At 69.4% G+C, this 55,941-nt stretch carries 54 protein-coding genes and 2 pseudogenes (1 of these 56 only partly in view); 32 read left to right on the top strand and 24 right to left on the bottom strand.

Features of this window, described 5'->3' with window-relative positions; all coding sequences use genetic code 11:
* The 5 genes from VFG40_RS11350 to VFG40_RS11330 form a co-directional block, all read left to right on the top strand.
* Positions 1-313 carry the end of a hypothetical protein gene (locus tag VFG40_RS11350; RefSeq protein ID WP_324897475.1) on the top strand. Its footprint begins 701 nt before the window's first position, so only the last 313 of its 1,014 coding nucleotides appear in the window; its start codon lies off the left edge, out of view; its stop codon occupies positions 311-313.
* A gap of 411 nt (positions 314-724) precedes the next feature.
* Entirely contained in the window at positions 725-1,105 is a 381-nt protein-coding gene (locus VFG40_RS11345; protein WP_324897474.1) for an MAPEG family protein, read from the top strand.
* 428 nt (positions 1,106-1,533) lie between these two features.
* A complete protein-coding gene (locus VFG40_RS11340; protein WP_324897473.1) occupies positions 1,534-1,932 on the top strand; it encodes a RidA family protein in 399 nt (132 codons plus the stop codon).
* Positions 1,933-2,085: 153 nt separating this feature from the next.
* Positions 2,086-2,625 (top strand): hypothetical protein, encoded by a 540-nt coding sequence (locus VFG40_RS11335; protein ID WP_324897472.1) that lies wholly within the window; start codon positions 2,086-2,088, stop codon positions 2,623-2,625.
* Positions 2,626-2,756: 131 nt separating this feature from the next.
* Positions 2,757-4,010 (top strand): S41 family peptidase, encoded by a 1,254-nt coding sequence (locus tag VFG40_RS11330; RefSeq protein ID WP_324897471.1) that lies wholly within the window; start codon positions 2,757-2,759, stop codon positions 4,008-4,010.
* Between the two features lie 102 nt (positions 4,011-4,112).
* On the opposite strand, the gene VFG40_RS11325 is transcribed toward VFG40_RS11330, so the two are convergent.
* The 4 genes and pseudogenes from VFG40_RS11325 to VFG40_RS11310 all read right to left on the bottom strand — a co-directional run bounded on the left by VFG40_RS11325 (position 4,113) and on the right by VFG40_RS11310 (position 8,052).
* Entirely contained in the window at positions 4,113-4,874 is a 762-nt protein-coding gene (locus VFG40_RS11325; protein WP_324897470.1) for a LytR/AlgR family response regulator transcription factor, read from the bottom strand.
* The gene (locus tag VFG40_RS11320; RefSeq protein ID WP_324897469.1) at positions 4,871-6,007 is read right to left on the bottom strand and encodes a sensor histidine kinase; all 1,137 of its coding nucleotides are present in this window, start codon (positions 6,005-6,007) and stop codon (positions 4,871-4,873) included. The genes VFG40_RS11325 and VFG40_RS11320 overlap by 4 nt, the downstream gene beginning before the upstream one ends.
* Positions 6,008-6,412: 405 nt before the next feature.
* A pseudogene (locus VFG40_RS11315) lies at positions 6,413-6,946 on the bottom strand (cytochrome b); the annotation flags it as partial.
* Positions 6,943-8,052, bottom strand: coding sequence for a catalase family peroxidase (locus VFG40_RS11310; RefSeq protein WP_324897468.1), 1,110 nt, complete (start codon positions 8,050-8,052; stop codon positions 6,943-6,945). The gene VFG40_RS11310 and the pseudogene VFG40_RS11315, both read right to left, overlap by 4 nt.
* Before the next feature lie 259 nt (positions 8,053-8,311).
* Here VFG40_RS11310 and VFG40_RS11305 point away from each other — a divergent pair, with 259 nt between their 5' ends.
* Positions 8,312-10,153 carry a chloride channel protein gene (locus VFG40_RS11305; protein ID WP_324897467.1) on the top strand — a complete coding sequence of 614 codons (1,842 nt, stop codon included), beginning with the start codon at positions 8,312-8,314 and terminating at the stop codon, positions 10,151-10,153.
* A gap of 488 nt (positions 10,154-10,641) precedes the next feature.
* On the opposite strand, the gene VFG40_RS11300 is transcribed toward VFG40_RS11305, so the two are convergent.
* Complete coding sequence (locus VFG40_RS11300) at positions 10,642-11,187, bottom strand: DUF2058 domain-containing protein (protein WP_324897466.1); 546 nt, start codon at positions 11,185-11,187, stop codon at positions 10,642-10,644.
* 108 nt (positions 11,188-11,295) lie between these two features.
* Between VFG40_RS11300 and VFG40_RS11295 the strand changes: the two genes are divergently transcribed.
* Genes VFG40_RS11295 through VFG40_RS11285 form a run of 3 tightly spaced genes read left to right on the top strand, consistent with a single transcriptional unit; the run spans position 11,296 to position 13,661 of the window.
* Entirely contained in the window at positions 11,296-12,132 is an 837-nt protein-coding gene (locus tag VFG40_RS11295) for a CHAD domain-containing protein (protein ID WP_324897465.1), read from the top strand.
* Positions 12,129-13,127 (top strand): Lnb N-terminal periplasmic domain-containing protein, encoded by a 999-nt coding sequence (locus tag VFG40_RS11290; RefSeq protein ID WP_324897464.1) that lies wholly within the window; start codon positions 12,129-12,131, stop codon positions 13,125-13,127. Before VFG40_RS11295 ends, VFG40_RS11290 begins: the two co-directional genes overlap by 4 nt.
* A gap of 12 nt (positions 13,128-13,139) precedes the next feature.
* Entirely contained in the window at positions 13,140-13,661 is a 522-nt protein-coding gene (locus VFG40_RS11285) for a DUF1697 domain-containing protein (protein ID WP_324897463.1), read from the top strand.
* Positions 13,662-13,673: 12 nt separating this feature from the next.
* On the opposite strand, the gene VFG40_RS11280 is transcribed toward VFG40_RS11285, so the two are convergent.
* Positions 13,674-14,867 (bottom strand): OprO/OprP family phosphate-selective porin, encoded by a 1,194-nt coding sequence (locus tag VFG40_RS11280; RefSeq protein ID WP_324897462.1) that lies wholly within the window; start codon positions 14,865-14,867, stop codon positions 13,674-13,676.
* A gap of 191 nt (positions 14,868-15,058) precedes the next feature.
* Between VFG40_RS11280 and modE the strand changes: the two genes are divergently transcribed.
* On the top strand, positions 15,059-15,847 hold the full coding sequence (gene modE / locus VFG40_RS11275; protein WP_324897461.1) for a molybdenum-dependent transcriptional regulator ModE: 789 nt from the start codon (positions 15,059-15,061) through the stop codon (positions 15,845-15,847).
* Between the two features lie 5 nt (positions 15,848-15,852).
* Here the strand turns inward: modE and VFG40_RS11270 are convergent, their stop codons facing one another.
* From VFG40_RS11270 to VFG40_RS11225, 10 genes are all read right to left on the bottom strand, one after another.
* Complete coding sequence (locus VFG40_RS11270) at positions 15,853-16,539, bottom strand: ABC transporter ATP-binding protein (RefSeq protein ID WP_324897460.1); 687 nt, start codon at positions 16,537-16,539, stop codon at positions 15,853-15,855.
* A gap of 2 nt (positions 16,540-16,541) precedes the next feature.
* Positions 16,542-17,219 (bottom strand): molybdate ABC transporter permease subunit, encoded by a 678-nt coding sequence (modB, locus tag VFG40_RS11265; RefSeq protein WP_324897459.1) that lies wholly within the window; start codon positions 17,217-17,219, stop codon positions 16,542-16,544.
* 2 nt (positions 17,220-17,221) lie between these two features.
* Positions 17,222-17,977 carry a molybdate ABC transporter substrate-binding protein gene (modA, locus tag VFG40_RS11260; RefSeq protein ID WP_414649291.1) on the bottom strand — a complete coding sequence of 252 codons (756 nt, stop codon included), beginning with the start codon at positions 17,975-17,977 and terminating at the stop codon, positions 17,222-17,224.
* 80 nt (positions 17,978-18,057) lie between these two features.
* Entirely contained in the window at positions 18,058-19,296 is a 1,239-nt protein-coding gene (locus VFG40_RS11255; protein ID WP_324897457.1) for an MFS transporter, read from the bottom strand.
* Positions 19,297-19,497: 201 nt separating this feature from the next.
* A complete protein-coding gene (locus VFG40_RS11250) occupies positions 19,498-20,763 on the bottom strand; it encodes a phospholipase D-like domain-containing protein (protein ID WP_324897456.1) in 1,266 nt (421 codons plus the stop codon).
* A gap of 76 nt (positions 20,764-20,839) precedes the next feature.
* Positions 20,840-21,448: a nucleotidyltransferase family protein gene (locus VFG40_RS11245; RefSeq protein ID WP_324897455.1), complete on the bottom strand. Its 609-nt coding sequence runs from the start codon at positions 21,446-21,448 to the stop codon at positions 20,840-20,842.
* The gene (locus tag VFG40_RS11240; protein WP_324897454.1) at positions 21,445-22,539 is read right to left on the bottom strand and encodes an XdhC family protein; all 1,095 of its coding nucleotides are present in this window, start codon (positions 22,537-22,539) and stop codon (positions 21,445-21,447) included. The genes VFG40_RS11245 and VFG40_RS11240 overlap by 4 nt, the downstream gene beginning before the upstream one ends.
* 787 nt (positions 22,540-23,326) lie before the next feature.
* Positions 23,327-25,552 carry a xanthine dehydrogenase family protein molybdopterin-binding subunit gene (locus VFG40_RS11235; protein WP_324897453.1) on the bottom strand — a complete coding sequence of 742 codons (2,226 nt, stop codon included), beginning with the start codon at positions 25,550-25,552 and terminating at the stop codon, positions 23,327-23,329.
* 27 nt (positions 25,553-25,579) lie between these two features.
* Positions 25,580-26,581, bottom strand: coding sequence for an FAD binding domain-containing protein (locus tag VFG40_RS11230; RefSeq protein ID WP_324897452.1), 1,002 nt, complete (start codon positions 26,579-26,581; stop codon positions 25,580-25,582).
* Between the two features lie 13 nt (positions 26,582-26,594).
* Positions 26,595-27,257, bottom strand: a complete 663-nt coding sequence (locus VFG40_RS11225) for a (2Fe-2S)-binding protein (protein ID WP_324897451.1) — start codon at positions 27,255-27,257, stop codon at positions 26,595-26,597.
* Positions 27,258-27,871: 614 nt separating this feature from the next.
* Here VFG40_RS11225 and VFG40_RS11220 point away from each other — a divergent pair.
* A complete protein-coding gene (locus tag VFG40_RS11220; protein ID WP_324897450.1) occupies positions 27,872-29,206 on the top strand; it encodes an erythromycin esterase family protein in 1,335 nt (444 codons plus the stop codon).
* 7 nt (positions 29,207-29,213) lie between these two features.
* Here VFG40_RS11220 and VFG40_RS11215 read toward each other — a convergent pair whose 3' ends face one another.
* Positions 29,214-30,140, bottom strand: a complete 927-nt coding sequence (locus VFG40_RS11215; RefSeq protein WP_324897449.1) for a universal stress protein — start codon at positions 30,138-30,140, stop codon at positions 29,214-29,216.
* A 128-nt stretch (positions 30,141-30,268) separates the two neighbouring features.
* Here VFG40_RS11215 and VFG40_RS11210 point away from each other — a divergent pair, with 128 nt between their 5' ends.
* The gene (locus VFG40_RS11210; RefSeq protein WP_324897448.1) at positions 30,269-31,099 is read left to right on the top strand and encodes a universal stress protein; all 831 of its coding nucleotides are present in this window, start codon (positions 30,269-30,271) and stop codon (positions 31,097-31,099) included.
* A gap of 20 nt (positions 31,100-31,119) precedes the next feature.
* On the opposite strand, the gene VFG40_RS11205 is transcribed toward VFG40_RS11210, so the two are convergent.
* Together VFG40_RS11205 and VFG40_RS11200 are read right to left on the bottom strand one after the other, a co-directional pair.
* Complete coding sequence (locus VFG40_RS11205) at positions 31,120-31,974, bottom strand: universal stress protein (protein WP_324897447.1); 855 nt, start codon at positions 31,972-31,974, stop codon at positions 31,120-31,122.
* 9 nt (positions 31,975-31,983) lie between these two features.
* Positions 31,984-33,465 carry a SulP family inorganic anion transporter gene (locus VFG40_RS11200; protein ID WP_324897446.1) on the bottom strand — a complete coding sequence of 494 codons (1,482 nt, stop codon included), beginning with the start codon at positions 33,463-33,465 and terminating at the stop codon, positions 31,984-31,986.
* A 417-nt stretch (positions 33,466-33,882) separates the two neighbouring features.
* Between VFG40_RS11200 and VFG40_RS11195 the strand changes: the two genes are divergently transcribed.
* Entirely contained in the window at positions 33,883-34,611 is a 729-nt protein-coding gene (locus VFG40_RS11195; RefSeq protein ID WP_324897445.1) for a cyclic nucleotide-binding domain-containing protein, read from the top strand.
* 37 nt (positions 34,612-34,648) lie between these two features.
* Here the strand turns inward: VFG40_RS11195 and VFG40_RS11190 are convergent, their stop codons facing one another.
* Entirely contained in the window at positions 34,649-36,682 is a 2,034-nt protein-coding gene (locus tag VFG40_RS11190) for a PAS domain S-box protein (RefSeq protein WP_324897444.1), read from the bottom strand.
* Positions 36,679-37,425: a response regulator gene (locus tag VFG40_RS11185; RefSeq protein ID WP_324897443.1), complete on the bottom strand. Its 747-nt coding sequence runs from the start codon at positions 37,423-37,425 to the stop codon at positions 36,679-36,681. Before VFG40_RS11185 ends, VFG40_RS11190 begins: the two co-directional genes overlap by 4 nt.
* Before the next feature lie 721 nt (positions 37,426-38,146).
* On the opposite strand from VFG40_RS11185, the gene VFG40_RS11180 reads away from it, so the two are divergent.
* The 14 genes from VFG40_RS11180 to VFG40_RS11115 all read left to right on the top strand — a co-directional run bounded on the left by VFG40_RS11180 (position 38,147) and on the right by VFG40_RS11115 (position 51,147).
* Entirely contained in the window at positions 38,147-38,647 is a 501-nt protein-coding gene (locus VFG40_RS11180; protein WP_324897442.1) for a hypothetical protein, read from the top strand.
* Between the two features lie 103 nt (positions 38,648-38,750).
* A complete protein-coding gene (locus VFG40_RS11175) occupies positions 38,751-39,398 on the top strand; it encodes a cytochrome c3 family protein (RefSeq protein WP_324897441.1) in 648 nt (215 codons plus the stop codon).
* Complete coding sequence (locus VFG40_RS11170; protein ID WP_324897440.1) at positions 39,395-42,406, top strand: TAT-variant-translocated molybdopterin oxidoreductase; 3,012 nt, start codon at positions 39,395-39,397, stop codon at positions 42,404-42,406. The genes VFG40_RS11175 and VFG40_RS11170 overlap by 4 nt, the downstream gene beginning before the upstream one ends.
* Complete coding sequence (nrfD, locus tag VFG40_RS11165) at positions 42,403-43,794, top strand: NrfD/PsrC family molybdoenzyme membrane anchor subunit (RefSeq protein ID WP_324897439.1); 1,392 nt, start codon at positions 42,403-42,405, stop codon at positions 43,792-43,794. The genes VFG40_RS11170 and nrfD overlap by 4 nt, the downstream gene beginning before the upstream one ends.
* Positions 43,791-44,348 (top strand): DUF3341 domain-containing protein, encoded by a 558-nt coding sequence (locus tag VFG40_RS11160; protein ID WP_324897438.1) that lies wholly within the window; start codon positions 43,791-43,793, stop codon positions 44,346-44,348. Before nrfD ends, VFG40_RS11160 begins: the two co-directional genes overlap by 4 nt.
* Positions 44,345-45,031, top strand: coding sequence for a c-type cytochrome (locus tag VFG40_RS11155; RefSeq protein WP_324897437.1), 687 nt, complete (start codon positions 44,345-44,347; stop codon positions 45,029-45,031). Before VFG40_RS11160 ends, VFG40_RS11155 begins: the two co-directional genes overlap by 4 nt.
* Entirely contained in the window at positions 45,028-46,200 is a 1,173-nt protein-coding gene (locus VFG40_RS11150) for a hypothetical protein (RefSeq protein WP_324897436.1), read from the top strand. Before VFG40_RS11155 ends, VFG40_RS11150 begins: the two co-directional genes overlap by 4 nt.
* Complete coding sequence (locus VFG40_RS11145) at positions 46,197-46,541, top strand: hypothetical protein (protein WP_324897435.1); 345 nt, start codon at positions 46,197-46,199, stop codon at positions 46,539-46,541. Before VFG40_RS11150 ends, VFG40_RS11145 begins: the two co-directional genes overlap by 4 nt.
* The gene (locus tag VFG40_RS11140; RefSeq protein ID WP_324897434.1) at positions 46,538-47,350 is read left to right on the top strand and encodes an SCO family protein; all 813 of its coding nucleotides are present in this window, start codon (positions 46,538-46,540) and stop codon (positions 47,348-47,350) included. Before VFG40_RS11145 ends, VFG40_RS11140 begins: the two co-directional genes overlap by 4 nt.
* Positions 47,347-48,303, top strand: coding sequence for a cytochrome c oxidase subunit II (gene coxB / locus VFG40_RS11135; protein WP_324897433.1), 957 nt, complete (start codon positions 47,347-47,349; stop codon positions 48,301-48,303). The genes VFG40_RS11140 and coxB overlap by 4 nt, the downstream gene beginning before the upstream one ends.
* Positions 48,290-49,897, top strand: a complete 1,608-nt coding sequence (locus VFG40_RS11130; RefSeq protein ID WP_324897432.1) for a cytochrome c oxidase subunit I — start codon at positions 48,290-48,292, stop codon at positions 49,895-49,897. The genes coxB and VFG40_RS11130 overlap by 14 nt, the downstream gene beginning before the upstream one ends.
* Complete coding sequence (locus tag VFG40_RS11125; RefSeq protein ID WP_324897431.1) at positions 49,894-50,547, top strand: cytochrome c oxidase subunit 3; 654 nt, start codon at positions 49,894-49,896, stop codon at positions 50,545-50,547. Before VFG40_RS11130 ends, VFG40_RS11125 begins: the two co-directional genes overlap by 4 nt.
* Positions 50,544-50,843: a cytochrome C oxidase subunit IV family protein gene (locus tag VFG40_RS11120; protein ID WP_324897430.1), complete on the top strand. Its 300-nt coding sequence runs from the start codon at positions 50,544-50,546 to the stop codon at positions 50,841-50,843. Before VFG40_RS11125 ends, VFG40_RS11120 begins: the two co-directional genes overlap by 4 nt.
* A 97-nt stretch (positions 50,844-50,940) precedes the next feature.
* The gene (locus tag VFG40_RS11115; protein WP_324897429.1) at positions 50,941-51,147 is read left to right on the top strand and encodes a hypothetical protein; all 207 of its coding nucleotides are present in this window, start codon (positions 50,941-50,943) and stop codon (positions 51,145-51,147) included.
* 78 nt (positions 51,148-51,225) lie between these two features.
* On the opposite strand, the gene VFG40_RS11110 is transcribed toward VFG40_RS11115, so the two are convergent.
* A complete protein-coding gene (locus VFG40_RS11110) occupies positions 51,226-52,140 on the bottom strand; it encodes an SDR family oxidoreductase (protein ID WP_324897428.1) in 915 nt (304 codons plus the stop codon).
* A gap of 344 nt (positions 52,141-52,484) precedes the next feature.
* Between VFG40_RS11110 and VFG40_RS11105 the strand changes: the two genes are divergently transcribed.
* Positions 52,485-52,766, top strand: a complete 282-nt coding sequence (locus tag VFG40_RS11105; RefSeq protein ID WP_324897427.1) for a hypothetical protein — start codon at positions 52,485-52,487, stop codon at positions 52,764-52,766.
* A 92-nt stretch (positions 52,767-52,858) separates the two neighbouring features.
* Here the strand turns inward: VFG40_RS11105 and VFG40_RS11100 are convergent.
* Both VFG40_RS11100 and VFG40_RS11095 read right to left on the bottom strand, forming a co-directional pair.
* Positions 52,859-53,020, bottom strand: a pseudogene (locus tag VFG40_RS11100) (HupB); the annotation flags it as partial.
* A 130-nt stretch (positions 53,021-53,150) separates the two neighbouring features.
* Positions 53,151-53,687, bottom strand: a complete 537-nt coding sequence (locus VFG40_RS11095) for a hypothetical protein (RefSeq protein WP_324897426.1) — start codon at positions 53,685-53,687, stop codon at positions 53,151-53,153.
* A 239-nt stretch (positions 53,688-53,926) separates the two neighbouring features.
* On the opposite strand from VFG40_RS11095, the gene VFG40_RS11090 reads away from it, so the two are divergent.
* The 4 genes from VFG40_RS11090 to VFG40_RS11075 form a co-directional block, all read left to right on the top strand.
* Positions 53,927-54,154 (top strand): hypothetical protein, encoded by a 228-nt coding sequence (locus VFG40_RS11090; protein ID WP_324897546.1) that lies wholly within the window; start codon positions 53,927-53,929, stop codon positions 54,152-54,154.
* Between the two features lie 46 nt (positions 54,155-54,200).
* Positions 54,201-54,542 carry a hypothetical protein gene (locus tag VFG40_RS11085; RefSeq protein ID WP_324897425.1) on the top strand — a complete coding sequence of 114 codons (342 nt, stop codon included), beginning with the start codon at positions 54,201-54,203 and terminating at the stop codon, positions 54,540-54,542.
* Positions 54,535-55,422 carry a non-homologous end joining protein Ku gene (ku, locus tag VFG40_RS11080; protein ID WP_324897424.1) on the top strand — a complete coding sequence of 296 codons (888 nt, stop codon included), beginning with the start codon at positions 54,535-54,537 and terminating at the stop codon, positions 55,420-55,422. Before VFG40_RS11085 ends, ku begins: the two co-directional genes overlap by 8 nt.
* 106 nt (positions 55,423-55,528) lie before the next feature.
* A partial coding sequence (locus VFG40_RS11075) for a DNA-binding protein (protein WP_324897423.1) occupies positions 55,529-55,941 on the top strand: 413 nt, incomplete at its 3' end.

The raw sequence follows: 55,941 nt of genomic DNA, 5'->3' as shown, positions 1-55,941 counted from the left end.
GCTGGACACCTCATCAACAAATGCTCATTACGCCATTGTGAAAGAGTCGGCGCGTGACTCTCATAATAATACGGTCCCAGTTACCAAGGATATGATCGACGGCGACGGCTTGGCCTTATATGATTTTTCCGAAGAAGTTGGAAATCCGAATGACCGAATTAACATGCAGTCGCAACTGGGTTGGCTTGGTGCACTTTCTGCCCCTGGTTCTGGCTCTAGTTCTGGTTCAATAGGGACAGGGGGCTTTCACGGATGGGCTTGTACCTCGACCACAGTAAATGGCAATACAACATATACTTGCCGCGCCTATTAGTGGCGAGGAATTACAGGGGGCGTGGCTAATTAGATCTGGCCTTCGTCCGTCAGAAGAAGAACAAAACGGGGTCAGAGTCGACTTTTCGCAGAGCAAGCCTTGTGAAGGTACACTCCGACCTCTGTTTTGCTTTAGTTAGGAAAAATAGATAGTCGCGAGTGCCTTCTAAAAGCGCTTGTGTGGTCGACGCAAAATCAGGGGTCGGAGTCGACTTTATCTCACCTGCCACGCAGTCTTCCGGCAACGCCTCCCGGTACCGCCGGCTCACCATTGCCAGGGTCCCATCGCGCAGCGTGGAAAAACTAGGGTGAGAGTCGACATTTCATTACCCAGTCGCTGTGAGAACACGAGTTCATCCCGGGATCTGTCCCATCTCGACTTTAGCCAGGCGAATTTACTGGAGGCCGAGCGGTGCACCTGACGACCATCATCCTGCTCGTGCTCGCGCTATACGTCGCGCAGATCTTCCTGCAGGAGACCTCGCGCTTCCGGTTTGACCTCAGGGGCATTGTTGGCAACCGCGACGTTCAGCCCGAACCGTCCGTGATCGCGGCACGGCTGGATCGGGCGAAGAACAATCTTCTGGAGGCTTTGCCGATCTTCATCTCCCTGGCACTGCTGGCGCTCACGAGAGGCACCAACCAAGAGGCCGAGGCGTATGGCGCCCTGGTCTTTCTCGTCGCCCGGGTCGTCTACGTGCCCGCCTACGTCAGCGGGATTCCGTGGCTGCGATCCCTGGTTTGGCTGGTCAGCATGTTTGGTCTTCTGATGATGGCGTTGCCGATGATCTAGGCGGCGCCGGGAGACAGGCTTCAGCGTCGCGTCTCCGCGTCAACGCCCCTGCCAACCAAACGAGACACGGCTAGCCAAGTTCGGCTTTCGTTCGCGCCTCTTCTCTGGCTCGATCAACAGTGCCTTTTTCTTGCGCTGCCGGGCGACGGTCTCGACCCAGCCCGTCTCGTTCATCGCCGCACCCTTGAGGCGGGCGCTACCGTTGCCGCGTAGCGCACTCACGTGGCGCCAGCACGCCTTCGCCACAAGCCGCTCACGCGCCAGGTCGTATTAATCGCCGGGTGGTGCGGCGGCGGCTTCAACGCTTCAAAGTTGTTGCCTGGATTGCACCGTGATGGAAGCAGCCGTTCGAACGGCGCCCGAGGCTCTGCGGCGCGACGTGAGCGATGCCTTGAATCGAGCCGTGGGCGGAGTAGGGAGATCAAGCGATGTCGCAGTCTGATGCGATGTCCCTCGAGGCGCCGGCGCCGATCGGTGGCTACCGGCAGTTCGTGCAAGTTTCGGCGGGGAGCCGCCTGCTGTTTGTCAGCGGGCAGATTGGCGAGACCGCGGGCGGGGACGTGGCTGCCTATGGGTACGAGCAGTGCCGCCTTGCCTGGACGAACGTCCTGCACCAGCTGTCAGCGGCCGGTTACGCCGCCGATCACCTGATCAAGGCCACGGTCTTTCTCACCTCCGCCGCGCTGGTGGCGCCACATCAACGGGCGCGCAACGAGGTGCTGGGCGCGCGCCAGCCGGCGCTGAGCGTGGTGATCGTCCCCGCGCTGGCTGATCCGCGCTGGTGCGTGGAGGTTGAGGTGGTTGCCGCGCGTGACGAGGCGCCCTGAGGAGCCGGTGCAGCTGGCGCGTGGTCGGGCGACCTGGCGCACGTTGCCGCCGTCACGCTCCGCTTGCCGCTCACAGTTGTTTTGAATGGTTGTCCTGCGTGAGCAAGCCGGCGATGCAGGGAAGGATCACGACGTTTTTTCAGGGAGCGACCCATGAACACACGGTGGCGATGGATCTTCAGCATCTGGCTCTTGCTGCTTTGGCCCGAGAGCGCCACGGCGGCGACCGACCCGGTGTCGGTGGTGCTGTCACCGGTCGCCGATCCGGCTGCCGCGGGCGAGGGGCGGGTCGTGGTGACGATCAGGAACGACGGTGACGCACCGGTCAACCTGCACCATTTTCTTCTTCCTTTCGGTTGGCCCGAATCGTTGCCGAACAACCAGTTCGAGGTGCGTGGCAGCGACGGCAAGGAGCAGGCCTACATTGGATATTGGGTTGCTTTTGCGGCGCCGCTGTCCGAGGTGCTTGTTCCGCTGGGCGCGCACCAGACACTCAGCGGCACGGTGGATCTTCGTTACTCCTACGCCTTCGACAAGCACGACGACCCGCACTACACCGTGCGTTACCGGCTCGCGGTGGGCTTTGCCGAGGAGGGACAACAACCCGATCCGAAGTCGCCGGATTACGCGACGGACCCCAACCGTTCCCGGGACGTTTTCAGCAACGTGTTGCGGCTGACGGTGCAACCGTAGCGGGCGCGAGGCGGATGGAGCGCGCTGCCGACGGCGAACCGGGTGGTGGCGGGAGGGGTGCCATTGGGGACAAGAAAATCCCGAAGCGTCCCGCTTAGAATCCGGGCCGGCCCAACTCACGGAACGCCCCCATGGCACGCCTGCTACGCCGCATCCTGCTTGTGATCGTGGGGGCGCTGCTTGCCGCCATCGCTTTCGACGCGGTCACCTACGACGCCCGCGCCTGGCAGGCGGACTACGCCCGGCTCAAGCGCGACATGGCGCAGGGCTACGCGAACCTCGACTGGATCGCGACGCACCGCCATCTGGATCTGGCGGCACTCGATCGCCGGACCACCGCGGACATCGACGGCGCGCATTCCCGCGTGCGGGCGTTCCTCGCGCTGCGCCGGTTCGTCAAGGCGTTCAACGACCCGCACCTGCACCTGGTGCCGGGCAAGCGGCCGATCGCCGAGCCGGCCCGCGTGGCCGTGGCCGAGGGCCCATCCATGGCGGTCGCGGCCACGGCCGGCGCCGGTGTCTCTGCAGCAGGAGCACCGGCGGTGGCCGATGATCCGCCGGCCGGCAAGGACTGCGCCGCCGCCGGCTATCAGGAGGGCGATCACGGCTTTCGCTTTCCCTTTGCCCAGGCTCCCGGCTGGCAAGCCGTGGGCAGCGGCGATTTCCCCACGGGGATGATCGGCGACCTCGGCGTGCTGCGCATCGCGCAGTTTGGCGAGGATCGCTATGCCGCCGCCTGCCGGCAGGTTTTCCGGCCCGGCATCGGCCAGCGCGCGCTGCAACTGGCGGTCCGCGCGCTGCAGCAGCGCCGGCTGGCGGATGCCATCGGCACGCTCAAGTCGCGCGGCGCGCGCCGGCTGCTGGTGGATGTCACCGGCAACGGTGGCGGTACCGAATGGGTCAGCGAGGTGGTGGCGATGTTCACCGACCGCACGCTGTCGCGCGCGCAGCCGCGGCTCGTGGTGCCGGCGTGCGACCGGTCGATCGTGTGGAGCGGCGCGCCTGCGCCCTGCGCGATCCTGGAGCCGGCAGGCGAGCGGGCCACGTTGCAGGGCAGCGGCGTCTGGACCGGGCCGCTGTTAATTCTTGCCGATCGCGGCACCGGCTCGGCCTCCGAGGATTTTCTCGCCTGGCTGCAGCAGAACCAGGTGGCGCGCGTGCTGGGCGAAACCAGCGTAGGCGCCGGCTGCGGCTACGTCAATGGAGGCGGTCGCACGCCGTTCCGCGCCAGCCCGTTCGACGTGCGCATGCCGAACTGTGCGCGCTTTCTCGATGACGGCACCAACGAGATCGAAGGCATCACGCCCGACCTGCCGCTGCCGATGCAGGGGGATGCGGCGGTGCAGGCGAGCGCCCTGCTTGCCGCGGTCGGACAGGAGACGTGACCTGTTGAGCCAGGCATGAGCCAAGGGCGGGGTGGATTCCCGCGTTCGGGGGAATGACGGCGGGGAGTGTCGGGCTGTTTGCCGGAGGTTGGCGCGCCAGCTTTACCTTCCCCGCAAGCTTTCCGGCAGCGCTTCGCGGTAGCGCCGGCTCACCATCACGGTGGTGCCGTCGCGCAGGGTGAGCTCGGCGTCGCCGTGCCCTCGCGGCGTTAGCGCGGCGATCTGATCAGCGCGAACGAGGTAGCTGCGGTGCACGCGCAGGAACTGCGCGGGATGCAGTTGGCTGGCGAGTTGAGTGAGGGTGGCGCGCATCAGGTAGCTGCGTTGCGGGGTGTGCAGTTCCACGTAGTTGCCGCTGCCGACCAGGTGAGTCACCTCGTCCAGCGGCACCACCACGCGCTGGCCGCGTTCGGTGATGACGAGTGGCAGTGGGTTGAACGCGTGCGCAGGCATCGCGGCGTGTACGCGGCGCAGGTCTTCTTCGGCGGGCAGCGGGTCGGCGTCGGCGAGGCGGGCGCGCAGGCGGTCCAGCGTGGCGGCGAGGCGCGGGGCGTCGAAGGGTTTGAGCAGGTAGTCGACGGCGGCGACCTCGAACGCGCGCAGCGCGTGCTCGTGGTACGCGGTCGCGAACACCAGCAGCGGCCACGGGGGCGGCAACTGGTCGAGCAAGTCGAAGCCGGTGGACTCGCCGAGGGCGATGTCGAGGAACAGCGCGTCGGCGTTCACGCCGGGCAGGGTGGCGAGTGCGCCGGGCAGGGTGTCCGCTTCCAGTACGACTTCGACGTCGCCGTGCTCGGCGAGCAGTCGGCGCAGCCGAGCGCGGGCAGGCGCTTCGTCTTCCACGATGGCGAGGCGCAGTGTCATGCCTCGGGCTCCGCGGCCCACGGCTCCAGCGGCAGAGTGATATCCACCGCGGTGCCGCCCTGCGCGCCGGGGCCGATCTTCCATTGGTGGCGATCGGGGTAGAGCAGGGCGAGGCGTTCGCGCACGTTGGCCAGCCCCACGCCGGGTTGCGCATCGGCGGCGAAGCCGACGCCGTCGTCTTCCACGCGGCAATGCAATTGCTCGCCGTCGCGGCGCAGGCTAACGGCGAGCCGGCCGCGGCCGTTGCGCAGGCCGTGGCGGAAGGCGTTCTCCACCAGTGGCTGCAGCAGCAGGCGGGGCAGGCGCATGGCGTCGAGCCCGTCGTCGACGGTGATGTCGACGTGCAGCAGGCCGGGTTGGCGCTCGGCCATCAGGGCGGTGTAGGCGCGCAGCCAGTGCACCTCGTCGGACACGCGCACGAAGGCGGAGCCGTCGGCGGTCATCGCGCTGCGCAGCAGGTCGGACAGCGCCACGATCATGCGGTCGGCGGCGGGCACGTCCTCGTACATGCGGTTGGAGATGGCGTTGAGCGTGTTGAACACGAAGTGCGGCTCGATCTGCGCCGCCAGATGCGCCAGCCTGGCTTCGCTGAGCGCGCGGCGCAGCTCGATCTCTTCCAGCTGATGGCGGCGGCGCTCGCGCACGCTGCGAATCAGCGCGCACATGGTGACAATGCTGGCGTAGGTGATGAGGTCTTTCTGGAACTCGTAGACCAGCCCGATCCACACCTCGCCAAAGTCGTACGAGCTGCCCATTGCGGCATACGCGGCCGTGCGCAGCGCCACGATGCCCACCACGTGCACCAGCGAAAACGCGACCGCCGCCGGCAGATGTACCGGCAGGCGCCGCCACGCGCCCGGGCCGGTGACCCGCCAGCGCGATTCGAATGTCGCCACTGCCAGCGCCAGCGCACCGATCACCAGAGCGCTGCTCAGTTCCCACGTGTAGTAGTGCCACGCCACCGCGCCGGGGTTGTCGCGCTGGCTGATCCACACATTGGTGCCCTGCCACAGGCCAATGAAGATCCAGCCGGCGAAATAGAGCATGAGCAGCAGCGGCCGGGTAAGCAGCGTCATGCGCACGGAGCGCGGCTCGGGCGTGGCGTCGGGAAGGGCTTGGGAGTGGGTCGACATGGCGCCGCGATTGGTCGGGAAGTCGGTATTGATAGCCGGGTGCCGGGGTGGGCGCCAGCCCTCGTTGCTCTGCGGCGCGATTCCTGGCGGGTGATCGCGATGGGCTGCGCGGCAGCCACCGCCGGACATGCCCGGCCATGCAGACGTACCGCGTTGGTCTTCTCCACCGCGGTTACCGCGTTACCGGATTCCCGACCCATCCGCGCGCGAGATGCCCCACGTCGGCGGATTGACGCGCAGGAGCGCCCGCCGGTGTCAGTCCGCCTCGCTGGGGCGCGGATGCGGCGGCTCCGGGTGGATCGCACGCAGGTCGGGCGTTGGGTGATCTGCCTGCGGTAACACGGCGCGCGCTTCAGTGGACGCATCGCCCAGCCCACTCGCCGTGTCGGCCGGAGGCGTCGGCGTCCCGGTGGCCATCGCTTCGAACACGCCATCGCGCCGCACCCACGCATGGAACAGCGCCGCCGCCAGGTGCATCAGCACGGTGGCGAACAACAGCAGCGCAAACCAGGTGTGGGCGGTGCGCAGCACGGCGTAGAGGGTGGCGTTGTGCGGGGCAATCGGTGGCAGCGCGACGCCGCCGAACAGCGTCACCGGATAGCCGCCGGCCGAGAGCATCGCCCAGCCAATGACGGGCATGGCGAACATCAGCGCGTACAGCAGCCCGTGCGAGGCCTTCGCGGCCAGCACCTGCACGTGGGGCAGATCGGATGGCAGCGCGGGCGGCGGATGGCGCAGGCGGTTGGCCAGCCGTACGATCACCAGCAGCAGCAAGGCGATGCCCAGCGGGCGATGCACGCTCACCAGCGTCGGTCGCAGGCTCAGCGAGGCGACCATGCCCACCCCGATGAACAGCATCGTGAAAATCGCCAGCGCCATGCTCCAGTGCAGCACGCGTGCGGTCAGGTTGAAGTGGCGCGTGGCGGCGGGGCGGCTCATGGGGTGTCTCCCTTCGGCGCGGCATGTCCGGTGGCCGCCTCGGCCCGGCCGCCGGCGATATCCCGCTCGCGGCGATTGAACGACACCGAGTACACCGCCGAGCGTGCGGCCAGGATCGGATCGTCCGAGCCCTGCACGCCGCGTGGCAGCACCAGCGGGTCGAAGTTGATGTCCCGACAGGCGCCATTGGCCTGCGGCGCGCTGCGCTCGATCACCAACGTGCCCACGGTGACGTGCGTGCGCGAGGCCGGCCACGGCGTGGAGGGATCGGTGATCGGGTCGCCCGGTTCGGCGAGGGTCACCACCATGTCCCAGCGCAGCGGGTGCTGCGCCAGCCGCGCGGTGAGGTCTTCACTGAGAAAATCCGCGTCCGCCGCGGCGCGCTGCTCGGCCGACATGGCCTCGAAGGTAGTCTGCGGCTGCATCGACCAGCGCACGTAGCGCCCCTCGCCCGCGGCATTGATGAAGCGGAAGGTGTTGACGCCGTTGAACGTGGTGTTGGCCCAGCTGGTGGACCAGGGCGCGGTCTTGGCCCAGGCGGCGAAGCGGGCGAACTCCGGGTGCGCCTTGGCAAAGGCGGCCTGCCGGGCCGGATCCGGCTTGCCGGTGGTTGGATCCGGGGCGTTGGCGCGGGTCTGCTCGTAGAACGCCTGCGCCGTGGCGACGCCGAAGAACGGAAAGCTGTTCATCGCCATGCGCCACTGCTGGCCGTCGTCGGCGGTGAGCTGCAGCGCCATGCTGCGCACGCGGGCCTTGCCGTCCAGACCGTAGGGTGAGCCGCCGCCGATCGACAGCCGACCCACAAACGGCGTGCGCGCCGCCGCGAACATGCGCGCGCTGGATAGCGCCACGCCCTGGCCGTTGCCCTCGAAATAACCGGCCACGCAAACGCCCTTGGCATGCGCGCGGCGAAATCCGCGATAGACCTGACCGTTGGCGTCCTGGATGGCGTCGGTGAAGCGCTGCGGCGTGAGCCGATGCGGCGTAAGCCATCCGACCGTCCAGGCAAAGGCGAGCGCCAGCGTGGCGACGATGGCGGCAATGGCCAGCATCGCGGGCCAGTTGCGCTGGCGCGGGGAGACCGGGCGCGGCGTGGGGTCGGGCATGGGGACGTCCTTGGGGAACAGGCGAGGAGCAGCTTCCTTCGCTGCACGGGGCTCGGACGTTACGTGCGCGCGCCTGGCGATCCATCGATCGCCGGGAGTGCGGGCAGAGACGCATCGGCGTGGAGTGGCGCTGAATCCCGCGCAAGACCGCCTCGAATGGCTCACGCAAGACGCATCGTACCCCTGTTCATTTTCCAGCCAGCTACCGAGGCGATATCCGCGTAGCCTTTCGCGGCTGCATCCTCTGGCTTGAACACCCATGACCGATCCCAGCCACGGCCCGCATTCGCGGGCGGCGATCCCGCTTGCGCCATCACTCGATCCGACCATGGCCGACGCACATCTGCCGCGCCGATTTCGCCCGCTCGGACGTCGCGTGGTGGGTGTCACGCTGGCGGCCATGGTGCTCGGCGCCTTGGTCGCGGTGGTGGCCTGGCTGCTCACCGCGCTGATCGGGCTGATCACCAACCTGGCGTTCTACGGCCGCTGGGATACGGCGCTGAGCAGTCCCGCCGGCAACCACCTGGGCCTGTGGGTGATCGCGGTGCCGGTGGTCGGCGGGCTGATCGTGGGCGTGATGGCGCGCTGGGGCTCACGGGCCATCCGCGGCCACGGCATTCCCGAGGCGATGGAGCAGATCCTGCTCAACGAGAGCCGCATCCCGCCGCGCATGACCTGGCTCAAGCCTGTGTCTTCCGCCGTCGCCATCGGCACCGGCGGGCCGTTCGGCGCCGAAGGTCCGATCATCGCCACGGGCGGCGCGCTGGGTTCGCTGATCGGCCAGCTCGCCCACGTCACCGCCGACGAGCGCAAGACGCTGCTCGCTGCCGGTGCCGCGGCGGGCATGGCGGCGGTGTTTTCTGCGCCGGTGTCGGCGGTGCTGCTGTCGATCGAGCTGCTGCTGTTCGAACGCCGCGCCCGCTCGCTGATTCCGGTGGCGCTGGCCGCCTTCGTCGGCACCGGCGTGCGCTACCTGCTGGAAGGCAACGAGCCGATGTTCCCGATGCCGGACATCGCCACGCCCACGTTCGGCGCGCTGGCGGTGTACGTGCTGCTGGGGCTGATCGTGGGCGTGGTGAGCGTGGGCGTGACCAAGCTCACCTACGCCATCGAGGACGGCTTCGAGAAGCTGCCGCTCCACTGGATGTGGTGGCCGGCGCTTGGCGGTCTGGCGGTGGGCGTTATCGGTTACTTCCAGCCGCTCACGCTGGGCGTGGGCTACGCCAACATCACCGCGGCGATCAGCGGCCAGCTCGGTTTGGTCGGGCTGCTCACGCTGTGCCTGGCCAAGCTCGCCTCGTGGTCGATCGCACTGGGCAGCGGCACCTCGGGCGGTACGCTGGCGCCGCTGTTCACCATCGGCAGCACGCTGGGCGGGGCGATGGGTTTGCTGGTGGCCACCGCGCTGCCGGCGCTGCATGTCGATCCGCGTCTCGCTGCGCTGGTGTGCATGGCGGCGATCTTCTCTGGCGCGTCGCGCGCGTTCCTCACCTCGGTGGTGTTCGCCTTCGAGACCACCCAGCAACCGCACGGCCTGCTGCCGCTGCTCGGCGCCTGCGCCGCGGCCTACCTCGTCTCCGGCCTGATGATGCGCAACACCATCATGACCGAGAAGATCGTGCGCCGCGGCGTGCGCGTGCCGTCCGACTACAGCGCCGATGCGCTGGACCAGATCCTGGTGCGCGATGCGTGCAGTCGCGAGGTGGTATCGCTCGCCGCCGAGCAGCGCATGGGCGAGCTGCGCGCGTGGCTGGCCAACGCGGGGAATGTCGCCAAACATCAGGGCTTCCCCGTGCTCGACGCCACCGGCAAACCGCTGGGCGTGCTCACGCGCCGCACCCTGTTCGACGCCAGCGTGTCGGACGACGCCACCGTCGGCAGCCTGGTCAACCGTCCGCCGCTGGCCGTGCACGAAGACCACAGCCTGCGCGAAGCGGCCGACCACATGGTGGAGGCCGACGTTGGCCGGCTGATCGTGCTGGGCAAGGGCGACTCGCCGCAGATGGTCGGCATCCTCACCCGCGGTGATCTGCTCAAGGCGCACGCGCAGCGGTTGCGCGAGGCGCGGCAGATGAGCAGGCATCTTCGGCCGGCCAGGTAAGTGCGTCCGCTGGAGCGCGTGCGCGGCGTCTTCGGCTGCCTGCCGCGCGGGGCGACACGTCACGCACTTGATGCACGGGTGCAGATCGCTGCGACCTCGGCCCCTCACCCCAGCCCTCTTCCCAGCAGGGAGAGGGAGTGAGCTCCCAGTTGCAGTTCACGCGGGCGACGAGCGGCCGTTGCTCGTTCTCTCCCGGCCGGAGAGAACGAGACCTGCAGCCAAAGTTCACGCAGGCGACCGACGGCTTTTGATCCCTCTCCCCAGCGGGGAGAGGGAGGGCGCTCCCAGTCGAAGTCCACGCGGGCGACGGGTGGCCGTTGCTCGTTCTCTCCCAGCCGGAGAGGGAGCGAGCTGCAGTCAAAGTTCACCCAGGCAATGAGCGGCTTTTGCTCCCTCTCCCCCCGGGGAGAGGGCTGGGGTGAGGGGCTTTTCAGCGCGTGAGTGCCATACCTGCAGAGAGCGGCCGCGCCATGACGGCGGCGCCCGGCTCACCAGATCAGATCGTCCGGCACCTGGAACTGGCTGTAGTACGCGTCGTCGTCGCTGACGGGCGTATCGGTAGCAGCAGGCTGGGCGTGATCGAGCACGATGGCCGACGGATCGCGCTCGCGGACCTTCTCAGCCGCGCCGCGCGGCAGCAGTTCGTAGCGGTCGTCGAGCGCCACGATCACCAGCGCGCCGCTGGCCAGCTGGCTGCGCATGGTCTCGTTCACCAGCACGCTGCGGATGGCGTTGTCGTGGGTGAAGCGGTAGTCGATCTCGCCGCTGCGCTTGACCTTGTGCGTGGCGATGATCTGCCGCACCTGCGCCCGCAGCTCGGCGGCACGCGCCTGCGCATTGCGTTCGGCGGCCAGCGCACGATCGCGTTCGGCGCGCTCGGCCTGCAGGCGGGCGTGGTCGACCGCGTCTTCGCGCGGCGGGGCGGGCGGCGCCTTGGCCACCTTCTGCTTGTTCTGTTCGCGCGCGACCTGGTTGACCTTGGCCTTGTTGACCAGGCCGGCCTTGAGCAGCTGGTCCTGCAGGAGATTGCGCATGGGCTTGGATTGGCTGGTACGGAGCCGCCCAGTCTACCGCCGCAGGAGGGCGCACCCGAAATGCGCGGCGCTCGCCGCGGCGCCGCGCTGCACAGCTAGACTGCGCCGATGCCCGCGCGTACCACCCGCACCACTGCATCCGCTGCACCGCTGCGGCGTCCGCGCGTGGGCGAGGCGCTGGCGGTGAAGGCGGCGCGCGAGTGCCGGATCATTGCCGCCGCGCTGGCGAACACGCGCGATCGCCACGCGGCGATCCATCGGGCGCGCAAGTCGATCCGCCGCGCCCGCGCCATCCTCGCGCTGGGACGCGACGCCTTCGGCGATGCGCTGGCACCGATCGACCGCAGCCTGCGCCGCGCCGCGCGTGACCTCTCCACCTTGCGCGACGCGCACGTGGTGGTGGCCACGGCCTGCGCCCTGGCCGATGCGCACGGGGCGGCCGAGGCCGCTGCGTGGCATCGGGTGGCCGACCGGCTGCAGGCACGCAGCGATGCGCTGCTGGCCCAGGCGCTGCAACGCGACCCCGCGTTCGCCGCCCGCCGGGCGCGTATTCACGCCGTGGCACGAGCGATCAGTGCCTTGCCGTGGCACACGCTGAAGCGCAAGCCGTTGCGCGGCGCACTGCAGCACAGCGAGCGCCGCGCCGAACGCGGGCGCGAGCGCGCCGGCGCCAAGCCCACCCCGGAGCGGCTGCACCAGTGGCGCCGCCGGCTGCGCCGGGCGCGGCTGCAGCGCCAAGCCCTGGCCGGCGTGGACGCCACGCTGCTGCCCACGCCGCTGCGCGGGGAGGGCAGCGGCAAGCTCAAGCGCCGCATCGACGCACTCGGCAAGCGGCAGGACCTGGCCGTGCTGGCCTCGCTGCTGGGCAAGGCCTGCGACGATCCGGCCGAGAAAGCCGTGCTTCGCCGCCAGCTGCGCGAGGCTGCCGCCGGGGCGCCGGCGTGACCCGAGCGCAGTTGCTGCTGCGCACGGTGCTTGGCGTGCTGGTGGCGGGGCTGGTGGTCGTCAGTGGTGTCTGGGGCGCGTTCGCGCTGTGGTATCAGGCGCCGGGCGGGCGCCCGGGCCGGGCGGTGTGCAGCGGGTTGTGGGTGCTGCTGCTGGTGGCGCTGGCGTGGCTTGCTGCGGGAGGCGAGGCGCGCGTGGCGCTGGCGGGTTACCTCGTCGCGCAGGCGCTGGCGTTGCTGTGGTGGCGCAGCATCCGGCCTTCGCACCAACGTGTGTGGGCTGATGACGTGGCGCAATTGCTGCACGGGCAGGTGGAGGGCCATCGGGCCACGCTGCATCACGTGCGCAACTTCACCTGGCGCCGCGACGACGACTATGACGTGCGCTGGGAGACCCGCGTCTACGACCTCGACCATCTGGCGGGTGCCGACGCGATCCTGTCGTACTGGGACAGCCCGGCGATCGCGCACGCGATGATCTCGTTCGGCTTCGACGACGGCCGGCACCTGGTGTTTTCGGTGGAGATCCGCAAGAAGCGGGGAGAGGCGTTCTCCGAGATCGGCGGGTTCTTCAAGCAGTTCGAGATGATCCTGGTGGCAGCGGACGAACGCGACATCGTGCGCGTGCGTACCAACGTGCGCGGCGAGGACGACTACCTGTTTCCGCTTGTCCTGCAGCCGGCCACGGCGCGGGCGCTGTTCGTCTCCTACATCGACGCGGCCAATGCGCTGGTGGCGCGGCCGGCGTTCTACAACACCATCACCTCCAACTGCACGACGCTGGTCTACCGCATGGCACGTCAACTCAACCCGGGCCTGCCGATGGACCCGCGGCTGCTGCTCACCGGCTACCTGCAGGGCTACCTGCGCGACAACGGCGCGATCGACGCCAGCGAGCCGGCAGCGGTGCAGCGGGCCCGTGCGCGCATCACCGAGCGCGCACGCCGCAGCGGACCGCATGACGATTTTTCCCGCGCCATCCGCGCCCCCGCCTGAAGGAACCTGCGCATGACCCCGTCCTATGTGGCGCTGCTGCGCGCCGTCAACGTCGGCGGCACCGGCAAGCTGCCGATGAGCGAGCTGGTGGCGATGTGCGAGGCGCTCGGCTTCGCCCAGGTACGCACGTACATCGCCAGCGGCAACGTGGTGTTCACCAGTGCGCTGGCGGAGAAGATGGTGAAGGCCCGGCTGGAGGAGCGCTTGCAGGCCTACGCCGGCAAACCGGTCGGCGTGATGGTGCGCACTGCCGGCGAGATGGCGCGGGTGCAGGCCGACAACCCCTTTGCCGAAGCGCCGGGCAATCGCGTGGTGGCGATCTTTCTCGATGCCGCGCCGCCGCCGGACACGCTCGCCGGCGTCAGCGGCCAGCAGGACGAGCGCATCGCCCTGGGCCGCCGCGAGATCTACGTGCACTACGGCGACGGCATGGCCGACTCGCGCCTGAAGATCAAGGCTGCCGCCCACGGCACCGGCCGCAACATGAACACCGTGGCGAAACTGGCGCAGATGGCCGCCGCGCTCGATGCATGAGCGACCTCGCGCTCAGAACGCGATCTGGGCGCGCACTTCGACCACGTTCGGGTCCACCGCCAGGCCGCGGCGCTCGCTGCGGGCATGCACGTAGTTGGCCTGCAGCTTGAGGTAGCGGCTGAGGTACCAGTTGGCGCCGACGGTCCAGTTGCGCTCGGTGCCGCCGAGCACCGGTGCGTCGTCCAGGTCCAGCTCGCTGTAGCGCACCGCCAGTTCCAGCGCGCCCCAGGCGCCCTTGGGGCTGACATCGCCCACGTTGCCGGCCTTGTAGCCGCGTGATTCGCCGGTGACCACCCAGCTGCCCAGCGCGTACCAGCCCTCGCCGCGATACGACGGGCGGCCATTGGCCAGGCTCACGCGTGCCTGCAGGTACTCGCCCTGCAGCGACCACGGGCCGCCAATCCACAGCGCCTCGACGCCTTCGCGGTCGATCCGGTCCACCAACGAGAGGCTGCCGGAGTCCACCAGTCGTATCGAGGTGAGCCCCGCTTCGGGCCGAGCGCGCAGGCGCGCGCCGGGAGCGTGATAAGCGCCGCGGCCGTCGGTGCTGCCGTCGGGCGTCTCGCGCGAGGCGGAAAGCCCCAGGTGCAGCACGTCGCCGCTGGCATGGCGAGGGGTCCAGGCGACGCGCGCGGCGGTCATGTGGCCGTCCGAATCACCCTGCAGGTCGCCGCCCCAGTAGTAGCCCGCGTTGACCAGCCAGGCCGGGCGCACCAGCGCCCAGTCCACCCCGATGCGGCGGCCGGCGTACAGCGCCTGGGTCGGCAGCGCGGTCTCCATGAACGTGGTCGAGCCGGTGCCCGTGTTGCCCTCGAAGCCGACCGGCGTCTTGCTGTAACCGGCGCGCACGGCGCCGGCGTCGCGGCCGAGCAGCGCCTGGGTCTGCACGCGTGCAAACACATCCAGCCAGGTCTTCGCCTGGAAATCGAACACGGCGGTGGCGTCGTAGACGTTCTTCTTTTTCGCGTAGATGCCCAGCTCCTTGCGCCGGCTGGTCTGCGCGTCGTCGAAGCGGCCGTCGTCGTGGGAAAACCGGTTCACGTCGTACTGGTACTTGAAGGCGATGCCGAGGTCGGTGCCGTCCTCCAGCACCACGTGCGTGGGCCAGTTGTCGGAGAAGTCGCTGGGCTTGGTCTGGGCGGCGAAGGCGGCGGCGGGCAGCAGGGCCAGCGCCAGCGACGAGGACAGCAGGGAAATGCGGGTCATGCGGGGAATTCCGGAGTGGGCAGGGGCAGGGCGGCCAGGCAACGCGGCGGTCGCGCAAAGCGACCAACGCGGCAAGGCCAGCGCCGGTGACGCGCGGCGCGTATGCGTATCGGCCCGGCGCGGCGGCGACTTGAGCGGGCGCTCGCTACACTCGTCGGCGGCGCAGCGTTGCGCGCGGATCGGACCCGTCGATGTTTGAACTCAAGGGCATGCTGTCGCTGCACGCAGGCGAGCGTCACGCCGGTGGCGTGGACCGCATCGAGCTGCTGGCGGCAATCGGCGAGACCGGCAGCATCAGCGCCGCCGCCCGCGCCGTGGGCATGAGCTACAAGGGTGCGTGGGACGCGATCGACGCGATCAACAACCTCTCCGACGAGCCGCTGGTAACACGTGCCACCGGCGGCAAACGCGGCGGCGGCACCCGACTGACGCCGCGCGGGCAGCGCCTGGTGGAGGTGTTCCGCCAGATGGCGCAGCAGCACGAGCGCTTCGTGCAGCAGCTGGGCGAGCTCGGTGCCGCGGCGATGCAGGACATCCAGCTGATGCGGCGCTTCACCCTGCGCACCAGCGCGCGCAACCAGCTGGTCGGCACCGTGGTGGCGCTGGAGTCCGGTGCGGCCAACGACGCGGTGACGCTGGCGCTGGCTGGCGGGCAGCAGCTGGTCGCCACCATCACGCGCCAGAGCACGCACGATCTCGGGCTTGCGCTGGGACGCCAGGCGATTGCGCTGATCAAGGCCTCCGCGCTGGAGCTGATCGGGGTCGATCCGGCCACGGTGCCGCCTGCACCGAACCGGCTCATCGGCATGATCGCGTCGATCGAGCGCAGCACGGTGAGCGCCGAGGTCGCGATCGACCTGCACGGCGGCGGCGCGCTGGTGGCAACCGTCAGCGAGGCCGCGGCGCAGCCGCTGGCCGTGGGGCAGGCGGTGCTGGCGGTGGTGGATGCGTCGAGCGTGTTGCTGGGCACCACCGACTGACGCGCTCATGACGCGGGCCGCGTGGCGTCGGCGTGGATGCGGCCGTCGCGTATCTCCAGCACGTGCTGGCCGAGCACGTCGACATCGGCCGGATCGTGGGTGATCACCAGCATCTGCACGTCCAGCCGCGCCTGCAGTGCCACCAGCTCGTTGCGCAGGCGGCCGCGCAGCGGCGGGTCGAGCGCGGCGAACGGTTCGTCCAGCAGCAGAAGCTCCGGCTTCGGCGCCAGTGCGCGGGCCAGCGCCACGCGCTGCTGCTGGCCGCCGGAGATCTGCCACGGGTAGCGATTGGCCAGGCCGTCCAGCTCGAATGCATCGAGCCAGCGTTGCGCCGCCTCGGGCACCTTCGTTCGCGCAGGCTGGCGCAGCCCGGCGGTGAGCCCGAACGCTACGTTCTGCGCCACCGTGAGATGCGGGAACAGCGCGTAGTCCTGGAACACGTAGCCGATGCGCCGTGCGCGCGCCGGCACGTCCACGCCGCGGAAGTCGTCGAACAGCGTGCGGTCGCGCACGGCGATGTGGCCCGCGTCGGGGCGGATCAGCCCCGCGATGGCGCGCAAGGTGAGGCTCTTGCCCGAGCCGGACGGGCCGAACAGCACCACGCGCGCGCTGTCGGAGCGGAACGCCAGATCGAGCGAGAACGGGCGCTGCGGGTCGGCCATCACGCGGCGGATGTCGACATCCAGGCGCATCGTCAGGCGCCCCGGCGGGGCGCGCGGGCGCGCGTCAGACGGCCGGCCAGCACCAGCACCACCACGCAGGTCACCGAGGCCACCGCCACCAGCGTGTTGGCGCCGGCGTCGTCGCCCGCCTCGATCGCCGAATAGATCGCTACCGACAAGGTCTGCGTGCGGCCGGGCAGGTTGCCGGCAATCATCAGCGTGGCGCCGAACTCGCCCAGTGCGCGGGCGAACGCGAGCAACGCGCCGGCGACGATGCCGCGGGCCGCCAGCGGCAGCGACACGCGGAAGAACACCGCCAGCGGCGCCAGGCCGAGCACCCTCGCCGCGTCTTCCAGCTGCGGCTCCACGTTCTCGAACGCGGCACGCGCGGCCTTGTGCACCAGCGGAAACGCAGCCAGCGTGGCGGCGATCACGGCGCCCTGCCAGGTGAACACGGGATTGATGCCCAGCTGCTCCAGCCAGCCGCCGATCACCCCGCGCCGCCCCAGCAGCACCAGCAGGTAGTAGCCCAGCACCGTGGGCGGCAACACCAGCGGCAGGGTGAGCAACGCATCCACCGTGTTGCACCAGCGCGAGCGCCAGCGCGACAGGCCGTAGGCCACCGCGACGCCCAGTACGAGATTCAGCGCGGTGGCCCAGAGGGCGACCTTCAGCGAGAGCAACAGCGGCTGCCAGATGTCCGGCGTCACGCTCAGGGCGCCAGGAAGCCTGCGTCCGCCAGCAGCGCCTGGCCACCGGCGGAGCGCACGAAGGCGATGAACGCGCGCGCCTCGTCCGCGTGCTCGGTGTGCGCCACCACTGCGATCGGGTAGCTGATCGGCGTGGGCGAGGGAACGCGCAGCGCCACGGTGACCTTGTCGCGTGCGATGGCCGCGTCGGTTGCGTAGACGAAGCCGGCATCGACCTCGCCGCGCACCACGTAGTCCAGGCACTGGCGCACGTTCGCCGCCAGCACCGCCTTGGACGACAGGCGCCGGGTCAGGCCGGCGCGGTCCAGTACGCCCTGCGTGTAGCGTCCTACCGGCACCGAAGCCGGGTTGCCCCAGGCGATGCGCTTGAAGGCGGGGCCGGCCAGATCGTCGAGGGCGGCAACCCTGGCGCCGCCCGTTGGCACGATCAGCACCAGCTGGTTGGCAGCGAAGTTCACCCGGCTGCCCGGCACGATCGCCTGCTGCGCCTGCGCCTTGTCCATCGCCACCTGGTCGGCGGAGGCGAACACGTCCGCCGGCGCGCCGTTGGCGATCTGCCGCAGCAAGGTGTCGGAGGAGGCGAAGTTGAGTACCACATGCGTGCCCGGGTGCGCCTTTTCATAGGCCGCGGCCACGCCCTGGAAGGCGTTGGCGAGACTGGACGCGGCCGAGACCACCAGGTCGTCCGCGTGCGCGGAGCCGGCGATGCCGGCGAGCGCGAAGACAGCGCCGGCAAGGCGGCGTTGCAGCGATGGCATGGACATGCGAGCTCCCCGGCGTGTCGTTATGTAGATCGCTATATAACGACGAAAGCCACAGCGGAACAAGCGTTTCGGCGTTACCGGCTGCGGGCGAGGGCGACCGTGCCGCCGAGCATCAGCACCGCGGCCAGGGCAAAGCCGGCGGCCGGCGAGTGCAGGCTCCACGCCAGACCCACCGCGGCGCTGGAGACGAACCTGGCCACGCCGTTGACCGTGCCCAGCGCGCCGTAGCTGGTGGCGAGCCGGTCTGCCGGCACCATCGCCGCGGTCACGGTGGACTCCAGTGCTTCCTGCGTCGCCACGTACAGCCCCGCCAGGGCGAAGATGCCGGCCAGCGCTGCAAGGGTCGCGCTGTCCCGCCAGAACGCCAGCGCGGTGAGCGCGGCGGTGAGCACGCCCATCGCGTAGCCGGCCAGCAGCAGCGGGCGGTGCCCCAGCCGGTCGGCCAGCGCGCCGATGGGATAGGAGGCAAGCACCTGCACCATGTTGCGGCCGACGTAGAGCAGGCCGGCCACCTGCGCGGCGCGCACCACGCCCATGCTTGGCGTGAGCAGGGTGGTGGCGGCGAGGATCAGCAGGCTGTGCGAGAAGTCGCCGATTCCGAACAGCCCCACCGCGCCCAGATAGCGCTTGAAGCGCGGCGGCAGCGTGCGCAGTGACTGCATCAGCCGCAGCGACGGGTTGGTCGAGTGTTCCGGATCGCGCACCAGCAGCAGGAACGACACCACGGCGAGCGCGCCGGGAACCAGCGACAGCCACAGCACCAGCCGGAATGGCCAGGCACGGTCATGCATCGGCAGGGTCTGCGCCCAGCCCAGCAGCACGCCGAGCAGCGGCCCGGCCACGGCGCCCACCGTGTCGGCCGCACGGTGAAAACCGAACGCGCGGCCGCGGGTTTCCTCGCTCACCGCCTGCACCACGATGGCGTCGCGCAGCGGTCCGCGCAGGCCCTTGCCGAACCACGACAGCAGCCGCCCGGCGAGCAGCAACGGCCAGCCGGCGGCGAGCGCGATCAGGGCCTGCCCGACCGGCGTCAGCGCGTAGCCCAGCACCACCAGCGCCTTGCGATGGCCAAGCCGGTCCGCCACGTGGCCAGCGGCCATCTTGGTGAAGCTTGCCACCGCATCGGCCGCGCCCTCGATCAGGCCGAGCGCGGCAGCCGGCACGCCGAGCACGGCGAGAAATCCCGGCAGGATCACAGTGGTGGTTTCGTAGCAGAAATCGCCCAGCGCGCTGGTGATGCCGGCGCCGGCCACCGTGCGGTTCAACCAGTGCGGCCGTGCCTGTTCTGCGTCGGGGGAGCGGATGGGCTGCATCGTGCACTCCGGTAGCGAGGGGGCATCTTGAACCTCAGGCGGATCATGCGCGGATTGACCCGCCTATGGGCTGCTCGTGCCGCCCGAGGTGGCACACGGCTTGGCTCGCCGCGCACCACAGGCCCGCGACAGGACTGCCGCCGCAGGTCACTGCGGGTGCGGTGCCTCGCCCGCGCGTTGGCGCCCGCTACGCCTCACGCCTCAGAGCTGGCTGCGGATCGGCCGGGTGAGCCATTCGCCCAGGCGCTGGCGCAGGGGGCGCCGTTTCCACATGTCCAGCGTGTAGCGCTGCGCGTGGGCGAGGTCCCGCTCCATCACCTCGGTCATCTGCGCGGCGAAGCGTTCGCTGTAGATGTTGAGGCTGGCTTCGTCGTTGAGGTTGAACGAGCGCAGGTCGAAGTTGGTCGATCCCACTGACACCAGGCGCCCGTCGAGGATCAGCATCTTGTTGTGCATCATGGTGCGCTGGTACTGGTAGATCTCCGCGCCTGCTTCGAGCAATTCGCCCCAGCACATCTTCGACGCCATGTGGATGAGGTGCGAGTCGATGTAGCGCTCCGGCACCACCATCCGCACGCGGGCGCCTCGTTCGCAGGCGGCGCGCAACGCGCCGAGCATCACTTCATCGGGCAGGAAGTAGGCCGCCTGCAGGTCGATCGAGCGGCTTGCGGCGGTGATCGCGAGCAGGCACATCAGGTGCATGCTGGCGCTGCCGCCGGCGGGCGAGCTCACGAACAGGTGCATCGGCAGGTCGCCCCGCGGCTGCAGCGGCGGGTAGTAGTGCTCCCCGTGCAGCACCTTGCCGGTGGTCTTGATCCAGTTGTCCATGAAGGCGGCCTGCAACTGCGCCACGATCGGGCCTTCCACGCGGAAGTGCATGTCGCGCCAATGGTCGGGGTCCTGCGCATGGCCGGCCCACTGGTCGGCAATGCCGACCCCGCCGGTGAAGCCGATGCGGCCATCGACCACCAGCAGCTTGCGGTGGGTGCGGTTGTTCAGGCGTCCCACGCTGTACCAGCGAATCGGGTGGTAGCGCTGCACCTGCACGCCGGCGTCGGTGAGCTTGTCCAGCAGCCGCTGGTCGATCCGGGCGCTGCCGGCCCAGTCGAGCATGACGTGCACGGTGACGCCGGCCGCCACACGCTCCGCCAGCGCGTCGGCAAACCTGCGGCCTATTTCGCCGGCCCAGTAGATGTAGGTCTCGAAGGTGATGGTGTGCTGCGCCGAGCCGATCGCCTCCAGCATGGCCGGGAAGATCTCGTCGCCGTTCTGCAGTGGCTCGATCGCGTTGCCCTGAAGCACGTCCGGCCCGAGCATCGCGTTCATCTCTAGCTCGAACTGCGGGTCGGCCACGGCGTGGCAGTGGGCAATGTCGTGCCGGACGTGCTTCTCCGGCCGGTGCAGGTTGATGGCGATACCGATCAGCGCGGCCGTTGCCAGCGCGGTGATGACGATGGTGGCGATCATGCGGTGCCTTCCAAGGGTTGCTTCTCCTTACGTTCCAGGGTCCAGCTGGACCGCGTCGTCGCCAGGCGCGACACGGTCAGCGCTGCTGCGCCAGCCAGGCGCGGCGGGCGCGGTCCAGATCCGCCGGAGTGTCGATGTCCAGCGCATTGGCTCGCTCGATCATGCTCACCCGGTCGGCCTCGGCCGCCAGCAGTGCACGTGCGCCGCGATCGCCCGAGCTGGCCGCGAGCACGTCGAAATACTGGCGCGGAAACAGCGCCGGCGGGCCTGCCGTATCGCCATGCCGGACGGCGACGATGCGCTCCGGCACGCGCCCATGTTCGGCCAGTACCGCGCGCAGGATGGTGATATCGATCAGAGGTTGGTCGGCCAGGCACACCAGCACGGCCGATGCCTGCGGATGGTGTCGCCGCAGGTGGCACATGCCCGCGGCCAGCGAACTGCCCATGCCCTCGCGCCATTGCGCGTGGTGCAGCCGCTGCACGGGCAGGTCCGCCAGCAGCGGCTCGACCGCCTCGGCATGGGCGCCGGTGACCACGATCACTGCCAGCCCGGTGGCCTGCGCCGTCTCCACCGCGCGGCGCAACATGGCCTGGCCGCCGACCTCGGCCAGCTGCTTGGCGCTGCCGAACCGGCGCCCTTCGCCGGCAGCGAGCAGCACGATCACCGGCGCGCTCGCGCTCATCCGTGGATGGCGCCGTCGTTGTCGCGGAGCGGGCCGCCGCTGCGTCCGTTGATCACCGCCATGATCTCGGCGGCGACCGCCAGCGCGATCTCCTCGGGCGTCTCCGAACCGATGTCCAGCCCGGCCGGCGCGTGCAGCCGCAGCCGGGCCAGTTCGGGCGCGCCGCGCATCCGCGCCACCCGCTCGCGCGAGCCGAGCGAGCCGGCGTAGGCGACCGGCGTGCCGGCCAGCGCGGCGAGCCAGGCGATGTCCTGTTCCAGGTTGTGGGTCATCACCACCACCGACGTGTGCGCATCCAGCGGCAGCGCCTCGTGCAGTTGTGCCGGCGTGCTGCACACGGTGTGCAGCGACGCCGGCAGCTCAGGCGATTGCAGCCGCGCCGGGTCGTGGTCGACCAGCGTGGTCTGCCAGCCCAGCGCCGTGGACAGCGGCAGCAGCGCGCGGGCGGCGGCGCTGGAGCCGATCACCACCAGTGCGTGCGGCGGACGCACCGACTCGATCAATACGTCCAGCGTGCCGCGCGGCGATGCCAGCTGCTGCGCGCCGGCGCCGCGTTCGGGCCAGGCGGCGCAGGCGTCGGCGACGACAGTGGCCACCGCCGGATCGCCAAGGCTGTCAAACAGCCGGCGCTGCGCACTCCAGACCATCCGCTGCGGCAGCACCGTCTGGCCGTCGATGGCGAACAGCGTGGCCAGTCGCGCTTCGGCGCGCGCATGCAGGCAGCGGGCGAGGTGGTCGGCGAAGTCCGTCGTGCCGGCCGGGGCCAGCGGCTCGATCAGGATCTCCAGCTCGCCGCCGCAGCCCATTTCCATCAGCACGTCGAGCCCGGACTCGCTGTTGTAGTTCACCCGTCGCGGCACGCCGCTGGCGATCACCTCCAGCGCACGCGCCACGATGTCGCGCTGCGGGCAGCCGCCGGAGAGCTCGCACACCACGCGGGCGTCGTGCAGCACCAACATGTGCGTACCGGGGCGGCGGAAAGTGGAGCCGCGCGTGCGGGTGAGCGTGGCCAGCGCGGCGCGTGTCTCGCCGTCCTTGCGCAGTTGGCGCAGGGCATCCAGCAGTTGGGCCAGTTCGTGCGGGGAGTTCATCGCGGAGCGATACGGGAGGGGGTGGAGATCACGCGCTGCCTTGGGTCGAAAGAGATGTGGGGATGGTATCGAGGTTCGTGTGTGTGGGTGGGCTCCGGGTGCGCTTGGGTGCGGTGCGAGTCGGTCAGTGCGCGCTGGGCTTGTAATGAAAGGGAACGACTTCGACTTCGAGCTCGTCACCCCGGCGAAAGCGGGAGGCATTTTTCAACGGCGGATGCCGGTCATCCACTTTGCTGCTGCCGAGCCTGCCTGCCAGCCGTTCCGACAGCCGTGCCGTGCGTGCCGCTCAGGCGGCTGCGTTTGGTGTGCCACGAGGAAAAGCTGGAGGGGCCGCCGGCTGGGAGCAACATCACGATGGATCCCTGCCTTCGCCGTTGAAAATCCTTCCCGCTTTCGCGGGGATGACGGCCGAAAGAGGCTTGACCGGCGAGGCCGCGGGGCCGCGTTAATGCGGGGACGACAGACGGAAAGAAAAACGCGAGAGGCGAACAGCGAAGGCGAAAGGGCAAAGCCCTGCGTAACCGACCTCCTGACTTGTAAAAGTGCGCTGCGCGGTGAAGGCAGGCGATGAGCGATCAGTAGCACACGCGGTACGTCCTCGGAGAGGCGGCTGCCTGGAGCAGGGAAGCGACAGCGAGTTGAATGACTGACACTCGCCGCCGAAAAGAGCCTCCCTTGGTCGCTGCAATGGCCGCCGCGGAGTACACGGCCGTCATTCCCTTGCTTGCAAACCGGAGCGCGCCCTGGAGCCCGTCCCGCCGGAGATCGGCAGGCCGGGCAGCCTGGCTCAGCTGACGGTGGACGCCAGCAGATCCTCGATCTTCACCGGCAGGTGCCGCACGCGCACGCCGGTGGCGTGATGCACCGCGCTGGTGACCGCGGCGGCGAAGCCGGCCAGGCCGATCTCGCCGATGCCGCGAGCGCCCAGCGAGTTGAGCTTGGTATCGGGATAGTCTAGGAACAGCACGTCCATGGCGGGCGAGTCGGCGTGGGTGGTCATCACGTAGTCGGCTAGGTTGCTGTTGATCGCCTTGCCCCAGCGTGCCTCGTACTGGGTTTCCTCGAACAGCGCCATGCCCACGCCCATCGCGATGGCGCCCTCGATCTGGTTGCGCCCGGTCATCGGGTTGATGATGCGGCCGGCGTCGATCACGGTCAGCACGCGCTCGATGCGCAGGCGCGCGGTCTGCGGCTCCCAGCTGACCTCGACGAAGTGCGCGCCGTACGAATGCATCGAAAACTTCTTCGCTTCGTCGTCGCCGAAGGTGCTGCCGGACTTGCCCTTGCCCTCGACGTGCGCCAGTCGCGCCTCGTCGAGCACCTGGGCGAACGGCACGCCCGATTCGGCGGCAGTGTCCTTGCGGTGCACGCGGCCGTCGGTGAAGGCGAGCTGGTCGGCCTTGGCGCCCTTGAACGCCTGCGCGTGCGCAGCGGCGGCGTCGAGCAGTTGTTCCACCGCCTTGCCGGCCGCCTGCGCCACGGCAGGCACCAGCGAGCCGGTGGCCATGGAGCCGCCGGACAACGGGCCCGGCGGCAGCGCGCTGTCGCCGATCACCACCTTGACCCGGTCCACCGCGATGCCCAGGTCGTGCGCCACCATCTGCGCCAGCATGGTGTAGGTGCCGGTGCCGATATCCTGGGTGCCGCTGGCCACGCGCACGCTGCCATCGGCGTTGAGCAGCACCGACACTTCGGCGGCAAGGCGCTGCGCCATCCACGAACAGGCGGCCACGCCCCAGCCGAGGATCTTGCCGTCCTTGCGCATGGCGCCGATTGCCGGATCGCGCTGCGACCAGCCGAAGCGCTTGGCGCCCTCGGTGAGGCACTCTTTCAGGTGGCGCGAGGAGAACGGGATGTTTTCGCTCTCGTCGATCTCCGGTTCGTTGCGCAGGCGCAGTTCCACCGGGTCCATCTTCAGCGCCAGCGCCAGTTCGTCCATCGCCGATTCCACCGCGAACAGGCCCGGCACCGCGCCGGGGCCGCGCATGGCGGTGTTGGGGGCGATGTCGCGTCGGGCGCAGGCGCTGGTCACCTTGAGGTTGGCCGTGGAGTAAAGGAACGGGGTCGCTTCGCCGCAGTCTTCCTTGGTGTGGTCGCTGCGCGAGGTGGCGTAGAGAAAATCCTGCCGCAGCGCGACCAGGTCGCCGTCCGGCGTGGCGCCCAGGCGCATGCGCTGCTGGGTGTTGGTGCGATGGCCGACGTCGTGGAACATCATCTCGCGCGTGACCACCAGCTTGATCGGCTTGCCCAGGTCACGCGCCGCCGCGGCAGCGAGCAGCGCGTGCGGCCACGGCCACAGCTTGCCGCCGAAGCCGGAGCCGAGGAACTCGGTGACGATGCGCACGTTCTCTTTCGGCACGCCGAGCATCTGCGCCATCACGTTGCGATGGTTGATGATCGACTGGGTGGTCTCGTAGAGCGTGAAAGCCTTGCCGTCCCAGATCGCCAGGCTGGCGTGCAGCTCGATCGGATTGTGCGTCTCGCGCGGCGTGGTGTAGGTCTGATCCACCGTCACGGCCGCATCGGCCAACGCCGCATCGACGTCGCCGCGCTCGGAGTCGGTGGTCTGCTTTTCCTCGGCGGTGAGCTGCATGCGCACGTCCGGCGCGGTGACGTCGCGGTACTCCACCTTCACCTTGCGCGCGGCCGCGGTGGCCTGCTCGAAGCTGTCGGCCACCACCATCGCCACGTACTGGCCGTAATAGCGGATGGTGTCGTCCTCGAACGGCGGGCGCTTCTCGTCGATCGAGCCGGACTTGCCCGGGCGATAGAACGTGCCGATGTTGCTGCGCGTGTAGACCTTGCGCACGCCGGGCATCGACGCGGCGGTGCTGTCGTCGATCGCGGCGACGGTGCCGCTCGCCACGGTGGCGCACACCGGCACTGCATAGAGCAGGCCGGGGAAGTGGTAGTCGGAGCTGTAGCGGGCGGTGCCGCTGACCTTCAGCGGGCCGTCCACGCGGGCGTAGCCGTGGCCCAGGGCGGGCGGGGTGCGGGATGCGTCGGGTGCCATGAGTTCGTTGCTCCTGCAGGGCCGCGCTTACGCGGCGGCCACGGTGGAAAGGGCGTGGGTGAGGCAGCGCTTGGCCAGCTCCACCTTGAAGGCGTTCTCGCTCTGCGGCTGCGCATCGCGCAGGGCCGCACTGGCCGCCGCGGCGAAGGTGGCCGGGCCGGCCAGCTGGCCGACCAGCGCCTGCTCCGCCTCGTGCGAGCGCCACGGCCGTGTGCCCACGCCGCCCAGCGCCACCCGGGCGTGGCTGATGCGCCCGCCGTCGGTGGCCAGCACCACGGCGGCCGACGCCAGCGCGAATTCGTAGGAGGCACGGTCGCGCAGCTTGAGGTAGTGCGAGCGGGCGCCGTGCTTCGGTGGCGGCAGCAGCACGTGGGTGATCAGGTCGCCCGGCTGCATCACCGTTTCGTGCTGCGGGGTGTCGCCTGGCAGCAGGAAGAAGTCGGCGATCGGCACGATCCGCTCGCCGTCGGTGCCCTGGATCGCGATGCGCGCCTCCAGCGCCGCCAGCGCCACGTTCATGTCGCTGGGATTGGACGCAATGCAGTGCTCGCTGGTGCCGAGGATGGCCAGGTTGCGGTTGGCACCGTCGATCGCCGGGCAGCCGCTGCCGGGCTCGCGCTTGTTGCACGGCATGTTCGCGTCGCGAAAGTACATGCAGCGCGTGCGCTGCAGCAGGTTACCGCCGGTGGTGGCCATGTTGCGCAGTTGCGCGGAGGCGCCAGCGAGCAGTGCCTCGGACAGCACGGGGTAGTCCCGTGTCACGTCGGCGTGCCGGGCGAGATCGGCATTGCGCACCAGCGCGCCGATCTTCAGCCCGCCCTCGGACGTGCGTTCCACCTGCGCCAGCGGCAGGTGGTTGATGTCGACGACCTGGCCGGGGGTTTCCACGTCCAGTTTCATCAGGTCCAGCAGGGTGGTGCCGCCGGCGACAAAGCGCACGCTGGCGCCTTGCTGGGCGGTGGGGGAGCGGGCGCCGGCATCGATGGCCTGGCGGGCGTCGGCGGCGCGGACAAAGGTGAAAGCCTGCATGGTGTGTCTCCCTTCAGCCCTTCCGGACCTGCTGGATCGCCGCAACGATGTTGGGGTACGCGCCGCAGCGGCAGATGTTGCCGGCCATGGCTTCCTTGACGTCCGCATCGGCCGGGCCCCACGGCTCGTCCAGCAGTGCCGTGGCGGACATGATCTGGCCCGAGGTGCAGTAGCCGCACTGGTAGCCGTCGTGCTGCAGGAACGCCTGCTGCATCGGGTGCAGCTGACCCGGCTGCCCGAGCCCCTCGATGGTGGTGACTTCGCCCCCCTCATGCATGGCCAGCAGGCTGAGGCAGGAGTTCACGCGTCGCCCGTCGGCATGCACCGTGCACGCGCCGCACTGGCCGTGGTCGCAGCCTTTCTTGGTGCCGGTCAGGTGCAGGTGTTCGCGCAGTGCGTCGAGCAGCGTGGTGCGCGGATCCACGGTGAGCGTCTCGGGCTTGCCGTTGACGGTGAACTGCACGGTGACCTGGTCGTCGCCCGCGGTCGCGCCTGCGCCGACATCCGGCACGTGGGCCATTGCAGTGGCCGCCAGCGCCTGGCCACCCAGCCCGAGCGTCGACGCCGCGCCGGTCATGCCCACCATCTGCAGGAAGCTGCGGCGGCTCAAGGTGAGGTTGACCCGGTCGGCGGAGTCGAAGGTGGTGACGCACTGCTCGGGCGTGGGATCGGACATGGCTGGCTCTCCGGAGCTGGCTGAGACGGGCGGGAATGCAATGCAGGACGCCGCGCAGGCCAGGCGGCCCGTACGGCAATCGCGGAGGTTAGTGGCGCTGCGGTAAAGCTGCGGTGATTCGCGCGGCCGGCGGCCCGGCGGGCAAGCAGATCGAAGGATCGGCGGCAGTGGCTCACCGCTGGCGTGTGCCGGAGCAACGCAGGCGCCGTGCGGGAATCTCAAAGAATGAATGCCGGCGACGGCGCCCCCGGATCCTTCCGGTTGTCACCGCCGCCGGCATTCACCGCCCGATCTCATCGTGCCCCCGTCCACCGGCGCAGCAGTTGATCGCGATCAACTTCGGGGTCCGCCGCGCCGGGCGGCAGATGCAGTTGATCCTCGTCAAGCGGCACGCACCGGTGCTCGCGGAGCATCGGGCTTCCCCGTGGCCGCACCGCCACGCGTTTCCCGGTTTCCCCGGCCAGTTTGCCCGGACATCTGCTCATGGAGGGCTTCATGATCCACGCCGCGCCTGCTTCGGCACCGCATGTTCTGGTAGATACCCACGCCCCAGATTGCCGGCGGCCGCAGCGGCCTGCCGACCCGGTCGTCGCACACGCCCCGACGGTGGGCGCATGAACACCGACGGCCTGCATCCGCTGGATGCGATCCGCGCGTCGGCAATCCGGCTGGACGACAACGACGGCGACTACGATGCGCTGCTGGATGCCACCGCCTCGTGCAGCATCGTGATGCTGGGCGGGGCGACTCGTGGCACCGCCGAGTTCGCGCACATGCGCGACGCGATCACCCGGCGCCTGATCGTCGAGCAGGGCTTCGACGCGGTGGCGGTGGAGGCGGACTGGCCCGACGCGTGGCGGGTGCATCGCTATGTCTGCGGCGACAGCCACGACGCCGACGCGGGCGAGGCACTGGGGGACTTTGCGCACTTTCCCGGCTGGCCCTGGCGGAACACGGTCGCGCCCGCGTTCATCGAATGGCTGCAGCGCTACAACGCCCTGCGTGACCCGGTGGCGAAGGTCGGCTTCCACGGGCTGGACAGCTACAGCCTGTATCGCTCCGCCCGCGCCGCGATCCGCTGCCTGGAGCAGATCGACCCCGAACAGGCGGAGCTGGCGCGCGAGCACTATGCGGTGCTCGATCACGTGCGCGACCCGCAGCGTTACGGCTACGAGGCGGCGGCGAGTTTGCAGCCGGCATGCCGCGAAGCGGTGCTCCGCTGCCTGACCGAACAGCTGGCCGCCGCGCCGGCGTATCCACCGCGCGACGGCTACAACGGCACCCAGGCTCCGTTCTTCGCCGCGCGCCAGGCGCAGGCGGTCGCCAGTGCCGCGGCGTACTACCAGAGCATGCTCGGCACCCGGCAGGCACGCTGGAACCTGCGCGAATACCACATGACCCAGACGCTGTTCGCGCTGCAGGCGCATCTGCGCGAGTGCGGCCGGCCAGGGCGCATCGTGGTGTGGTCGCACAATGCGAGTGTGGGTGACGCGCGCGGCACGCAGGCCGGCCACGCCGGCGAATGGAGCATGGGCCAGTTGGCGCGCAAGCGCGCTGGCGCCGCCGCGATGCTGGTGGGCTTCACCACCAGCGGCGGCCAGCTCTGCGCGGCACACGCCTGGGACGGCGAGCCCGAACGCATGGCACTGCGGTCGCCACGCACCGACAGCTACGAGGCCCTGTTCCGGCGCACGCGGCTGGAACGCTTCTACCTGCCGCTGCACGGCGCCTCGCCGGCCGTGGTGCGCCGTCCGATGCTGCAGCGCTCGGTGGGCGTGCTGTACCGGCCCGACGCGGAGTTCGAGTGCCATTACGTGAGTGCCACCCTGGCGCAGCAGTTCGACGCAGTGTTCCACCTGGACCAGACCACCGAGCTGCCGCCGCTGCCGGCAGGTTGGTCGGGCGAGGCGGGTGATCCCGGTTACCTGCCGATGCGGCCGTGGCGGTGAGCCCCGCTCAATAGCGCACGAACAGCGGCATCTGCGCCTGGCGCAGGATCAGGTGGGTGGGGTCGTCCAGACAGCTCTCGCTGCGTCGAGGCTTGCCATGGGCACCGATCACCAGCAGGTCGGCCCGATGGTGCGAGGCATAGGCCAGCACGGCGTGGGCGGCCGTCTCGCCACCGGCGGGAAGCGTCTCGCGCCGCGCGGCCACGCCGTGCGCGCGCAGGTGTCGCTGCGGATCGAACGGTGGCTGCACCCGGGTGCGTCCGCCCGGTGCCGGCCCCGCGTCGGCATACAGCAGCACCACGTCGCCGGCTTCATGCAGCAGCGGGAGCGCCGCGTGCAGCGAACGGGTCGCGTTGGGCGAGCCGTCCCAGCCCACCACCACGCGCTCCAGCCGCCCGCTGATGTACGGCGTGGGCGGCACCACGATGCAGGGATGGCCCGAAAGCAGCACGCCGTGCAACAGCGCGGGCAGGGCGCCGCCCTCGTCCTGACGATCGAGCACCAGCAGGTCGCTGGTGTTGCCGGCCACATCAAGCACGTCCCGTGTGTCGCCCAGCGCAACCTGCCAGTACGCCTGGCCCACGCCCTGTGCCCGTGCCCACTCGGCAAAGCCGCGACTGGCCAGCATCGCGCAGTGAATCTCGTCGGTGGCGTGCGCCGCCCATTCGGCCAGCCACGGCACCGTGCCGGCCGCGGGCGCCGTGTAGGGCAGCCGCGCTCCGGCATGCAGGCCGGTCAGACTTGCGCCCAGCTCCGCGGCCAGTGCGGCAGCGTAATAGGCGGCTGCGCTCCAGCGACGGAAATCGGGGCAATAGGTGAGCACGTCGCGGATACGCGGTTCCGCACGTGCCGAGGCGTGCGCGCCGGTACCGGCGATGGATGCGGGGGCTCCGGCATGCGGAGCGGCGGCGGTGGCAGTGGCAGTGGCATGCATGCGCGCGATCTGACGGGAGGTGGACGCCCACCTTGCATCGATATGGCATGCGCCGATTTGATCCGTATCAACGGCGCATCCGCAGCCAGGCCTGACACTGCGCGCCGGCCTTTGGTGGAACCGCTGTCATGCAGGACCTGCTTGTCCACATGCGTTCGTTTGGCGCATGGCCGCCTGCAGCGGAATTCGGTGCGCGTCTGGCCGCGCTGTTGCAGGCGTCGATTACCGGTGCATTCGTGACGCCATCGCCGCTGGGCGTGGCGGCGGCGAGCCAGCACCCGCCGGAACTGGTTTCGGCGGTGCTATCCAGCGCCCGCGCCGCCATGGACGTGGCGCAGTCGGCCGCGCAGTCGTTCGTGCGCTGGACCGCCGAACGCGGCGTTTCGCAGGCCGCCTGGCACGTGGCCGAAGGCGATGCCGCCGACGCACTGGCGCAGCTGGGCACATGGCATGACCTGCTGCTGCTCGATCGTGGCAGCGATGCCAACGGTCACACACCGCCAGAACTGGCGCGGATGATGCTCGCCTCCAATCTGCCGTGCATCGTGGTGCCACCCGGGCCGGTGGTGGAACCGACGCTGGATTGCGTGGCGGTGGGCTGGAACGGCTCGCGCGAGGCGCTGCGTGCCATCCACGGCGCGCTGCCCCTGCTGCAGCGCGCCGAACGGGTGGTGCTGCTGGAAACGCCGCCGCGCCAGACGCTGCCGGAAATCACCTGGAAGCCGCCGTTCGACATCGACACCTATCTGCAGCGGCACGCCGTGCACGCAGAGCACCGCCCGCTGGAGCACGACGGCGCCGCGCCCGGCGAGGCGCTATTGCACGGAGCCGAGGAAACAGACGCGGACCTGCTGGTGATGGGCGCCTATGGGCGCAGCCAGCTCAGCGAGTGGTCGCTGGGCGACGCGACCCGCCACGTGCTGGCGCACGCGACGCTACCGGTGCTGCTGCGCCACTGAGCCACAGAGCCACAGAGCGTTCAGCGCACCAGCAGCACCGGCACCAGGCAGCTGCGGATCATCGTCGTCGTGGTGCTGCCCACGATGAGCTGGCGGATACGCGAGTGCCCGTACGCGCCCATCGCCAGCAGGTCGATCGCGTGGTCACGCACGTAGTCGGCAATGACCGCGTCGGCGTGACCCGGGATGGTTTCCATGCGGGCCGCCACGCCCGCCGCATCCAGCAACTGGCTGGCCCAGTGCATGGCCGCCTTGCTCTCGGCCGACTCGCTGGCCACCATCACCACATGGCATTCGAGCCCTGCGAGCAGCGGATGGCGCGCGGCCAGTTCCACCGCCTTGCGCGCGCTGGCGCTGCCGTCGAAGGCGACCAGCGCGCGTTCGATCGGCTTGAACGCGCGCGAGGCCACCAGCATCGGCCGATCGATCGCACGCGCCACGCGTTCCACGTTCGAGCCCAGGTGCAGCCTGGCCATGTCTGCGGCTTCGCCGCGCTTGCCCATCACCAGCAGGTCGAACGCGGTGTCGAGTTCGGTGAGCGCATCCACCAGGTCGCCGTGGCGCAGCCGCGGACGGGCCGATTCGACGCCTTGCGTGCGAGCCTGCCGCGCGGCCTCGTCGAGCAGGGCGCGGCCGCGTTCCAGCGCCAGCTTGCTGAGCTTCTCGTCCAGCGCGGCCAGTTCCTGCAGCAGGGCCTCATTGCTGCCCAGGCCGATGCTGCCGCTGAGATTGGCGGTGGCAGCGTGCTCGGGATGGCGGTCCAGCGTATGCATCAGCTCCATGCCCGCGCCCATGCGCGTGGCGGCCCAGATGGCGTGGTCGAGCACGCTCTGCGTGTAGATCGAATGGTCCAGACAAGTCAGTACGGTTTTCATGGGGTTGTCCTAGTGGCCCATCAGTTGTTCGACGGCCTCGGGCTTGTCGTGCACGCCGAGGCGATCGACCAGGGTGGCACTGGCTTCGTTGAGGCCATGCACCACCACGTCCGTGCCTTCGCGGCGGAACTTCAGCACCACCTTGTCCAGCGCGTTCACCGCCGTGAGATCCCAGAAATGCGCGCGACTGACATCGATGCGCACGCCATCAAGCACCTCGCGGAAGTCGAAGCCGGCGGTGAAGGTATCGGCCGAGGCGAAGAACACCTGGCCGGTGACGCGGTACTCGCGAATGCGCTCGTCGGCGCTCAGCGCCGAGCCGATGTGCAGCACCCGGCCCACCTTGCGCGCAAAGAACAGCGCACTGAGCAGCACGCCCACCAGCACGCCCTTGGCCAGGTCGTGCGTGCCCACCACCACGACCACCGTGGCCACCATCACCACGCTGGAGGATTTCGGATAGGTGCGCAGATTCCTGATCGACGACCAGCTGAAGGTGCCGATCGACACCATGATCATCACCGCCACCAGCGCGCCCATCGGGATCAGGCTCACCCACGGGCGTGCGAACACCACCAGGATCAGCAGAAAGATGCCGGCGCACAGCGTGGACAGCCGCCCGCGGCCGCCGGATTTCACGTTGATCACCGACTGCCCGATCATCGCGCAGCCGGCCATGCCGCCGAAAAGCCCGGAGACGATGTTGGCCGTGCCCTGGCCGATGCACTCGCGGCTCTTGTTGCTGGACGTATCGGTGAACTCGTCCACGATGGCGGCCGTCATCATCGACTCGAGCAGGCCCACCACCGCCATCGGCAGGGAGTAGGGCAGCACGATGCGCAGCGTCTCCAGGTTGAACGGCACCTGCGGGAACAGGAACGTGGGCAGGCTGTCCGGCAGCGTGCCCATGTCGCCCACGGTGCGCACGTGCACGCCGGCCAGCACGGTGAAGATGGTCAGCACCACGATGCAGATCAGCGGCGAGGGGATCACCTTGGTGAAGCGCGGCACGCCGTAGATGATCGCCAACCCCGCCACCACCAGCGCGTAGACCTGCCAGGGTGCGCCGATCAGCTCCGGCAGCTGCGCCATGAAGATCAATATCGCCAGCGCGTTGACGAAGCCGGTCACCACCGATTTGGACACGAAGCGCATCAGCGCGCCGAGCTTGAACACGCCGGCGAGCATCTGGAACGCGCCGGTGAGCAGGGTGGCCGCCATCAGGTACTGCAGGCCGTGATCGCGCACCAGGGTCACCATCAGCAGCGCCATCGCGCCGGTGGCGGCCGAGATCATGCCCGGCCGCCCGCCCACGATGGCCACGGTGACTGCGATGCAGAACGAGGCGTACAGGCCTACTTTCGGGTCGACGCCGGCGACGATGGAGAAGGCGATCGCCTCGGGGATCAGCGCCAGGGCGACCACGGTGCCGGCGAGCACGTCGGCGCGAACGTTGGAGAGCCACTCCTTGCGGAGCTTTTGCAGATGCATGGGGAAAATCCGGCAGGGACCGCCGCCGGCCCTGCCGGGCGGCGATCGATCAAGAGGTGATCAATCAAGGGGTGATCAATCAACGGGTGATCAATCAGCAGATGGGTGCGAATGGCGCGTGTCCGGACCGCACGGTCCGGGGGCGCACAGCCGTCCTAGCGCCTAGGGCGGGACAGCCGGGCTGGGCCGGGTAACCAACGCAACACGGGGGCAGGCATACGAAAGCATCACGACATCATAACAGCGCGCCACAGCGGACCGGACCGTGCCGCAAGACCGCCGCCGGCCGCGAGATGAGGTCGTTGAAGATGCTGTTACCCATCGTTACAAACGGTTGCCCGTTTGCGTTCGTCGGCGCCCGGTAGCGGCGGTAATTTGACGGTCCGCCTTTTCCCTGATCACGTCCGAGGACTGTTCATGCGTACGCCCGCCCATGACGACCCCGCCGCGACGGCTCCGCTGCCGGCAGCACTCCTTGCAGGCAGCCGCAAGGACATCAATATCGAGGAACTGCGCCGCCACGTGCCGGTGATCCGGCGCAAGGTGCTTGCCGGGCAGTATGCGTACCGCTCGGGACAGCCTTTCCACGCGCTTTTCCTGGTGCACGCAGGCTTTCTCAAGACCTGCGAACTGGCGCAGGATGGCCGCGAGCAGGTCACCGGGTTCCGCATGCGCGGCGATCTGGTCGGCGTCGAGTCGATCGGGCTGGGCAGCTACTGCTGTGACGTGATCGCGCTGGAAGACAGCGAGCTGTGGGAGCTGCCTTACCCGCCCGTGTTGCTGGCATGCCGCGCATTGCCGGACCTGCAGATTCGCCTCACCGCAGCCCTGGCCGAGGAGATCCGCCGGGATCGTTCGTGGATGCTCGCGCTCGGAACGCTCAGCGCCGAGCGCCGCGTGGCTGCATTCCTGTTCGACGTGGCGCAGCGCCATGCCGCCCTGGGCTTCAGCCCGCGCCACTTCATCCTGCGCATGGGGCGCGCCGACATGGGCAGCTTCCTTGCGCTCAAGCACGAGACGGTGACCCGGGCGCTATCGCACCTGGCCAACCTCGGCTATGTGTCGGTACAGCGCCGCGAAGTGCGTGTGCTGGACGTGGCCGCACTGGCGGACATGGCCGGCCAGGCGACCGCGGCGGTGCATTGAGCCGCGGCGTCAGTGCGGCGGGTGGCAGCGGGTGGCTCTAGAGCGCACTGCGGCCATCCAGCACCTGCCGCGCCGCCACCGCCAGTTCGTTGCAGCGATAGGGCTTGGGCAGCAGCGGCATGCTCGGGGGCACCGAGCTGGTGCCGCCGAGCGTGGTGCGTTCATAGCCGGACGTCAGCAATACCTTCAGCGAAGCGCGCTGGCTCTGCGCCTCGCGCGCCAGGTCCACGCCGGTCATGCCGCCACCGAGCATCACGTCGGAAAACAGCAGGGCAATCTGCGGCAGGGTCTGCAGCATTTGCACCGCAGTCTCGGCGTCGGCGGCCTCGTACACCTGATAGCCCATCGAGCGCAGGAAGGTCGCCGCGACCTGGCGCACGTCCGGCTCGTCCTCGACCACCAGGATGCTTTCGCTGCCGGTGACCTGGGCGGTCTCCACCTGGCGCGTGCGTACCGTCGGGGACAGCGCCACCGGCAGCATCAGGTCGACGCGGGTGCCGCGGCCGGGTTCGCTGTCGATGCTCAGCTGTCCGCCGGACTGGCGCACAAAGCCGTACACCATGCTCAGGCCCAGCCCGCTGCCCTTGCCGACGTCCTTGGTGGTGAAGAACGGCTCCAGCGCGTGGGACATCACCTCGCGGCTCATGCCGCTGCCGGTGTCGGCCACCTCGAACACCACGTAGCGGCCGGCCGCCAGCCCGAGTTCCTCGATCGCCGCCGACAGCGTCCGCTCGTGCACGCTGATCATCAGCTTGCCGCCGCTGGGCATCGCGTCGCGGGCATTGATCGCGAGATTGACCAGGGCCGTGTCCAGTTCGCCGGGGTCGGCGTACACGGCCGGCACGCCCGGCGGGCAATCGACCGTGAGCGTGATGCCTTCGCCCAGCGTGCGCCGCAGCATGTCAGCCACGCCGGCCAGCGTGTGTTCCGGTTGCACTGCGGTCGGCAGCAACCGGCGCCTGCGGGCGAAGCCGAGCAGCTTTCGGGTCAGGCTGGTGCAGCGGTCCACGGCGCGCGTGGCGCTGGCGATCACTTCACCGGCATCGGCGCGATCGACCGCGCCCGCCTCGAGCAGCTGCAGGTTGCCGGAGATGACGGTGAGCAGGTTGTTGAAGTCGTGCGCGATGCCGCCGGTGAGCTGGCCGAGCGAGTCCAGCCGCTGTGCGTGCGCAAGCTGTTCCTCGCTGCGGGTGCGCTGGATGGTAGCGGCAAGCATGTTCGCCACCGATTGCAGGAAGTGCAGGCTGTCGTGGGTGAACGACTCCTCCTCGCGCGCCAGCGCCAGCACCATGCCCATGGGTTCCACCCGGTCCAGCAGCGGCACCATGGCGGCGTGGCGAAAGCCGAGCTGTCCCAGCGTCTCGCGGAAATGCGCGAATTCGCCCTCGGTGTCTCCGCCGATGGCCAGCAGCTCGATGTCGCTGGGCACGATGCGGTGCCGCGCACCGTCGTGGGCGAACGCGTCGTTGATCGCCTGCCGCGTGCCGGGGGAGAGGCCGGTGGCCGCCCTAATCTTCAACTCCTCGCTGCGTGGCTGGATGAACACGATGGCGATCGACTCGGTGTCCATCGCGGCCGAGAGCAGCGAGGGCAGGTCGTCGATGGCCGCCTCGTAATGCGGCGACTCCAGCACCAGCCGCCCGGCCTGCGCCACGAACACGTCGAAGCGCGCACGGGCCATCGCCTGGCGCTGGCGCTGGGTGGCGGAAAGGTCGCGGATCGACGCGGCCAGCAGCGTGCCCTCGTAACTGACGATCGGGCTCAGCGCGATTTCCACCGGAAACGTTTCGCCGTCACCGCGCACGCCGATCATCTCGTGGCCGGCACCGGTGCGGTGGGCGTGGAGCGAGGCATTCTGGCCCGCATCCTGGCTTGTCGGCAGGCCCTCCGGCAGCAGCGTTTCCACCGCACGGCCGACCAATTGGCGGGGCGCGTGGCCGAACAGCGTGTCCGCCTGCGGGTTGGCCAGCAGGATGCGCCCGTTGTGGCCGACCACGATCATCGCGTCGGCGGCGGTGTCGAAAATTGCCCGGAACAGCTGTGACTCGGGCACCGGTTGCATGGCGGTCATTCGCGTTGCACCGGCTCCGCGAACAGGTAGCCCACGCCGCGCACCGCCTTGATGAGTATCGGGTGGGTGGGGTTGGGCTCGATCTTGCGGCGCAGCCGCCCGATCTGCACGTCGATGGCGCGATCGTACGGGCCGGCGTCGCGGCCGTGGATGCGGGTCATCAGGTCGTCGCGCGAGAGCACCCGGTGCGGGTGTTCGAGCAGCACGCTGAGCAGCTCGTACTCACCACTGGTGAGCGCCACGGTCTCCCCCTCGGGGCTGGTGAGGTGCCTGGATTTGGGATCGAGCCGGTAACCGGCGAAGTGGTAGTGCCGCGGCGGGCTGATCACTTCCGGACGGCCCTGGTCGGCGGCACGGCGCAACACGCTGCGCACACGGGCGAGCAGTTCGCGCAGGTCGAACGGCTTGGTCACGTAGTCATCCGCGCCCAGCTCCAGCCCGACCACCCGGTCCACGGACTCGCCGCGGCCGGTGATGATGATGACCGGCCCGCGCCAGTGCTCATGCAGGTGACGGGTGAGCTCGAAGCCGTCCTCGCCGGGCAGACCCAGGTCGAGCAGCACGAGCTGTACCGATTCGCTGGCCAGCCGCTCGTGCATCGAGGCGCCGTCGCCGACGACGGTGACGCGAAACCCCTGCGCACCGAAATACCGCTGCAGGAGGGCGCCCACCTCCTCGTCGTCGTCCACCACCAACAGATGCGCTGCTGCCTGGACCGGAACGGGCGGGGTAGGGTTGGTCATGCAGATCCTCGTTAAAGACGATGAGGGCGGCCTGATCTGGACAGGCGGACTCGAAACAGATCGCAAGAACGTGCACTCCTTGTGACGATACACCGGGTTTGCGGCAGCGCGGCAAATGCGAACAGATCTCGCCGCCAAGCGACGAGACGCCCTGCACCTCGCCCACCTTGGCCAACCGCAAATCATGGGGGGCGAGCGTGTCGGCGGCGTGAAAAGGCGGACGCGACAGTGTCGTGTCGCAGCCGATTGCTTGCGTTCTGAACCCTCCACCGGCTACCCCGCCGCTGTAACCGTTGCCGCGGCAGCCCCCGCGACGTATGCGCTCACACCTGCCCGCATGGGCGGTGTCGACGCCGACTGAAGCAATGCAAAACGGGGCGTCGCGAATGCGGGATCGAGAGCTCGTTTGCCGACGCGGGACGGCCGGCGATCTCGCGGAATGACCCGAGGATTGCCTCGTTGGACCGACCTTTTCTGGCGCAATAAATTTCGAAGTTGTGGACGTCCAGCCGTCCATCGTCTGCGCATGTTCTTTCGACTCACGCGCAGGCGTGGCGAGGCCTTTCCGCGCCGTTCATCCCGCGTTGATCATCGCTGCACTTCGTGATGGTTACGGTAGATCTTCCTCGTCGCACACACCGGTTGCCGCACGTTGTTTCCGCAAGGGCAAGACGTCGTCGTGATCGTGCGTCGAACGCGTTACACGCCCCGGGAGATGTGCATGAAAAAGCGCGCCGTGTTCAGTGCAGCCGACATGTCGGAGGTCCGCGAGGCGATGCATGCCGCGCGGTCGGCTGGCATCGCCAACGACGATATTTCGCTGATCGCCCGTGCCGACATCGAACGCGAGAACGTCCCGGAAGATCGAAAGGTCGGCGAAGGCGACTTCTATCCCGCCGCCGTCAAGGGTGCCCTGGGCGGCGGCGCGGTGGGACTGCTCGGCGGTTTGGCTGCGGTGGTGGTGGCGCCGTTCGGCATCACCGTCGCCGGCGTGCTGGGGCTGGCCCTGGCCGGCGCGTCGCTCGGCACCTGGTCGAGCGCGTTAGCCGGTTCCACCGTGCCTGACCCGGTACGTCGCGAGTTCGAGGACGAGATCGCCAAGGGACGCATCCTCATAGTGATCGACGGCGAAGAGGAAGACACCCTGCCGGCGGCCATCACGGCCGTCTCCGCCACGCGTGCAGTGCATCTGCCGTTTGATCGCCCCACCGTCATGACATGAGCGGTGTGACAGCGAATGAACCACGCCGCCAGGCAAGGCCGCCGGTCGCCCTCGGCCTATCGGCGCATGGCCTCGGCAACGCCTCCGCCTTCGGCAGGGCAGCATGAGCCAGATCTTTTCACCGCGCGCGGGCATGTACGGATGGCTGGCGCTGATTGTCTCGCTGGTACTCGCCAGCAGTGCAGTCCTGGGGTGGCGGGCGCTCACCGCGGAGCCGCATGCGATCGACGCGCCGGTGAACCAGCCGGTGCCTTTCAGCCACGAGCACCACGTGGGTGAGGTCGGGCTCGACTGCCGCTACTGCCACACCACGGTGGAGACCTCGGCCTACGCAGGCATGCCGCCGATATCCACCTGCATGACCTGCCACTCGCAGCTGTTCACCGACCAGCCGATGCTGCAGCCGCTGGTGCAGAGCTGGGAGACGCACGTGCCGCTGCAGTGGAACCGGGTCAACCAGCTGCCGGACTTCGTCTACTTCAACCACAGCATCCACGTCGCCAAGGGCGTGGGCTGCGTCAGCTGCCACGGCCGCGTCGACACCATGCCGCTGATGCGCCGTACGGCGTCGCTGTCCATGCACTGGTGCCTGCAGTGCCACCGCGCGCCCGAGAAGTACCTGCGCCCCCGTTCGAAGGTGTTCGACATGGCATGGCAGCCGGAAGACCAGAAGACGCTGGGGCTGGCGCTGATCAAGCGCTACGACATCCACACCTCGCGACTCACGGACTGTTCGGTATGTCATCGATGACCCCCTCGCAACGTGCCATGGAGCAGGCCAGGCGCCGGCTTGCCGGGCAGGGCGGCCAACGGTTCTGGCGGGCGCTGGAGGAACTGGCCGAGGATCCGGGCTTCCGCGCCGAGCTGGCCACCGCGATGCCGCAGATGGCGTCGCTGGCGCCGATGGACCGGCGCGGCTTCCTGCGCCTGCTGGGCGCGTCGATGGCGCTGGCCGGTCTGGCTGGCTGCAGCGGTCCGCCGCCGGAGAAGATCGTGCCCTGGGTGCGTCGTCCCGACGGTGGCGAGATGGCCACGGGCCGCTTCTATGCCACCGCACTGGATTACGCCGGCGATGTCACCGGCGTGCTGGTGGAAGCGCACGAGGGGCGGCCAACCAAGATCGAGGGCAACCCGCAGCACCCGGCCAGCCTGGGCGCCACCGGTCGGATGCCGCAGGCGGCCGTGCTGGAGCTGTGGGACCCGGATCGCTCGCAGCTGCCGATTCGCCTGGGCGAGCCGGCCGGCTGGGACGGTTTCGCCGGCGAGCTGGCGCAATGGCGCGCACAGTACGGTGCGCGCGGCGAGGGGCTGCGCATTCTCAGCGGCGCGCTGCATTCGCCCACGCTGCGCGCGCAGCGGCTTGCCCTGCTCGCGCAGCTGCCCGCGGCCCGGTGGCACGTGCACGAGCCGGCCGAACGCACGGTGGAAGCGGGCGCGCGGCAGGCCTTCGGGCGGGCACTGGTGCCGCGCTATGAGCTTTCGCGCGCCGACGTGCTGGTGACGCTCGACGCGGACCTCCTCGACACCATGCCGGGTCACCTGGCCTACGCGCGGGCGTTCGCGGCGCGGCGGCGCCCCGACCGCGACGGCGTGACGATGAACCGCCTGTATGCGATCGAGCCGACGCCGACGGTGACCGGCTCGGTCGCCGACCACGGCTGGCCGCTGTCCTCGGCGCAGGTCGGCGCACTGGCCTGGCGACTGGCCCAGGCGCTGGAGCAGCCCGACACGAATCAACCGACGGATGCCGACGCCCTGCTGCCGGCCGGCGCATTCGAGGCCTTGCTTGCCGATCTCACCGCCCATCGCGGGCGCTCGCTGGTGGTGGCCGGCGACACCCAGCCGCCGGCGGTGCACGCGCTGGTGCACCGTATCAACCAGCGCCTGGGCAACGTGGGCCAGACGCTGGAGTACATCGACCCGTACGGCGATGCGGACGCCCCGGCGGCGCCGGACCTGACATCGCTTGCCGCGGCAATGCGCGTCGGTGCGGTGCAGACGCTGGTGATCCTGCAGAGCAACCCGGTGCAGACAGCGCCAGCCGACGTCGACTTTGCCGCGGCGCTGGCGCGGGTGCCGCACAGCGTGCACCTGGGCCTGTTCCTCGACGAGACGGGGCGCCGCTGTCGCTGGCATCTGCCTGCGGCGCATGCGCTGGAGGCATGGTCGGACGCGCGCGCCTTCGACGGCACCGCCAGCATCGTGCAGCCAGTGATCGCGCCGCTGTACGACGGCCGCTCCCCCCATGAGCTGGTGGCGGCCGTGGCCGGCCAGTTGCAGCAGGGCGGTCGCGACATCGTGCGCGCGCACTGGTCCGACGCCGCCGGCGGCGCGAGCCTCGCCGACGAGGCAGCGTGGGAGCACGCGCTGCGCCGCGGCGTCATCGACGGCAGCCGGGCGGCGCCGGTCGAACCGGGCGAGGCGGCGATGCCGCCGGCACCGCCGGCGATCGCCGTCGGTGGCACCGCGCTGGAACTGCTGTTCCGCCCCGATCCCACCGTGTGGGACGGACGCTATGCGAACAACGGCTGGCTGCAGGAGCTGCCCAAGCCGCCGACCCAGCTCACCTGGGGCAACGTGGCGCTGGTCAGCCCGGTGCTGGCGGCACGGCATGGCCTGGCCAACGGCGACGTGGTCGCGCTGGAGTGCGACGGCCGCCGGGTCGAAGCGCCGGTGTGGGTCACGCCGGGCCAGGCGCCCGAAAGCGTCACCGTGCACTTGGGCTACGGCCGGCGCCACGCCGGACGCGTGGGTGACGGACTGGGCTTCGACGCCTACGCGCTGCGCACGCATGCGCAGCCGTGGGCAACCACCGGGCTCACGCTCGCCGCCACCGGCGAGCGGATCGAACTGGCCAGCACCCAGCAACACTTTTCGATGGAAGGGCGCGACCTGGTGCGCAGCGCCAGCCTGGCGACCTTCGCGGCCCAGCCGCAGTTCGCAAAGGAGCAGGGCGGCCCGCCGCCGTCGTTCTATCCGCCCAAGCCGCAGGGCCGGTACGCCTGGGGCATGAGCATCGATCTCAACAGCTGCATCGGCTGCAAGGGCTGCACCATCGCCTGCCAGGCGGAGAACAACATCCCGGTGGTCGGGCCGGAAGAGGTAAAGCGGGGGCGCGAGATGCACTGGATCCGCGTGGATCGCTACTACGAAGGCTCGCCGCAGTCGCCCGCGACCCATCACCAGCCGGTGCCGTGCATGCACTGCGAGCACGCGCCGTGCGAACTGGTCTGCCCGGTGGGTGCCACCGTGCACGACGAGGAAGGGCTCAACGTGCAGGTCTACAACCGCTGCGTGGGCACGCGCTTCTGCTCCAACAACTGCCCGTACAAGGTGCGGCGGTTCAATTTCCTGCAGTACAGCAACGTCACCGAGGAGTCGCTCAAGGCGCAGCGCAATCCGGACGTCACCGTGCGCAACCGTGGCGTCATGGAGAAATGCACCTACTGCATCCAGCGGATCGAGACCGCGCACATCGCCGCCGACCGCGAGGGTCGCGCGATCGCCGACGGCGAGGTGGTGACCGCGTGTCAGGCGGCGTGCCCGACCCAGGCGATCACCTTCGGCGACCTCCAGGATCCGGACAGTGCCGTGAGCCGCGCAAAAGCCTCGCCGCTGGATTACGCGCTGCTGGAGGAGAAGAACACCCGCCCGCGCACCACCTACCTGGCGAGCGTGCGCAATCCGAACCCGGAGCTGTCGCAGCAGGAATCCCGGCACCCAGCGCGGCCGCAACCGGATGAGGAGCACGTCTCGTGAGCGCGGCACGTGCAGCGGGCGAAACGCGAGCCACGCTCGATCCGGGCGCCAGCCCGGTGATCGATCCGCACGCCACCATGGCCGGGCTGACCGCGCACACCAGCGATGCGGTGCTCGAGCGGCCGATCGGCGCGCTGTGGCTGGGCTGCTTCGCCGGCGCGCTGCTGCTCACCGGCCTGCTGGCGGCCGGCATCTGGCGGTTGCTGTTGAAGGGCGTAGGCATCTGGGGCATCAACATTCCGGTGGCCTGGGCGTTCGCCATCACCAACTACGTATGGTGGATCGCCATCGGCATGGGCGGCACCTTCATCTCCGCGGCGCTCTACCTGGCGCGGCAGCCGTGGCGGGCCTCGCTCAACCGCTTCGCCGAGTCGATGACGGTATGCGCGGTGTCGGTCTCGGGGATCTTCCCGATCCTGCATCTGGGGCGGCCGTGGTTCTTCTACTGGCTGATGCCGTATCCGAACCGGATGGACGTGTGGCCGCAGTGGCGCAGCTCGCTACTGTGGGATTTCTTCGCCATCGTGGCGTACCTGCTGGTGTCGCTGATGTACTGGTACGTCGGCCTGGTGCCGGACTTCGCCACCTTGCGCGACCGCGCCCGGCAGCGCTGGAAGCAGGTCAGCTACGGCGTGCTCGCGCTGGGCTGGCGCGGCGACGCGCAGCACTGGCGGCACTACGAGCGGGTGAGCCTGGTGCTGGCCGGGCTGTCGGTGCCGCTGGTGTTCTCGGTGCACTCCATGGTGGCGCTGGATTTCTCCGAGGGCCTGCTGCCGGGCTGGCACTCGACGCTGTTCCCGCCGTTCTTCATTGCCGGCGCGCTGTTCTCCGGTTTCGCCATGGCACTGGTGCTCGGCATCGCGCTGCGGCGCTGGTACCGCATGGAGGCGTACATCACCGAGCGCCACCTGGACAACCTCGCCAAGATGATGCTCGCCGCCGGCCTGGTGGTGGGCTACAGCTATGCCACCGAGCTGTTCACCGCGTTCTACAGCATGGATACCTACGAGCTGGCCGAGGCGAAAGACCGCCTGTCCGGCGCCTACTCGTGGATGTTCTGGTTGATCGTGGGCTGCAACGTGGTGTCGATCCAGACGCTGTGGTGGCCGCAGGTGCGGCGCAACCGGGTGGCGCTGGTGGTGATCAGCATCCTGGTGCTGATCGGCATGTGGTTCGAGCGCCTGTTGCTGATCCTCAACAGCCTGTACCACGGCTTCCTGCCGTCGAGCTGGGGCATGTTCTATCCCACGTTGTGGGATCTGGCGTTCCTGGCCGGGTCGTTCGGCATGTTCTTCCTGCTGCTGCTGATCCTGCTGCGCTGCGTGCCGATGCTGTCGATGTTCGAGTTGCGCAAGCTGATCCACCAGCGCGGCGGGGCGACCCGATGAGCCGGGCCGACGCCAGCGGGCAGGGCACCTACGGCTGGATGGCCGCGTTCCACGACGCACCCGCGCTGGTGGAGGCCGTGCGCCGCCTGCACGGCGCGGGCGCCCGCGCGATCGAGGTGCACACGCCCTTCGCGCTGCCCGAGCTGGAGGGCCTGCTGCCGCCCCCGCGGTGGCCGCGGGTGGTGCCGTGGGCGGCACTGCTGGGCGGTGTTTGCGGGGGCGGCGGCACGCTGGCGCTGCAGTATTACTCCGCGGTGATCGATTACCCGATCCGCGTCGGTGGCCGCCCGTACGCGAGCTGGCCGGCATTCATCCCGGCGGCGCTGGAAATGACGCTGCTGTTCATCGCCGGCTTCGCCGTGCTGGCCATGCTGATCGTCAACCGGCTGCCGCGCCTGTACCACCCGCTGTTCCATGCCAGGGCCGCAGAGCTGGCCACCCAGGATGCCTACCTGGTACTGGTGCGCAGCGACGACCGCTGCTGCGAGCGCGCCCTGCTGAACGACCTGCTCAGTGACCTGGCGCCGTTCGCCACGGTGGAGGTGCCGCGATGACACGTCGCATCGCCACCGTGCTGGCGTGCCTTTCGCTGCTGTGGCTGGGCGGCTGCGAGCGCGCCATGCACGACATGTATCAGCAGCCCAAGGACGAGCCGGGCGAGCCGAGCCCGCTGTTCGCCAACGGCAGCTCGCAGCGCCCGCCACCGCCGGGTGCGGTGGTCTACAGCGCGTCCGAGGCAGCCGATACCTCCAGTGGTCGCCGCGGTCTCGTCACGCCCCCGGCTTACCGCTCGGTGGCCGCAGTCCCGCTGGACCAGCAGGGCCGCAGCCGCGTGCAGGGCGAGCCGCGCACGGTGCCGCGCGACAACCCCCGCGCCGTCACCATGGCGCTGCTCGAGCGCGGCCAGGAGCGCTACGGCATCTACTGCGCCGCCTGTCATGGACTGGACGGACGCGGCGACGGCATGGTCCCGCGGCGCGGCTATCCGTCGCCGCCGTCGTACCACTCCGAGCGCCTGCGGCAGGCGCCGGACAGCCACTTCTACAACGTGATCACCCACGGCTACGGCGTGATGTACCCCTACGCCGATCGCGTGGCACCGGACGACCGGTGGGCCATCGTGGCGTACGTGCGTGCCTTGCAGCTGAGCCAGCACCTGCCGGCTGCGCAACTGTCCGCAGCCGATCGCGACGTGCTCGCCGCCGGCACGGCGGCACGTCGGGGAGCGCGGCAATGACGGCCCTGCGCACCCATGCCGTGACCCTGCCCGGGACGCGCTCCCTCGCGCCGCACCGCGGCGAGTGGCTGGCGCTCGCCGCGGCCTTGGTGGCGTTCGCGCTGGCTGCCTGGCTGGGCCACGACGTCGCGGGCCTCGTGCTGCAGGGCTACCTGGTGGGCTGGCTGTTCTGTCTCGCGTTGCCGCTGGGCTGCATGACCCTGTCGTCGATCCACGTGCTCACCGGTGGACGCTGGGGCCGTGCGCTGGCGCCGGATCTCCGCGCCGGTGCAGGCGTGCTGCCGCTGCTGGGGCTGCTCTGGCTGCCGCTGCTGCTGGGCATGTCGATGCTGCTGCCGTGGACCTCCGCCGTGCACGAGCACGGTCGGCGCCTGCCGCACTGGTATCTCAATGCGTCGTTCCAGTGGACGCGCAGCCTGCTGTGCCTTGCGCTCTGGCTGGGCATGGCGTGGCGGCAGCGCCGCTGGCACCGGGGCGTGCCGCCGCAGCGCCAGCCGTTGGCCGAGCAGGCGGTGGCGGGCGTCTCGCTGCTGCTGCTGCTGCTGACCATCTCGATCACCGGGGTCGACTGGATCATGGCGCTGGTGCCGCGCTGGCACTCCACGGCCCTGGGCATGCTGCTGATGACTTCGTTCATCACCATCGCGCTGGCGCTGGCAGTCGCCCTGTGGACCCGGCGCGCGCCACGACCGGCCTCGCCCGACGCGGACACGCTGCAGCTGCGTCGCGATGGCGGCAATCTCCTGCTGGCCGCGGTGCTGGGCTGGGCCTACCTCGCGTTCATGGACTACCTCACCGCGTGGATCGGCGACCTGCCATCGGAGACGGTGTGGTACCTGCCGCGACTGCAGTGGCCGTGGTCACCGTTGCCGATCGCCCTGCTGGTGCTGCACCTGGGCGTGCCGATGGCGCTGCTGCTGCCGCGGTGGGGCAAGCAGAACCTGCGCGTGCTCGCCGCGGTGGCGGTGCTGGTGGCACTGATGCAGTTCGTCAACTTGACGTGGCTGGTACTGCCGGGGGTGCGCCCCGCCGGCAGTCCGTGGGTGGCGTCCGACGCGCTGGTCTGGCTGGGCTTCGCGCTTTGTCTGGTGACCGCATGGCGTGTGCTGCGCCGAGGGCAGGAGCACGCCACGCACCACCAGGGCCAGGCAGAACGGGAGCAGGCATGAAGGCAGACGAGCTGTACGAACCGGACCATGTCGACGGTCGCCGCCTGGCCCAGCTGGGTGCGATCTTCGTGCTGGCGCTGGCGGCGATCCTGACCGTGGTCTGGATGTTGTGGGCACCGCCGCGGCGCGAGACCGGCGAGCCCGGCTCGGTGCCGCCGCCGCCACGGCTGGCGCCGGACTTGCGCATAGACCTGCTGGCGATGCGTGAGGCGCAGCAGGAGCGGCTGCAGCGATACGGCTGGAGCGATCCCGCCCATCGCTATGCGCAGGTGCCGATCCGCCGGGCAATGGCAATCATGGCCAACGCGGCACCGGCGCAGCCGCCCGAGGCCAGGCCATGAGCCAGCGCATGCTGCTGGCGGCGCTGTTTGCGCTGGTCACCTCGGCCGTCGCCGCGGGCAGCGCGCCGGTGCCGCCACCCGACCTGACCCGCAAGGTCGGCTTCGACCAGCGCCTGGGCGCGCCGTTGCCGATGCAGGCGATGTTCACCGACAGCCACGGCCGCAGCGCGCGCCTGGGCGAATGGATCGGCGGCCGCCCCACCGTGCTGGCGATGGGTTACTTCCATTGTCCCAACCTCTGCGACGCCGTGCTGCAGGGCATGGCGCATGCCGTGCGCGGCACCGGGCTGCAGCCGGGCAGGGACATGAACGTGCTGTTCGTCAGCATCGATCCGCGCGAGCAGCGCAGCGATGCGGTGACGAGCCGGCGCATGCTGGAGAAGATGTCGCCCGAGGCGCAGCCCGGGCGCTGGCACTTCCTGCGCGGGCAGCCGGCGGCGATCGACGCGCTGGCTGCCGCCAGCGGCTACCGCTACCTGTACGACGCCTCCATCGACCAGTACGCACACGCCGCGGGCATCGTGGTGAGCACGGGCGCGGGCAGGGTGGCGCAGTATTTCTTCGGCGTGCGCTACCCCCCGCGCAGCCTGCGGCTGGCACTGGTGGACGCCTCGCACGGCGCGGTCGGCAACGTGGTCGACCAGCTGGTGCTGCTGTGTTGCGGCTACGACCCCAGCACCGGGCGCTATTCGCTGCTGATCGGCCGCGTCATGCGCTGGCTCGGCGTGGGTTTCGCGCTGGCGCTGGGGCTGGGCCTGTTCATGGCATTGCGCCGACGCCACCGGCACGCGGGGGAGGGCCACGCATGATCGGTTTCGCGCCGCCGCAGGCGTCCAGCTTCGCCCCGCGCATCGACATGCTGTTCAACGCGATGCTCGTGCTGTGCTCGATCGTCGCGCTGGGCGTGTTCGTGGTGATGATCTGGTTCTGCATCAAGTACCGTCGGGGCAGCCCGGCCGAGCGTGGCCAACGGGAGTCGAGCAACCTGACGGTGGAACTGAGCTGGACGCTCATTCCGTTCCTCATGTTCTGCGGCCTGTTCGGCTGGAGCCTGTACCTGTGGGACGGGCTGCGCACGCCGCCGCATGACGCCTCCACCGTCTACGTGGTGGGCAAGCAGTGGATGTGGAAGATCCAGCACCCGGGCGGACAGCGCGAGATCGATCAGCTGCACCTGCCGCTGGGCGTGCCCACGCGGCTCGTGATGACGTCGCAGGACGTGATCCACAGCTTCTACGTGCCGGCATTCCGCATCAAGCAGGACCTGTTGCCCGGGCGCTACACGCAGATGTGGTTCACCCCCACCGAGACCGGCACCTTCGACCTGATGTGCGCGGAGTTCTGCGGCACCGACCACGCTGCCATGCGCGGCGAGGTAGTGGTGATGCGCCCGGACGACTATGCACGGTGGATGCAGTCGCACGCGCAGGTCGGGCTGGCCGAGCGGGGCGAGATGCTGTTCCGCCGCTTTGGCTGCAGCGGCTGCCACGGCAGTGGTGCCACCGTGCACGCGCCCGATCTCGACGGCATCTACGGCACCACGGTGGCGCTCACCGACGGCAGCGTGGCGACGGTGGACGACCGCTACCTGCACGACTCGATCATGCTGCCCAAGAGCCAAGTAGTGGCCGGCTACGCGCCGATCATGCCCAGCTACGAAAACCGCATCGGCGAGGAGGACGTGCTCGCCTTGCTCGCCTACATCAAATCCACCCAGCAGCCCGGGCCGCACCCCACGGAGCCATCGCATGAGCGGCACTGACATCAACCTGAGCATGGAGCCGAGCTATCTCGTCTCCGGCGGCAACACGCTGTGGTCGTGGCTGACCACGCACGATCACAAACGCATCGCCATCCTGTATGCCCTGGGCATCACGTTCTTCTTCTTCCTTGGCGGTGCGGCGGCCGTGCTGGTGCGCCTGGAGCTGGCCACGCCGGCCGGCGACCTGCTCACCGCCGAAACCTACAACAAGACATTCACCTTCCACGGCATCGTGATGGTGTGGTTCTTCCTGGTGCCGTCGATCCCCACCACCCTGGGCAACTTCCTGGTGCCGATGATGATCGGTGCGCGCGACATGGCCTTTCCGCGGCTGAACCTGTTCAGCTGGTACCTGTACATGGCGGCCGGGCTGTTCACCATCGCGATGCTGCTGCTGGGTGGGGTCGACACCGGCTGGACCTTCTACACGCCGTTCTCGACCATGTTCTCCAACACCCACGTGATCCTCGCCGCGGTAGGCGTGTTCGTGGTCGGGTTTTCGTCGATCCTCACCGGCATCAACATCCTGGTGACGGTGCACTCGCTGCGCGCCAAGGGCATGCTCTGGTTCCGCCTGCCGCTGTTCGTGTGGGCGATGTACGCCACCAGTATCGTGATGGTGCTGGCCACGCCGGTGCTGGCGATGACGCTGGCGCTGATCGCGCTGGAGCGACTGGCCGGCATCGGTATCTTCGATCCGGCGCTGGGCGGCGATCCGCTGCTGTTCCAGCACTTCTTCTGGTTCTACTCGCATCCGGCCGTCTACATCATGGTGCTGCCGGCGATGGGCGTGGCCAGCGAGCTGATCACCATGGGCGCGCGGCAGAAGATCTTCGGCTACCGCTTCATGACCTGGTCGATGCTGGCGATCGCGGTGATCGGGTTCCTGGTGTGGGGCCACCACATGTTCGTGGCGGGGCAGTCGATGTACGCCAGCATGGTGTTCTCGATCCTGAGCTTCGTGATCGCGGTGCCCTCGGCGATCAAGGTCTTCAACTGGGTAGGCACGCTGTACAAGGGCCACCTCGATTTCCACGCGCCGATGCTCTATGGCCTGGGCTTCGTCGGGCTGTTCATGCTGGGCGGGCTGACCGGCTTGTTCCTGGCCGCCACCGCGCTGGACGTGAACCTGACCGACACCTACTTCGTGGTCTCGCACTTCCACTACATCATGGTCGGCGGCTCGGTGATGGCGTACCTGGGCGGCATCCACTACTGGTGGCCCAAGATCACCGGCCGGCTCTACTCGGAACGGCTGGCAAAGTTCGCCGCCCTGCTGATGTTCCTGGGCTTCAACCTCACGTTCTTCCCGCAGTACCTGCTCGGCTACGAGGGCATGCCGCGGCGTTACCACGAGTACCTGCCGAAGTATCAGATGCTCAACGTGCTGTCCTCGGCGGGCGCGTCGATCCTCGCGGTGTCGTACCTGCTGCCACTGGCCTACCTGGGCTGGTCGTTGTTCCGCGGCGCCAGGGCCGGTCCCAATCCGTTCCGCGCCACCGGGCTGGAATGGACGACTCCGTCACCGCCGCCCGCGCATAACTTCACGGTGCCGCCCGTCGTCACCGAAGGCCCGTACGAATACCGCCCATGACTGACCTTGCCCGAGCCCACCTGCAGGAACAGTTCGACCAGCCGACGCAGCAGAAACAGGCGGCGACGCTGGGCATGTGGCAGTTCCTGGCCACCGAGGTGCTGTTCTTCGGCGTGCTGTTTGCCGCCTACACGGCCTGTCGCTATCGCTTTGCCGACGGCTTCGCCGAGGCGGCGCGGCACACCCACGTGGTGTTCGGCAGCATCGAGACCGCGGTGTTGCTGATATCGAGTTGCGGAGCGGCGCTGGCACTGCGCAACGTGGAACTGGGCGGCCGGCGGGTCGCCGCCGCGTTGCTCGCGGGCACCGCGGCGCTGGGCACCGTGTTCCTGGTGCTGCACGGCGTGGAGTACGCCAGCGAATATCGCGAAGGGCTGGTGCCGGGGCTGCGCTTCGACCACGCCGGGCCGCATGCGCGGGCGGTGGAACTGTTCTATTGCCTGTACTTCCTGATCACCGGATTCCACAGCCTGCACGTGATCATCGGCGTGGTGCTGATGACGGTGATGGCGGTGAAAGCCTGGCGCGGCCGGTTCGGCCCGGGCTACGCGACGCCGCTGGAGAACGCCGCGCTGTACTGGCATTTCGTGGACATCGTGTGGATCTTTGTCTACCCGATGATCTACCTCGTGGGGAGGGCCTCGGCATGAGCGGATCGTCGCCGCCGTCGCTGCGCAGCCAGCTGGGCGCACTGGCCGGCCTGCTGCTGTTGCTCGCCGCCACGGCCGGCCTGGCCTACGTGCCGATGGGCGCGTTCAACACGGTGGTGGCCTTGCTCATCTCGCTGGCCAAGACGCTGCTGGTGATGCTGATCTTCATGCGACTGCGTTCCGAATCGGCGGTGGTGCGGCTGGTGGCGATCGCCGGTTTCGCCTGGTTGGCGATGCTGTTCCTGATCCTGATGGCCGACTACCTCACGCGCGTCACGCTGCCCCCGCCGTACTGAAGCAGCGCCGTGTGCCGCGGTGGCGCCGCCTGCGCCCGGCCTGCACACGTGGTGCGGCACACTGCCACCGGATCGACAACTTTCAGTGAGGTGCACGATGGCCACGCAGGAGAACTTGAGCACGAGCGAACTGGCCGCGTTGGAGCAGGTGGCGGAGGGGATGTCCGCACACGTTCCGGCTGAACTGGCCGAGCGCCTGATCCACGCCGGCTTGGCGACGCGGATCCAGGAGCCCGGCCGCCCCGGCCCGACGCTGGAGCTGTCGCCGGAAGGGCTGCGCCAGATCCGCTCGAGCGACCAGTAACCGTCAGCCCATGCGCCGGGAGCGTGGCCGGCGCTTCCCCCGCAGCCGGCGCGGACTGGCCGTGGCACCCACGCGGCCTCAAGACGCGGAGTGACCGCCGGTGACGCCGTAGACCTCGGCGGTGACGAAGCTCGCTTCCGGTGAGGCGAGGAACACATACGCCGGCGCCACTTCCACCGGCTGGCCCGGCCGCCCCATCGGCGCGTTGGCGCCGAAGTGTTCTACCTTCTCTTGCGGCTGCCCGCCCGATGGCTGCAGCGGCGTCCAGATCGGGCCCGGTGCGACGGCGTTGACGCGGATGCCGTCCTTCGCCACCTGCTGCGCGAGCGCCTTGGTGAACGCCACGATCGCCGCCTTGGTCGAGGCGTAATCGGCGAGGATTGCCGAAGGGTCGTAGGACTGGATCGAGGCCGTGTTGACGATCGCGCCGCCGGCGGGCAGGTAGGTCAGCGCCTGGCGGCAGATCCAGAACATCGCGTAGACGTTGGTCTTGAAGGTGGCGTCGAATTGCTCGCTGGTGATGTCGCGGATGCTTTCCTGCCAGGTCTGCTTGCCGGCGACGTTGATCACCAGGTCCAGGCCACCCAGCTTCTCGTGGGCCTGGTCAACCAGGCGGGTGCAGAATGTCTCGTCGGTGAGATCGCCGGGCAGCGCGTGCACGTCCACGCCCGCGTCTTTGGCGAGCTCGAGCACCTCGCGGGCGTCCTCTTCTTCCTCCGGCAGGTAGTTCAGCATCAGCGAGGCACCCTCCCGCGCGAAGGCGATTGCCACCGCGCGGCCGATGCCTGAATCGGCCCCCGTGATCAGGGCCTTGCGGCCCTTCAGCCGACCGTGCCCGACGTAGCTCGTCTCGCCGTGGTCGGGCTTGGGCACCATGTTCAGCGCCAGCCCGGGCGCTGGCTGCGGCTGGCGCTGGAACGGCGGGCGCGGGTACTGGTCGGTGGGATCGGTGACGGCCTGATCGCGCGTGCTGGTGCGGTCGCGTTTTGCCATGGGGCGGCTCTCCTTGGGATACGTGTCTGAGGGCGGGTAGTGCGGGGATGCCTGACCCGTCGCCGCCTCGCAGGCAGCGATTCGATGGGAGGCGTTGCAGCGCGAAGGGTGCCGTGGCGAGCGTTCCGGGTACGTGCACTTGGCGACTAGGCGTGTTGACGGTGCCGGTGTCCGCGCACGCGGCCAACCACCCTGTCACGGCGACTTGATGCGCCAGCGTGGAAGCTTGTCCCACTCCCGCCGCATCGCCAGGACATGACCCGCACCCGATCCGCTTCATCGACCGCCCGCACCGCATGAGTGCGCAACCGACCGCCAGCGCCGAGCACCGTCAGCACCTGTCCGTGTCGGTGCTGCTGGCGGCCAACGACGCAGGCCAGATCGAGCGGGCGGTGGAGCGACTCAAAGGTCTGGCCAATACCTGGGTGATCGCGCTGCGGACCATCGATGCCTCGGCCTATGCGCTGAAGCAGGTCATTCATGAGGCCGGTCACGACTGTCTGCTGGTATGTGCGGATTTCCGCGCCCCGCACGCGCGGATGCAGGCGATCGCCATGGCCAATGACTTCGCCGGCTCGGTCTCGATCATCTGGGACTGCACCACCGCCGTGACACCGGTCGGCTGAAGCATCACGGTGGATGCCGGAGCGGGGCGGCAGTCGTGCCAACGCCGGCCGGGCCGGACGCCGTCATGGTTGCGACGGCTTGCGCGCCGTTACGACGTCTTCTTCTTGCCGCCGCCGTCCTGCTTGTTGACTGTGGCATAGGCGATGCGCTCGGCGGTTTCCCTGGATTTGCCGCTATCGCGCTCGCTCTTTTCGATGTGCTGTGCCTGGCGCTTCTGCTTGTCGGTGTAGGACGACTTGTCACCCTTGGGCATGACGGCTCTCCTGGCAGGTTGTGCGGCGTGCGATTCGACTGGCGCGCAGTCGGCGCAAACGTAGATCGCATGGTGTGAAGCGGCCGTGGCTCGCACGTGCGCGCGGTGCTACGTCGTGACCGCTGCCGGATCAGCGCTCGCCCGGCCCGCGCGGGCGAATCGGCGCCACCCCGGTCTGCTCCCCCAGTGCCTCGCCGCCACGTGCAGCTGCGCGTGCGCGCTCCACGTCCACCGTCTTTACCGTGTCTACCACCGGCCACATCGCCGGGTTGGGCGTGCCCGCCGGCAGGTCCGAGCGCAGCACCTCGGTAGCGCCGCACTGTTCCAGCGTATGCGCCAACTCGTCGTCGGTCAGCGCACAGGGCAGGGCGACGGTGAGCCGGGCCCACCCCATCACGGCCGGCCCGCGCAGGTCTTCGGTCGCCGCGTCGTCATAGGGCGGTTTGTGCTCGGCCTTGTCGCGTGCGGTGTCTGCCGGATCGGCCGACGCGGGCGTCACTGGCGTCACCACCGTCGTGGGTGCGAACGAGCTGGACGGGGGCTGCATGCCGCGCTCGTCCACCTGCAGCAACAGCGCGTCGCGCGCCAGCCCCAGCGAGAAGAGCTTGTCGGCCGCGGCTGCTGCGTGGAACTGGCTGTCGAACTGGGCGATGAGCGATCGGGTCATGGGGAATCTCCGCGGGGAAAGTCGTGTCGGCCGCCGCTGCGTCGGGCGGGGCAAGGCCACTGCGCGGCCACCACGTTTTGGTGCGGTGCCGGCGCTCGGGCAGCGAGTTGGTACGGTGCCACGGTGCGGGCCTACGGCCGGTGAAAAACCGCGGGTAACGTGACGGCGCGACGCGCATGTTTCGTTGACGCGGCGGGGGCTAGCGTTGCACTCCCCACCCCCGTGTACGAGATGCCTCCATGAGCGATACCGACCGCAAAGACCAACCCGTCAAACCGTCGCCGGACCAGGCCGGCAAGAGCGGCCCCGGCACCGGTGGTGCCCGGCCCGATCGCGGCCACGAGTCCGGCCAGCAGCGCGGCGAGCGCAAGCAGCACGAGAGCGAGAACCAGGACGAGGCGCTGGAAGAAACCTTCCCCGCCAGCGATCCGGTGTCGCCGTTCATTCCGGCCAAGGTGCCGGAGTGAGCGCATCCGCCGTGGCCGCTGGTCCCCGGCACGTGCGCCCGGCGCCATGAGCGACCGGCGCGCCGGCCCCGAGCCGTCCGCCGCCGGGCGACGCCTTTGGTCCGGCAGCGACGGATGGCTAGACCTCAGCGCAGCGGACGCCGCCGTTCCTGCGCGCCTGGCGTGCACCTGCCAGGACGGGTGCCTCGAGCGGGAATGCCGCGGCCGCTGTCGCTGCGAGGCCTGCGCGCTGGCCTGGCTGATCCGCGAGGACGAGCGCGCCGTGTGGAACGAGGCCGGCGAGCTGGTGCCGCCTGAAGCGCTGGACGGCCCGTGGCGGCGCGTTCGCGATCCTTCGCAGCTGACGCTGCGTTTCCAATTCCATCGTGCGGAGACACCTCATGGCTAGACCGATCTGGACCGGCACGCTGTCGTTCGGACTGCTCAACGTACCGGTCTCGCTGATGGCCGGGCAGCGCAGCGTGGACCTGCACTTCCGCATGCTCGACAGCCGCAACAACACGCCCGTGCGCTACGAGCGGGTCAACGCGGAGACGGGCGAGGAAGTGCCGTGGAAGGACATCGTCAAGGCGTTCGAATACAAGAAGGGCAGCTACGTGGTGCTGGAGCCGGACGACATCAAATCGGCGGCCTCCGAAGGCCGCGAGGCGGTCGAGGTGGAGGCTTTCGTCGACGCCGCCTCGATCGGCCCGGCGTTCTACGAGAAGCCCTACGTGCTGGTGCCGGGCAAGAAGGCCGAGAAGGGCTACGTGCTGCTGCGCGAGACGCTGGCGAAGACCGGGCGCATCGGCATCGCGCGCGTGGTGATCCGCACGAAGGAATATCTCGCCGCCGTTCGGCCGGACGGCGACGCGCTGATGCTGCTCCTGATGCGCTGGCCGGAGGAGCTGGTCGCGCGCGACGCGTTCGCGCTGCCGCACGGTGCGCTGTCGAGCTTCCGCATCACCGAGAAGGAGCAGCAGATGGCGAAGCAGCTGGTCGACGCGATGGCCGGCGAATGGAAGCCCGAGCAGTACGAGGACGATTTCGCGAAGCGGCTGCGCGCGGTGATCCGGAAGAAGATGAAGAGCAAGGGCGCGCTGGCCGAGGCCGAGGAAGGCGCGGAGCGCGAGCCGCCGGCGACCAACGTGGTCGACTTCATGGCGCTGCTGCGCGATTCCATCGCGTCGAACAAGCGCTCGCCGGCCGGGAAGGCGAAGACGCCGGCGCGGCGCCGCGCGGCGCGCAAACGGACGGCGCGGACAACGCACAAGCGCAAGGCCGGCTGAGGCCGGAGGATTCAGCGGGAATAATTCACCGGGAATAATTCACCGGGAATAAATCAGGCGCGTGGCAAGGTTTTCCCTCGGGGAATCCAGTCTGGAGGCATCAGCCATGCCCGAGAAAGAAACCATCGAACGAGCGAGACGCGACAAGCGCGAGGGCAAGTCCGGCAGCACGCAGGCGGGCGAGTTCGTGCGCGAGGAGATGCACCACATCCGCGAGGGCAAGCACGGCGCGCAGTCGACCAAGCAGGCGATCGCGATCGGCTTGTCCAAGGCGCGCCGCGCGGGCGTGAGGATGAAGGCCCCCGGACGCGGCACCTCGGCCAGCACGAAGCGCAAGGCCGCGAGCGACGCGCGCGCCGGCCGTCATCCGCACAAGCCGTCGCGCACGCGCTCGCGCGCCACCACGCGCGCGCTGAAGCGCGAGGGCAGCGGCGCCGCCAGCAAGACCGCGCTCGCGCGCCAGGCCAGGAGCGCCAGCCGCAAGCGCGGCGCCGGCGCGCGCTCGGCCTCCGCGGCCAA

The organism is Dyella sp., from assembly GCF_035685805.1.
GTDB lineage: Bacteria > Pseudomonadota > Gammaproteobacteria > Xanthomonadales > Rhodanobacteraceae > Dyella_A.
This window is presented reverse-complemented; position numbering and strand designations above follow the sequence as displayed.

Coding starts and splice junctions, on each gene's coding strand:
- VFG40_RS11340 (WP_324897473.1), top strand. CDS start 1,534: ATGTCGCAGTCTGATGCGATGTCCCTCGAGGCGCCGGCGCCGATCGGT.
- VFG40_RS11335 (WP_324897472.1), top strand. CDS start 2,086: ATGAACACACGGTGGCGATGGATCTTCAGCATCTGGCTCTTGCTGCTT.
- VFG40_RS11330 (WP_324897471.1), top strand. CDS start 2,757: ATGGCACGCCTGCTACGCCGCATCCTGCTTGTGATCGTGGGGGCGCTG.
- VFG40_RS11325 (WP_324897470.1), bottom strand. CDS start 4,874: ATGACACTGCGCCTCGCCATCGTGGAAGACGAAGCGCCTGCCCGCGCT.
- VFG40_RS11320 (WP_324897469.1), bottom strand. CDS start 6,007: ATGTCGACCCACTCCCAAGCCCTTCCCGACGCCACGCCCGAGCCGCGC.
- VFG40_RS11310 (WP_324897468.1), bottom strand. CDS start 8,052: ATGCCCGACCCCACGCCGCGCCCGGTCTCCCCGCGCCAGCGCAACTGG.
- VFG40_RS11305 (WP_324897467.1), top strand. CDS start 8,312: ATGACCGATCCCAGCCACGGCCCGCATTCGCGGGCGGCGATCCCGCTT.
- VFG40_RS11300 (WP_324897466.1), bottom strand. CDS start 11,187: ATGCGCAATCTCCTGCAGGACCAGCTGCTCAAGGCCGGCCTGGTCAAC.
- VFG40_RS11295 (WP_324897465.1), top strand. CDS start 11,296: ATGCCCGCGCGTACCACCCGCACCACTGCATCCGCTGCACCGCTGCGG.
- VFG40_RS11285 (WP_324897463.1), top strand. CDS start 13,140: ATGACCCCGTCCTATGTGGCGCTGCTGCGCGCCGTCAACGTCGGCGGC.
- VFG40_RS11280 (WP_324897462.1), bottom strand. CDS start 14,867: ATGACCCGCATTTCCCTGCTGTCCTCGTCGCTGGCGCTGGCCCTGCTG.
- modE (WP_324897461.1), top strand. CDS start 15,059: ATGTTTGAACTCAAGGGCATGCTGTCGCTGCACGCAGGCGAGCGTCAC.
- VFG40_RS11270 (WP_324897460.1), bottom strand. CDS start 16,539: ATGCGCCTGGATGTCGACATCCGCCGCGTGATGGCCGACCCGCAGCGC.
- modA (WP_414649291.1), bottom strand. CDS start 17,977: ATGCCATCGCTGCAACGCCGCCTTGCCGGCGCTGTCTTCGCGCTCGCC.
- VFG40_RS11255 (WP_324897457.1), bottom strand. CDS start 19,296: ATGCAGCCCATCCGCTCCCCCGACGCAGAACAGGCACGGCCGCACTGG.
- VFG40_RS11250 (WP_324897456.1), bottom strand. CDS start 20,763: ATGATCGCCACCATCGTCATCACCGCGCTGGCAACGGCCGCGCTGATC.
- VFG40_RS11245 (WP_324897455.1), bottom strand. CDS start 21,448: ATGAGCGCGAGCGCGCCGGTGATCGTGCTGCTCGCTGCCGGCGAAGGG.
- VFG40_RS11240 (WP_324897454.1), bottom strand. CDS start 22,539: ATGAACTCCCCGCACGAACTGGCCCAACTGCTGGATGCCCTGCGCCAA.
- VFG40_RS11235 (WP_324897453.1), bottom strand. CDS start 25,552: ATGGCACCCGACGCATCCCGCACCCCGCCCGCCCTGGGCCACGGCTAC.
- VFG40_RS11230 (WP_324897452.1), bottom strand. CDS start 26,581: ATGCAGGCTTTCACCTTTGTCCGCGCCGCCGACGCCCGCCAGGCCATC.
- VFG40_RS11225 (WP_324897451.1), bottom strand. CDS start 27,257: ATGTCCGATCCCACGCCCGAGCAGTGCGTCACCACCTTCGACTCCGCC.
- VFG40_RS11220 (WP_324897450.1), top strand. CDS start 27,872: ATGAACACCGACGGCCTGCATCCGCTGGATGCGATCCGCGCGTCGGCA.
- VFG40_RS11215 (WP_324897449.1), bottom strand. CDS start 30,140: ATGCATGCCACTGCCACTGCCACCGCCGCCGCTCCGCATGCCGGAGCC.
- VFG40_RS11210 (WP_324897448.1), top strand. CDS start 30,269: ATGCAGGACCTGCTTGTCCACATGCGTTCGTTTGGCGCATGGCCGCCT.
- VFG40_RS11205 (WP_324897447.1), bottom strand. CDS start 31,974: ATGAAAACCGTACTGACTTGTCTGGACCATTCGATCTACACGCAGAGC.
- VFG40_RS11200 (WP_324897446.1), bottom strand. CDS start 33,465: ATGCATCTGCAAAAGCTCCGCAAGGAGTGGCTCTCCAACGTTCGCGCC.
- VFG40_RS11195 (WP_324897445.1), top strand. CDS start 33,883: ATGCGTACGCCCGCCCATGACGACCCCGCCGCGACGGCTCCGCTGCCG.
- VFG40_RS11190 (WP_324897444.1), bottom strand. CDS start 36,682: ATGACCGCCATGCAACCGGTGCCCGAGTCACAGCTGTTCCGGGCAATT.
- VFG40_RS11185 (WP_324897443.1), bottom strand. CDS start 37,425: ATGACCAACCCTACCCCGCCCGTTCCGGTCCAGGCAGCAGCGCATCTG.
- VFG40_RS11180 (WP_324897442.1), top strand. CDS start 38,147: ATGAAAAAGCGCGCCGTGTTCAGTGCAGCCGACATGTCGGAGGTCCGC.
- VFG40_RS11175 (WP_324897441.1), top strand. CDS start 38,751: ATGAGCCAGATCTTTTCACCGCGCGCGGGCATGTACGGATGGCTGGCG.
- VFG40_RS11170 (WP_324897440.1), top strand. CDS start 39,395: ATGACCCCCTCGCAACGTGCCATGGAGCAGGCCAGGCGCCGGCTTGCC.
- VFG40_RS11160 (WP_324897438.1), top strand. CDS start 43,791: ATGAGCCGGGCCGACGCCAGCGGGCAGGGCACCTACGGCTGGATGGCC.
- VFG40_RS11155 (WP_324897437.1), top strand. CDS start 44,345: ATGACACGTCGCATCGCCACCGTGCTGGCGTGCCTTTCGCTGCTGTGG.
- VFG40_RS11150 (WP_324897436.1), top strand. CDS start 45,028: ATGACGGCCCTGCGCACCCATGCCGTGACCCTGCCCGGGACGCGCTCC.
- VFG40_RS11145 (WP_324897435.1), top strand. CDS start 46,197: ATGAAGGCAGACGAGCTGTACGAACCGGACCATGTCGACGGTCGCCGC.
- VFG40_RS11140 (WP_324897434.1), top strand. CDS start 46,538: ATGAGCCAGCGCATGCTGCTGGCGGCGCTGTTTGCGCTGGTCACCTCG.
- coxB (WP_324897433.1), top strand. CDS start 47,347: ATGATCGGTTTCGCGCCGCCGCAGGCGTCCAGCTTCGCCCCGCGCATC.
- VFG40_RS11130 (WP_324897432.1), top strand. CDS start 48,290: ATGAGCGGCACTGACATCAACCTGAGCATGGAGCCGAGCTATCTCGTC.
- VFG40_RS11125 (WP_324897431.1), top strand. CDS start 49,894: ATGACTGACCTTGCCCGAGCCCACCTGCAGGAACAGTTCGACCAGCCG.
- VFG40_RS11120 (WP_324897430.1), top strand. CDS start 50,544: ATGAGCGGATCGTCGCCGCCGTCGCTGCGCAGCCAGCTGGGCGCACTG.
- VFG40_RS11115 (WP_324897429.1), top strand. CDS start 50,941: ATGGCCACGCAGGAGAACTTGAGCACGAGCGAACTGGCCGCGTTGGAG.
- VFG40_RS11110 (WP_324897428.1), bottom strand. CDS start 52,140: ATGGCAAAACGCGACCGCACCAGCACGCGCGATCAGGCCGTCACCGAT.
- VFG40_RS11095 (WP_324897426.1), bottom strand. CDS start 53,687: ATGACCCGATCGCTCATCGCCCAGTTCGACAGCCAGTTCCACGCAGCA.
- VFG40_RS11090 (WP_324897546.1), top strand. CDS start 53,927: ATGAGCGATACCGACCGCAAAGACCAACCCGTCAAACCGTCGCCGGAC.
- VFG40_RS11085 (WP_324897425.1), top strand. CDS start 54,201: ATGAGCGACCGGCGCGCCGGCCCCGAGCCGTCCGCCGCCGGGCGACGC.
- ku (WP_324897424.1), top strand. CDS start 54,535: ATGGCTAGACCGATCTGGACCGGCACGCTGTCGTTCGGACTGCTCAAC.